This window comes from Thermocrinis sp. (assembly GCF_036781485.1).
GTDB lineage: Bacteria > Aquificota > Aquificia > Aquificales > Aquificaceae > Thermocrinis.
Map to the genome: position 1 here is coordinate 80624 of NZ_DAIQAX010000003.1, position 51933 is coordinate 132556.

The following is a 51933-nucleotide window of genomic DNA, read 5'->3' on the forward strand; positions in this document are numbered from 1 at the left end:
GCTGGAAGAAGAGAAAGCTCTCTTTTTGCATCCGCGTGATAGAACACGCTTATGGGTATTCCTTTTTTCTTAAAAAATGGTATGGGAAGGTAGGTCCCAGAAAACTCCAAAAGGTCTGGCTTTTCCAGTCTTATCACCTCTTCTATATTTTCCAAACTCCTAAAAAACCTGTATCCACCAATTAGAGGAAAAGAAGGAAGCTCGTAGAAAGTTGTTCTTTTCACTTGATACTTTTTATAGGCCTTGCCTGGTATAACTACCACGTGTTCCCATTCCTTTTCAAAGATCCACTCTACCTTTTTGTCTATGTATGTCCTTATGCCCCCACTGTAGCTGTGATAATAGGGAGTAATATCCATTATCTTCATGCCTTTACTCCGGAAAGGGACATTATGCTATCAATGTAGTTCAAATAAGACTCTTTTAGGTCCATTGACCTGGCATAAGAAAGGGCTTCTTTACTCATAAACTCTCTCAGGTATGGATTGCCCAAGATCCTGTTTAGCTTTTCTGCAAAATCCTCTGGTGAGTTTGCTATAAAGCCGTTTATACCCTCCTGCACGTGCTCGTGGGATGCTCCCTTTGAGCTAACTATCACCGGCAAGCCCGAAGCCATAGCTTCTAGCACAACTTGCCCGTAAGTTTCCGTCTCTGAGGGGAAAAGAAACACATCCGCGCTCGCATATGCCTTTGCCAAAGACAGTCCTGTAAGATAGCCTACAAAGTAAGTATTCTTGGGTTTGCGCTCTTCCAAATCCTTCCTGTAGGGACCATCCCCTACTACTATAAAGGTATCCTCCGGAAAGACTTTTGCACAGTAAAGGAAGGTGTCCAAGTTTTTCTCCTTTGAAACCCTGCCCACATACAACACCACATTACCCTTCGTTGGGATGCCAAAGTTCTTTTGGAAAAAGTCTTTCTCTCTGTAGGAAGGGCTAAAAAGCTCTGTATCCACGCCCCTTTTGAATACTTTTATCTTGTTTGCTGAAACGCCTTTCTCTACTAATGTTTTTAGATAAGTTTCCGAAGGAACAAAAACCCTGTCAGCCAGATGGCAGATGAAGACAAGTGCTTTGTAAAGCCAATCCTTTAGATCTGAACTGTTGGTGTATTTGTAAGCGTAAGAGGGCACATCCGTGTGGAAGGCAAAGGACAGAGGTAGGTTAAGAAGCTTGGCTACAAGAATGGACATAATACCTAAAGGTCCAGGAGTAGCCACGTGGATGTGGCTGTATCCTTTTAGCACATCCAAAAGCTCCACAAGGGAAGGCACTCTTAGCTTAAACTCCTCATAAAAGGGTGTGGAAAACTCCGTCATAGGTGTTAGTAGCACCAGGTTATCTTCTCTATCTTGTTTGTTGCCCACCGCTATAACATCCACGGGGAGGTTGTATGTGCTTGCCAAGTATCTTACGATCTTTGAGCTTCTGGCTACCCCGTTGATGTCAAAGTATGTGTCAGTTATGTATGCTAACCTCATAGGTTTTCCGTTGTTCAATCCAAGGTTCATAGCTATCCTTTTTGCGTTGTCCTCTTCCTTCTTTTGTTGGCTGAGTATAACCAAAGGAAGGGAGTGCAGTATAAAGGATAGTATCGTCTCGCCGAGATGCGTAAGGGAAAACTCCCTTATGAGCCTTTCTAAGCTCATGAAGGGTAGCTTGTTTATTATCTCTTTGAATATGTAATGTCTGGGGGCATTGGTTCCAAAGAGGTTCCTAACAAAAAGCTCGCTGAAAAAGTTGTCTGAATGCATGAAGACAAAATCAAGGAACGGTTTCACGTGCTTGGGTATTGTGTTGCGCCTGCTTAAGTAGTCGTAAGCAATTCTACCAACCATATTTAGCACCCTTTCGTATCCCAGCTCCTCCGTTCCTACGGAAGTATGACCCTCCTTTATAGCTTTTAGAAACTCTTCCTTTGAGCTTGCCTTTGCTTCAGTCCAAGTTCTACCTAAATCCAAACCACCGTGGTCATCGGAGCCAGCAGTAAAGGTTATATGTTCTCTGCTTCTCAGAGACTGAATGTTATACCTCTCTTCCAGCTGTCTTATTTTTTCCCACCCGTCATATAGTCTGGCAATTTTTTCTTCAACAATCCTTAAACCTTCTCCTCTTGTGCCGTTGATTATCTCCCAGTTGTCAAACAAGAGGACAAACTTCTCCACCAGGCTTTTTGTTATCCTTGTGTCCTGAACAGAGTATAAAGGATGGGCCAAAGAGTGGGCTATGTCTTTTTCTTTTAGATATTTCACAAACTCATAAACATTTTCCCTTAGCTTTATCAGGTCCTGGTGTATTTTCTCGTCTATTCCATAAACGAGCACATGGACCTTTGCCTTTTCCTCTGGGAAAAAAACTGTGTATTCACAGCTTATGAAAACCTCCGGCAGGTGTGCTATTTCCAAAACACCGTCTATGGTGTTGTGGTCCGTTATGGTGATGTATGTCATTCCCCTTTCTTTTAGCCTTTTGTATATCTCCTGCGGTTCTGTAAAGCTCTCAGGACAATTAATTAGCTGACTGAACCAACCCCCCGGTAGGTTGGACGCCTTGGAATGAAGGTGAAGGTCTGCCTTTGCTAAGTAATTCCCCATAGCTTATTAACCTCCTTTCTTTTTTTATTTGATTGATAATTAACCTCCATAAGGCTACTTTTCTTTTGTCTTTGAAATCGGCAGTGTGCAACGCAAGTCTTAGGAAAGGATACCTATCAAGGAGCTTAAAGAGAATGGGCACAGTTTTAATGCTAATGTAAGAGAGTCCATACCTGTTGCTGAAGGTCAATACGGGAGATTTAATCTCTTCTCCGCTCTGTAAATCCTTTATCTTTCCTCTGTAGCCTACCCCTAAAAAGCCAAAGGAATACAGCAAGTCATCAAGCCAAGGGTTTCCTATCCAAGCGGGTGGCACAAATACCTTCGTATCCAACCGCATCGCTTGGAATATCTCCAAAGCTTTTTCCAATTTTAGATAGGTTTCTTCAAGGTCCCCTTCCCCAAACTCTCCCTCTCCGTAAGTGTAAAGAAGATGTTGCAGCCTTTTCTTGCCCGTATGCGTATAACCGTGCATTATGATTTCTTGTTTAGTTTTCTCTATAAAACTCACAAAAGGGGCATACCTGTTTATGGCATACTCTCCTCTAAAGTTGGGGATAAGAAGCAGTGAGAATTTTTCAACGTGTAGCTTTTCCAAGAACTCTATTGCGTTATAAACTTCCTCTTTGTGGAATGGAGATACATCGTGTAGCTCTACTATTGCATATCTCATCTTGTAGCTTAATAATATGTTTGCAAGGTTAAGAAACTGTTAAGATGGATTGAAAAAGTTATAGTTGCGTATTAAATTATTAGAATATATTAATAAGCTGGAGGAGGTAAGATATGACGCTTACAATGGACAGAGCTTTAAGGCTTACTTCTGGAGTTGTTCTTCTGTTTGTCTGGCTTGTGGCTATAGTCGGTTCGGACATACACTGGTTTTGGAAAGCTTTTATAGCCTTTATGGCTGTCAATCAGATTCAATCGGCTTTTACCAATTGGTGCCCTGTGGTTAGCGTATACAGAAAACTGGGAATAAAGGAGTGTAATTGCTAAAATAGTCCTTTGTGAGAAAAGTTGGAATAATAACTGGAGTAAGGCGGATAGGTTTTTATGTAGCCAAAGAGCTCTTACAGGACGGTTGGTCCTTGGCGGTAGTTTATCTTTCTTCAGAGAAGGAAGTAGAAAGATTAAAAGAGTACGGAGAAGTTTCAGGAATAAAAGCCGACCTTTCCGAAAGGGATTCTTATAAAGCTATAGTTCAAAAAACTTTTGATGTTTTTGGAAGGATAGATGCCTTTATTCATCTTGCAAGTCCTTACTTTCCCACACCACTTGAGAGCATAACTGAAGAAGACGTGAAAAAACACTTTCTACCCATAGCGGAGGCTTTTTTATTCGTATCCAAAGAATGTGCTCCTTATATGCTTAGAAACGAGCAATCCATAAAGGGAAGAATAATAGCCTTTGGAGATTGGGCAACAAACACCACACCCTACAAAAACTACAGTGCTTACTTTATCTCAAAAGGTGCCTTACACACTTGCGTAAAAGTCCTTGCAAAGGAGCTTGCCCCTTACATATTGGTAAATGCCATAGCCTTAGGTCCAACCCTAAAGCCTCCAGATTTTTCCCAAGAAAGATGGAACAGCTACATAGACAAAACGCCACTAAAAAGAGAAGTTTCCATAGAGGACGTGGTGGCGCTAACCAAGTTTTTGCTCAAAGTGGAAAGTATGACTGGAGAGATAATCAACTTAGACAGCGGGAGGCACATATCGGGCGAATGCAGTTAAACTTTTTGACTGTTTAAAAACTGCTGAATTTTTAACTCAATTATGTCCTTGTGCAACAGCCTTTCCTTTTTTAGCTTTTCTATTTCCATCTCCAAGTCGTGGGTCATAGGATGGTGTTTTTCCAACTTATCTATCTGCTTGTCAAGCTCCTCGTGTTTTTCGTAATGATACCTAAACTCTCTATCTTCTTGAAGAAGTTTTTGCACTATCTCTTCTCTGGTCATAGAATGTCCTCCTTTCTTGGTCTTAATAATATTAAACCAAAAATGGATAGAAAATAGCCAAGAATCAGCACAGACAGGGGGGCAAAGATAATGTATACGATAAAACTAAAGAAGAAGGGAAGAGTAACCAAGACGTAGAGCCAAAAGTATCTGCGTATGGCTTTTTGACTCCAATACTTTTCCTTTTGGGTATGGATGGGAAAAAGTCTTTTTCTTAGAATCAGCGCCAAGATAACTAAAAAAACACTCAAAGTCAAAGTTATAAGCATACTACCCAAGACCATGTTTATATGAAGTGGTAGTCTAAAGTATGGGTATAAAGGTAAACATGCAACAAATATTAGAGTTACTAAACCTAAGAAGGCTTTAAAAAATTGTCTCACTCTTATGTAAAAAAGTTCCTTCATAGAAAAACTCTCTCCAAAGTTAGTCCCTTTGCCTTGGCAGTGTAAGGACATTTCTTGCCACTTAAAAATTCCTTTATTTCATCCACAGTTAGCTTACCCATGCCTAAGTATATCAAACACCCCGCCATGCGCCTTACCATATATCTTAAGAACCTTTTTGCTCTCACGCTTATTTCTATTATTCTATCTTTTTCTTCTATTTTGCACTCCTCAATCTCTACAAAGGGATCATGCTCTTCTTCGTCAAGCTTGGCAAAGCCTGAAAAGTTGTAATTTCCGAGAAAAAGCTCTGCGCCTCTTTTCATACTCTCTATATCCAGACTATAAGGAATGCGCCACACGAAAGGTTCCAAAAAAGGATCCCTTGCAAGAGAAGGAAAAACTCTGTAGGTGTAAAGCTTACCAGCTACCGAATACCTGGCGTTAAAGCTTAGATCTTCAAGCCAAACCTTTTTGATACCTATATCCTCTGGCAAGATTGAGTTGAGGGCTTTCAAAAGATTGTCTATGGGAAAAAATTTAGAGCTTCTGAAGTTAGCTATATATTCCTTTGCATGTACTCCCGCATCCGTTCTGCAGCAACCTATCAACTTTACCTTTTCTCCAAAAAGCATACCCAAAGCATCGCTCAAAGTTCCCTGCACAGTCCTCAGGTTAGGTTGCACTTGCCAACCGTGAAAGTTAGTCCCTACAAAGCAAAGCAACAAACAATAGTTGTGCATTTTTTAAAGAATCAATATATAATAAAAGCATATTAGAGCCGGTAGCTCAGCCTGGTAGAGCAACGGACTTTTAATCCGTGGGTCGAGGGTTCAAATCCCTCCCGGCTCACTTTAAGTGAGCTTCTCTTTACCTTTACCCTTCATTATTCTTACTCTAGGTCTTGCTATGGCTAAATCCCCTTCCTCTACGTTTTTGTTTATTACTGAACCACCTGCTATGTAGGAATAGCTACCAAGCTGTATGGGGGCTATTATTAGAGAATTGCTACCTATAAAGACGTTTTCTCCCACGTAGCTTTGGTGTTTTCTTTTTCCATCGTAATTAGCAAATACCACACCCGCACCCACGTTGGTGCGATTTCCAATGGTTGCATCGCCTATGTAAGCAAGATGCTTAGCATTCACATGATTCCCTATGTTTGATGCTTTGACTTCTACAAAATTCCCTATGTGGGACTCTTCACCTATAACTGATTGGTTTCTTATGTGTGCAAAGGGACCCACCACCGCCCTACTTTTTACGTGCGAATCTCTTACTATACTGTATGGCTCCACTATTACACCCTCTTCAAGAGTAGAATTTTGTATAATACTTCCCCTTCCTACTCGGACTCCTTTTCCTATCCTGCTGTTTCCTATTATGGCAACCCCCGGTTCTATCTCCACGTCGCTTTCTAGCTTTGCGTCTGGCTCTATCCAAACTGTTTCCGGCTGATGGATAGTATTGCCCTCCTTTGCTAACTTTTCCAGTATTCTCAGCCTTATTACATTTTCTGCTATGGCAAGCTCCCAACGGTTATTAACACCCATAACCTCCACTTGCTCTTCCGCCATAAAGCTTCTGACTATGTACCCCCTTTTACTCATTAGATTTATAGCTTCAGTTAAATAAAGCTCCCCGCTCGCTGGACTTGGTTTTAATGAAAAAATAACGCTCAGCAAGTGTGGGCTATAAAAAAGATAGACTCCCCCGTTTATTTCCTTTATCTGCTTTTCTTCAAAAGATGCATCCTTTTCTTCCACGATTTTTATCACATTACCCTGGTCATCCTTTACTATCCTTCCGTATCCAGTCGGATCTGGAAGGAAACTGGAAAGAATAAGAGCGCTTAGTTTTACATTTTCATATTCTTCTACCAGATGTATGTATCTTTGCATGTTTTTTATAGTTTGAGTTTTTACCAGTGGCGTGTCTCCGTTGATTACAAGAAGGTAATCCTGATAGTCTCTCCAAAAATCTATAGCCGAGATAACCGCATCCGCCGTCCCCCCCTTAGGATTTTTCTGATAAAAAAACAACACATTTTCTTTTTCTTCAAAGACTTTCTTAACTTCCTCGGCCTGATGTCCTACCACTACCGCTATATCTCTTATGTTAAGTTCTCTAACTATCTGATAAACATACCAGACCATAGGCTTATTCATTATGGTGTGCAATACCTTCGCCTTTTCACTCCTAAACCTGGTTCCTAAACCTGCTGCAAGTATTAAAGCTCTCATGAGGAATTATTATAACCTTCTATCTCTCCTTTGTTAGCGGCTTAGTTTAAACCTGACAATCTTGAAATAAAACCGAATATAGAAAAGGCAGAAAGCTAAGAAAGATAAAATTAAAATAGCTGTATTTTTCCAAAAAAGAAGGGCGGGGATGGATGCCATTATCTGAAAGCCCCAGAGGTAGGGAGAAGTAAGGGAATTCCTTATAACATGAGGGGTCGTTTTGTATTTTTTTCTGATGATTCTTCTGTAAATTAGCGTATGCAAATGAATAGCATCTGGATCAAATGGGCTGAGTTCTCTTAAAAACTTTCTTCTATAGATGGAAAATATTGTCTCAAATACCGGATAAGCCAGAAGCATAAGCACAAACCATGGAGAAACTTCGGGATGCCGCTTTACCAGAAGCACACCCACCAAACCCGCCAAAAAGCCTATAAAATAACTTCCACCGTCTCCTAAGAAGATCTTGCCAAAGGGAAAGTTAAGAAGGAAAAAACCAAAAATAGCGGATGCCATGACAAGGCTAAAGTAAAGTAAAAATTCATCCTGCAAAACAAAGCTCACATAAGCGTATGAGAAAAATATAATTATTGCCACACCCCCGGCCAGACCATTAAATCCGTCTATTATGTTCATAGCGTTTGCCATACCTGCCAAGGCAAAAGCTGTAAAGAACAAAGAAAAGGCACTGTAAGTCAAAATGTGGTCAAAACAAGGTATATCTATTCTTTCTATCCTGGCGGACAGAAACACCACTGCTAAAATACCGGAGAGAAAGGCAAAAAGTAATCTTATCTTCGGACTTACCCTTTTAGTTATATCTTCCAAAAGTCCGGCGGTAAAAACAGGTAAAGAAATCATACAGATAACTAAAAACTCCTTTCCAAAGGGCTTTCCAAAGAGTTTCATCAATGAACCGGTTAGAAAAAGGGATACAAACAAAGCTACCCCGCCTATCCTAGGAGTTGGATCCCGATGAAACTTTTGGACACCCTCTTGTTTGTCAACAAAAAGCCCATGCTTGAAAACTACAAAAAAATAGCTAACTATAAAGCTAGTCAAAAAAGCTGCTATTAGATACTTCACTCTTAGTAAATTTTAAAGTTTTATTTTCGCATAAAATAGTAGCTTGTCCTATGAACCCGCAGATTATTGTAGAAAGTGTAAGCTCAATCCTGAAGGGCAAGGAGGATGTGGTCCTTAAGTCTTTGGTGTGTTTTCTTTCTGGTGGTCATCTGCTTTTGGAAGACGTGCCTGGTGTTGGTAAAACTACCTTAGCTCTCTCCTTATCAAAAGTTTTGGGTCTGTCCTTTGCCCGTGTGCAATTTACCAGCGACCTTCTGCCTTCGGACATACTGGGCGTTAGTATATACGACCAAGCCAAAAAGTCCTTTGTCTTTAAACAGGGGCCCATATTCCACAACATAATTTTGGCAGATGAGATAAACAGAGCCACTCCAAAAACCCAAAGCGCACTCTTGGAAGCTATGGCAGAAGGGAAGGTTACAGTGGACGGCATAACCTACGAGCTTCCCAAGCCCTTCTTTGTTATAGCAACTCAGAACCCGTTGGAGCAATACGGAACCTTCCCACTGCCAGAATCCCAGTTAGACAGGTTTAGCATGAGGATTTCCATCGGTTATCCAGACAAAGAAACGGAAGTAAGCATTCTCAGAGGAGAAAATCCTTTGGAAAAGATTGATAAGCTAACTACTTTGGTAAAGCCTCATGAAATACTGTCTACCATACAACAGATAAGTAGGTTTTACGTGTCTCCTGATATAGCAAAATTTGTGGTTGAAATAGTGTCAAGGACTAGGAATCATCCAGATATCATTCTGGGAGTATCTACGAGGGGTGCTATGCACCTTATAAACTGCGCAAAAGCCCTTGCTTACTGCAGGGGTAGGGATTTTGTAGTTCCAGAAGACGTAAAAGACCTAGCTCCTTACTGTTTGGTCCATAGAATGGTCCTGAGGGATGGGGTGGACGGGCAGGCTTTAATAAAATCCATACTGGAGGAGGTGCCATCTCCCTGATAAAGCTTGCAGTTCTACAGTGGCGTATAGCCTTTGGTAAAGTAGAAGAGAACAAGAAGAAGCTTTTGAGCTTTATAGAGCCTTTGGAAGATGCCCTGGTTGTTCTTCCAGAGATGTTTCTCTGCGGTTTTGACTACGAAAGACTAAGAGAACATGCAAAGCCCTGCAGGGAAGTTTTAGAAGAGCTAAAGGAAATATCCCAAAGTAAAAAGCTCACATTGGTAGGGACCTATCCAGAAGAGAGAAGCGGAAAATTTTACAATACCGCCTTTGTTATATCCGACGGCAAGCTTGTAGGAAAGAGGGATAAGATAAAGCTCTTTCCCATATACAAGGAAGGTGAACACTTTAGCGCGGGTGAAGGAAATCCTGTTTTTGAGACAAGACACGGAAGGTTAGGAATCCTTATATGCTTTGAGCTCAGGTTTGCAAGCCTGGGATGGGAACTAAGAAAAAAGAACGTAGAGATTATCGCAGTCCCATCCATGTGGGGTATAAAAAGAAAGGATCATTTGAAGGTTCTCTCAAGAGCGAGAGCTGTGGAGCTTCAGAGCTTTTTAATGCTTTCCAACGCTTGGGGGGAGACTGGAGGGGAAGATTACGCAGGTTGTTCAGCCATATATGACCCTTGGGGCGAGATTCTCTCTTTTTCAGAAAGTGGAGAGTGCCTCCTTTTAATTCAAGCGGATACAAAAAAGGTTGAGGTGGTGAGAAGGACAATTCCTGTTATAGATGATTAAAATCATATTGTACTTGAGAATAATTTGCATATAATAATAAATAACAAAAACCTAAAAGGAGGTGTGAAGATGTTGCAGGTAGGTAAGAAAGTGCCAAATTTTGAGCTGGAGGTGTATTATCCAGCGACCAAAAGCTTTGGTAAGGTCTCGTTGGAGGATTACATGAAAGAGAGGCGTTGGGTTATCCTCTTTTTCTACCCAGCAGATTTTACCTTTGTCTGTCCTACTGAACTAGCAGATCTGGCTGAATATTACGACGAGCTGGTTAAATTAGGAGCGGAAGTTATATCTGTATCCACGGACACTAAGTATACTCACTTAGCATGGCAGACAACGGAAAAGTTGTTGGAAAGGGTGCGCTATCCGATGGGTGCGGATCCCACTGGTAAAGTATCGAGGCTTTTTGGTGTTTACGATGAAGATACAGGTTTAGCCCTAAGAGGAACCTTTATCATAAACCCAGAGGGTTTACTTGTTGGTTCGGAGATAAACTACTACAATGTAGGAAGGAATGCCCAGGAGCTTGTGAGGAAGATGAAAGCTAACGTTTATCTGATGAGCCATCCAGATGAAGCTTGCCCTGCCAAGTGGGAGGAGGGCGAAAGGACCTTAAAGCCCTCTGCAGAATTGGTAGGAAGGGTATACGAAGCACTCAAAGTCTGATTATATTTAATAACTCTGGAGGAAGAAGATGGAGCTCACGCTTAACTTCAACACGGATGAAATATACGATGTTATTATCATAGGTGCCGGTCCTGCCGGCTCCTCCGCTGCTATTTACACCGCAAGGGCAGGGCTTTCTACCATTGTGCTATACAGAGCTGAAGCAGACGGTGCCCTTGGAGTAACACAGCAGATAGAAAACTACCCAGGCATAAGAGGTCCCATATCGGGCTATGAGCTCTTAAAGCTGATGAGGAATCATGCAAAGGACTTTGGAGCTAAATTTGTGAGAGGCAAGGTTATAGCTACAGACCTCTTAGGAGATATCAAAAGAGTTTATACCATAGATGGACGGGAATTTAAGGGTAGAGCAGTTATCATAGCCTCAGGTGCCATGGAGAGAACTAGCAAATACAAGGGGGAAGAAGAGTTTTTAGGTAAAGGTGTGTCTTACTGCGGGGTGTGTGATGCAGCTTTTTTTAAAGGAAAGCCAGTAGCTGTTGTTGGAGAGGATGATTATGCCTTAGAAGAGACGGAGTTCATAAGTAGGTTTGCGAGTAAGATATATTTGGTTGTTCCCTCGTCCAGAATAAAGGCTCCACCGGAGATGGTAGAGGAAATAAAAGCCCATCCTAAGGTGGAAATTCTTACTCACCACAGGGTAGTCCAAATAGTGGGTACATCCTTTGTGGAAGGGTTGGACGTGCAGAGCATAGAAACAAAAGAAAAGAAGCGCTTAGAGGTAGACGGTGTGTTCATTTTCTTGGGTGGAAACAAACCTTCCGTAGATTTTCTGATGAACCAGGTGGAAATGACCGATGGGCACTGTATAGTGGTAAATGAGGAGATGATGACCTCAGTTCCAGGCGTGTTTGCCGCGGGGGACGTGCTATGCACAAACATAAAGCAGGCTGTTATAGCTGCAGCGGATGGTGTAAAGGCTGCTCTGGCGGTGGACAAATATCTCAACAAAAAGTCTAAGATTACTGCCCAATGGTGAATGTTCGTTAAACAGCTTCCAGAAGATGTAAGAGCTAAGATCTCGGCAGGTGAGGTAATAGAAAGTCCATTAGATTGTGTGAAAGAGCTTTTAGAAAATTCGCTTGACGCTAAAGCGAGCAGAGTAGATATAGAAATAATCAAAGGTGGAAAAAGGTATATATCGGTGAGGGATGACGGCTTAGGGATCCATCCAGAAGATCTCCCTAAGGTTATCCTGCCTTTTACTACCAGTAAGCTTGAGAGATTTGAAGATCTGATGCACATAAGCACTTACGGCTTTAGGGGAGAGGCTCTTTATTCTATAGCTCAGGTTAGCAAACTAATCATAAACTCTAAGTTCTACAGAGAGGAGAAAGGCTATGAGATGAGGGTAGAAGGGGGCAAGGTTATTTCCATTAAGGAAAAGGGTATGCCCGTGGGGACAAAAGTGGAAGTTTATGAACTTTTTTACAATCTACCCGCGCGTCAGAGGTTTTTAAAAAAGGAGGATACAGAAAAGGCAAGGATATTACGTTATGTTAGAGATTATGCCGCCGCTAAACCAGAGGTAGCTTTCAGGATGGTAAGCGATGGGAAGGAAATCCTAAACCTTCCACCAGCAAAGGATAATAAAGAGCGCCTGGAAGATTTGTACGATACAAAGTTTGAAGAGCGAGAGCTTGAAAGAGATGGTATAAGGGTACGCGTGCTTGTTTCTCTCTCCCAGAGGAGGGGAGAGACAAAGCTTTTTATCAACTCAAGACCTGTCCAAAACAGAAGTCTTTTGGAATACCTGAAAAGAGCCGTAGGAAACAAAAGGATTGCCTTTTGCTTTTTGGAACTGCCTCCGTTCATGCTGGATATAAACGTCCATCCAAAGAAAGCAGATGTGCGCCTAATTCAAGAAGGAAAGGTAAAAGAGCTTTTGGGTGAGCTTTTAAAAAAGCAAAGTGTCTATATACCTTCCCTTGCACAAGAGAAATATGAATACCGTACCGAGCCTGAGCTGGTGGGTATAATAGAAGACACCATACTGGTGGTAAAGTGGATGGAAAGCCTATACTTCATAGATCAACATCTTTTGGCTGAGAGGATAAACTACGAGATGGGTTTTTCTTCGGACAAAGCTTGCAAAACTGCAATAAAAGCGGGAGAAAAGCTCTCTCACGCTCAAATCAACAGTTTGCTAAAAAAGTGGGTAGAGCTTAACAATCCACACACCTGTCCCCACGGTAGACCTCTATACTACAGAATACCGCTTAAAGAGATCTACCAGCAGATAGGAAGGACCTGGTGATGCTTGCAAAGAGGATCATTCCGTGCTTAGACGTGGATAGGGGAAGGGTGGTAAAGGGTGTGAAGTTTCAGAATCTCAGAGATGCGGGAGATCCGGTGGAAGTAGCAAAGAGCTATGAAGATCAGGGAGCTGACGAGTTGGTCTTTTTGGATATAAGTGCCTCCGCAGAGGGAAGGAAGATCTTAATAGACGTAGTAAAAAGCGTTGCGGAAACTGTCTTTATGCCCTTTACTGTTGGAGGAGGAATAGCCTCTTTGGAGGACATAAGAAAGCTTTTGGAGGCTGGTGCGGACAAAATATCCATCAACACCTCTGCGGTTAAGAATCCACAGCTTATTTACGAAGCTGCAAAAAGGTTTGGCTCTCAGTGTATAGTAGTGGCTATAGATGCTAAAAGGTCTGGCAAAGGATGGGAGGTCTATATTCATGGAGGAAGAACACCCACGGGTTTGGATGCGGTAGAGTGGGCAAAGAGGGTAGAAAGCTTGGGTGCGGGTGAAATTCTGCTAACTTCTATGGATGCGGACGGGACCAAAAAAGGTTATGATATAGAGCTTAACAGAGCTGTGGCTGAGGCTGTAAGAATACCCGTGATAGCTTCTGGGGGTGCGGGTAGTATGGAGCATTTTTACGAGGTGTTTTCCCAATCTAAGGTAGATGCTGCCCTCGCAGCATCGCTGTTTCACTTCAAGGAGGTGAGCATTCCAGAGCTAAAAATTTACCTCAAAAACAGAGGAATAAACATAAGGATTTGCCATGTTTGAGCCCAAAACTCCTTTTCTTGCGGTGGACGGAATTGTTAGGCTTTGGGATGGCAAAAGGTTTAAAGGTATAGTTCTTATAGAGAGACACTACGAGCCCTACGGCTTTGCCCTTCCCGGTGGTTTTGTAGAAGTAGGAGAGAGGGTAGAGGATGCAGTGCTAAGGGAAGTAAAGGAAGAGACAGGTTTGGATGCAAAGATAGTAAAACTTCTTGGAGTTTACTCTGAACCAGACAGAGACCCCCGCTTTCACGTGGTTTCTGTGGTCTTTGTTTTGGATGCAGAGGGAACGCCAAAAGCTGGAGATGATGCAAAGAGTGTTTTTATATCCTCTTTAGAGCAAATACCTTTTGATAAAATGGTCTTTGACCACGCAAAAATACTTGGGGATTATCTGAGATGTTTGTAGAGGAACCAGTTCCAGAGGAAATAAAGCAAAAGGTTTTGGAAAAAATATCCAATAAAAGGCTTGGAGAAGAAGCTTTTAAATACATAAAGTTAGTAAGAAGAGAAGATGGAAGTCTTTGGGTAAAGGAAGAGCTACCCGACACAAACAATCACGCCTTGATGTTTATGGTTCTGGCATGTGTAAACTACACGCAAAGGATCTTAAGGGGAGAGGATATAGAGTAGGCATGGTATAATACCTAAATCCAGACCTCGGGAAGGATGTGGAGCATGTGGAGGGTTGTTATCTTAGTTCTATGTATTATTATGTTTCAGGGATTATCTATAGCAAGTTCAAAAGCTCATACGAAGAAACAGAGAGTAGAGACCGTCAAAAAGAAAGGAGCTAAAAAGAGTGTTATATCAAAATCGGTAAGCATAGAGAGTATTTCTGCCAAATACGGGGAAGGAAAAACGTTCCAAGCTGATCCAGATGGTATAAGACTAACTGCAATGAGTTTTTATAGCACACCTTATAGGTTCGGAGGTACTAGCCCCAATGGTCTTGACTGTTCCGCTTTTGTGCAAAAAGTATTTAGAGCAAACGGTATTTATCTGCCAAGGGACTCAAGAAGCCAAGCAAGGTATGGATACAAAGTGAGCCTATCAGAGCTCAAGCCCGGGGATCTCCTGTTTTTTAAGACGTATAGAAACGATATCTCACACGTTGGGATATACATAGGGGATGGTAAAATGATCCATGCCACTACAAGAGGTGGGGAAGTTCTAATAAGTAGAATAAATGATCCCTATTACAGAAAGAGATTTGTCTTTGCAAAGAGAATCATAGAATATGGGGAAAAGCCAGAGGAAGATATAATCTATAAGATTATTGTGGAAAGTTTGGAAAGGGGGACGGATTAAAAAGCTTCTTTGACGTGATCTTTTCTTTAAGGTCCGCAAGTATAAGAAGGGCTTTAAGGGGGGTGATGTTGGCTATGTCTAATTTTTCTATGTTTTCCACAAGCTCTTTGTAGATTGTTTCCTCTTCCAATCTTTTTGAGTTTTCATAAACCTTCTCCAAAATGGGTAAGCTTTCGTCAAAGCTTGACAGGATTTCATAACCTCTCGTGATGATTTCTTCTGGAAGCCCTGCCATCTTTGCCACGTATATTCCAAAACTGCCCTTTGCGCTTCCCTCCTTTAAGGTGTATAAAAAGTTTATCTCCTGCTCTCCTTCGGAAACAGCCATGTGGTAGTTTTTTATCTGCGGAAAATCTTCTTCCAAACTGGTTAGCTCCAAGTAATGTGTTGCTACCAAGGTCCGAGCTTTTATTTTCTTGGCTATATATTCAATGATCGCCCTTGATATGGCTATACCATCGTAAGTAGATGTGCCTCTTCCCACTTCATCCAAGATGATAAGGCTTCTCTCGTCTGCAGAGTTCAAAATGGCAGAAACTTCCATCATCTCGTTCATGAAGGTGGACACTCCCAAAGCCAATACGTCTCCTGAGCCAATCCTTGCGTGGATAGAAGACACCAAACCTATGCGTGCGCTTTTGCACGGAAGGAAAGAACCCATGTGAGTAAGAAGAACAAGAACGGCCACCTGCCTTATGTAGCTTGACTTTCCTGCCATGTTTGGTCCGGTGATTATGTGTATAAGGTTTTGCTCATCCATGTAAGTGCTATTTGGCACGTATTCTTTACTAAACTGTTCTATAACTGGATGCCTTCCTTCCTTTATGTAAATTATCTTTTCCTTAGAGAGCTCTGGTTTTTTCCAACCTTTCTCCAAAGCTATCTGTGCCAAACTTTGAACATAATCAACCTCTGCAATATGCTGGGCGTTTTTGTGGATTCTGTGTATGCTGCTTAAGACTCTTTCCCTTAACTCCAAAAAGAGCTCATACTCTATCTCGTTTGCCCTTGTCGCAGCGGATAAGATTTTCTCCTCTAACCTCTGAAGCTCGTCTGTAGTAAATCTTTCTGAGTTGGAAAGAGTTTGTCTGCGCTTAAAGTAGTTTGGCACATATCTCAGGTTTGGCTTTGTCACCTCTATGTAATAACCCATAACTCTGTTGTATCCGACCTTTAGGCTTTGTATGCCTGTTTCTTTTCTCAATCTTTCTTCGTATTCTCTCAAAATCGTTTCTGTTTTATCCCTTAATTTTCTCAGCTCGTCTAACTGTGGATGAACACCTTCCTTTATAAGCCCACCTTCCTTTAGGTGTATGGGCGGATCATCCACTAAGGTCCTTTCTATGTCTTGGTAGATGTCGTCCAGGTCCTCCAAGCTGTAAAAGAGATCTTTTAGAAGTTCTGACTGGGAGTGTTCTAAAAGGTCCTTTATTTCCTGCAAAAGGAAGAGTGCCTTTTTAAGCAGTGCAAATTCCCTTGGAGTAGCCACATTTCCGCTGATGCGGGAAGCAAGCCTTTCTAAATCTGGCATGTTTTCAAGCTTGGATCTTATACTCTTTAAAAGCTCTCTGTTTTGCAACAGCTCTTCAACTGCCTGTTGAACTTTTCTTATGTCTTCTTCCCTGAGAAAGGGATGAGTTATCCTAAACCTCAGGCGCCTTCTTCCCATACCGGTAAGGGTCCTGTTTATAACGCCAAAAAGGGATAGGTCTTCCCTCCCTTCGTAGCTTTCCAAAAGTTCAAGTCCTCTTCTGGTGCGATAGTCTATGGCAACATAGCCCTCTCCTGCATACGGTTTAGGCTTTTGCACATAGGGGGTAAACCCCTTCTGCGTTCTTTTCAGATAAAGATAAGCCACACCGCAAGGTATTAAAAATTCTTCCTCTTCAAAACCCAAACCTGACCAGTGGAAGATGTTAAAGTCTTTCTTTAGAAGTTCAAGACCTTCTTGGACGTCTTCTTCGGTATAAGGAGTAAAAAAACTTTTTAGAACCTTCTGTGCGCTATCGTCAAACTTTTCGTGGGTCAAAATCTCCTTTGGCTGAAACTTCAAAAGGAATTCCAAGTAGTTGTCCCTGTTGAACCTTCCTGCCAAAAATTCACCGGTGGATGGACTAAGGTAAGAGCAATAAACCTTATACCCTTTTCGGTATACGCAAGCCAAACCTGTAAGCTCCTTTTCAAAGTATGTGCCGGGCGTTAGCACCCTTACGACGTCCCTCTTTACCACTCCCTTAGCTTGCGATGGGTCCTCTAACTGTTCGCATATGGCCACCTTGTACCCACGGCTTACCAACTTTGATATGTAAGACTGGGATGAGTGGTAAGGCACTCCGCACATGGGGATCCTCTCTTTCCCTTTCCCAGCAGGTCTAGAAGTTAGCACAAGTCCAAGCTCCTTAGAGCCTACCACCGCATCCTCGTAAAACAGCTCGTAAAAATCCCCAAGGCGAAAAAAAAGCAAACAGTCCGCATACTGTCTTTTTAGCGCATGATACTGAGAGAGCATTGGAGTTAGGTCTTCACTTTGCGTATTCCACATGTCTGGTCTCCCTAATCACCACCACCTTTATCTGACCTGGAAATTCAAGCTCTTCCTCTATTTTCCTGGCTATATCCTTTGATAGTTGATAGGCTTCTTCGTCGTTTATTTCTTCAGGACTCACAAAGACTCTAACCTCTCTTCCTGCCTGAACCGCATAAGCGTTTGCCACACCTTTGAAGGACTTTACAATCTGCTCCAGCTTTTCCAGTCTCTTGAGATAAGCCTCTAAGGTTTCTCTCCTTGCGCCAGGTCTTGCGGCGGACAGGGCATCTGCAGCGCAAACAAGAGCTACCTCTGGATATCTGACCGGTTCCTCGTTGTGGTGTGCTTTTATAGCATTCAAAACCGGGTCTGGTTCTCCGTATCTTTTGCACAGCTCTATGCCTATGTCTGTGTGAGAGCCTCCAAGCTCGTGGGATATGGCTTTGCCAATGTCGTGAAGAAGCCCAGCCCTCCTTGCCATCTTAGCATCCAAACCAAGCTCTTCTGCCAGCAGTCCTGCAATGTACGCCACTTCCTTTGAGTGTAAAAGCACGTTCTGAGAGTAGCTTGTCCTATAGTAAAGTTTTCCTATATAGTAATAAAGCCCTGGGTTTATGTCGTATAGACCAAGCTCCATACATGCTTCCTCTCCTGTCTTCTTTATCTTCTCGTCTATTTCCTTTTTAACTTCGTTCACTATCTCCTCTATCCTGGCAGGATGGATTCTACCATCTTCTATAAGTTTCTCCAAAGCCTCCTTTGCTATTTCTCTTCTAAGTGGATCAAAGGAGGATATGGTAACTATATCGGGCGTGTCGTCAATGATTAGGTCCACACCTGTTAGAAGTTCAAAGGTCCTTATATTCCTACCTTCCCTTCCTATTATTCTTCCCTTAAAGTCGTTGGAAGGAAGCTCCACTGCGGTGGTTGTGTAGTTTATAGCTATCTCCGATGCCAACCTTTGGATGGCGGTAGTTATTATCCTCTTTGCGCGCAGTTCTGCCATTTCTCTTGCTTCATCTTCTATCTTTTTGGCTATCCTTATAGCTTCTATCCTTGCCGACTCCTCTGCCCTCCTTAGCACTTCCGCTCTAGCTTCCTCCAAAGTCATACTTGCTATTCTTTGAAGTTCAAGCAATTGTTTATCTTTTAGCCTTTGGACCTCCTCTTCCAATTCTTGAATTTCTTCGATCCTGCTTTCCAAATCCCTTTGTACCCTTTCTAAATGCCTTTCTAAATCTCTTAATTCTTTCTCCCTTTTGTATAACTCCTCCTCTCTTCTTTCAAGAGCTTCAAACCTCCTTTCTATAAACTGCTCTTTTTGAACCAAAGACTGCTCCCTATGATTTAAAGCTTGCTCTACACTTCTCAATCTCTGTTCAATCTCCTGTTCTCTTTTATCAAGTTCTAAGCGTTTTTGAGCCAACATTTGCTCAATTTCCTTCTTCTTCTCCTCCGCTTCCTGCCTGGTTCTTTGAGCTTCCTCCCTCGCAATACTTATAATCCTTTCATATTCCCTTTGGGCATTTTCTAATAGCTTTTGCACCTCCTCCGATTGTATTGGCACTTGTGTAGGTGTTTTTCTGAAAAGGAGAAAACCTACACCTATTCCTACAGCCAATACCACCAAACCCAAAACTGCAATCAGAACAATTTCGCTCATCTTCCTACCTCCTGTAAAAGATTCCTTTTTCAGTTAAAATTGCGTCCACTTTCTGATCCCAAGGGTCGCATGGGATCTCCTCAAAGACCTGAAAGCTAAAGGCTACTCCCACCTTTAAACCTCTCACCTTCCCCAGTATCCTATCGTAATAACCCTTTCCCATACCCAACCTACAGCCTCTCCTGTCAAAGGCAACTCCTGGCACTAGGGCTAACTCCACTTTTTCGGGATCCACCTCTTCACACTCTGCAGGCTCCAAAATACAAAAACTGCCCATGCTGAGCGTGTCAGTAAAACGAACTTTGCATAGCTTTAAACCGTCACCCACAACCTTGGGTAAAACAAGATCCTTTCCAGACCTAAGTATTTCGTCAAGTATCGGAGATATGTCTGGCTCTCCGTCAAAAGGACAAAAAGCTAGAATCAACTCTGCGTTGTTTAGTATGCCAGAAGTTTTTATATGTTCCAGAATCTTCTGGGAAAGGGCTTGATGCTGGTCTGCAGACAAACTCCTCCTTATGCTTCTAATTCTATTCCTTAATTCTTTTTTGCTCAAAACCTTCATCTTCCGCCTCCATACAGGAGGGGAAGGCAAGAAAAACCCGCCCGGCCGTAGTGGAAGAGGCTTTGGTGGGCCCCGATGTCAATAGGTGGGTGCCCTCCCGGAACGTCCTCGGTGGGACAATCCCGGAGCTCGGACTCCCTATAGCCTCACCTTGTGGACCCCAATTGTATCCTCTCCACTACTAACAGGGCAGGCTCGTTTTACCTAAGACTTACATTAAACTCTTTCTTTAAGCCTTCCACCAAATTAAACACTACGCTGTTAGCTTCCTCATCAGACATACTTTTGGCGCTTCTCAGAAAGAGTCTAATACTCACGCTTTTCTTGCCTTCCCCGAGCACCTCTTCGTTAGTCCATACACTAAAAACACTCAAATCTTCCACCTCTTCCAGCTTCTTAATGTATAAAATTAATTTATCCACCGACTGGTCTTTGTCCATAACCAGGGAAAGGTCCCTGACTACAGGAGGATAATTGGAAAAGCTTTTGTAATTACGCCTTTTAGGTTGCAACTTTTCAACATAAAGCTCCGAGATCAGAATACTGTTTTTTATCTCCAGTTGTTCTTGTATGAGTGGATGCAACACTCCCAAAAAACCTATCTTTTCTCCCTCAACCATAAAGTCTATCTGAAGGTTTGGGTGCAAGAAGGAATAATTGGACTTTTGGGAAAAGTGATCTACGTTTATGTAAGTTAAAAAGTCCGAGACCAAGGCTCTGAATTCTTCTAAAGAGTGGTTATTGCAGGACAAAATTCCCAACCTTCTTTCCTCGTTGTCTTCAAAGAAGACTTTACCCAACTCAAAGATGGAAACTTGCTGGATAAAGTTTTTCTGATTGTGAATGTATGATCTAATCAAGGATGGAACTATGGATGTGCGCAGGAACCTCTCATCCTTCAGTAGGGGGTTTATTATCTCAAGCTTTGGCTGTTCCAAGCCTAAGGCTGAATAAAGATTCAAACTTTCGTAAGAAAAGTTAAGTACCTCAAAAAACCCTCTGGAAGACAGGAATGTTCTTATAGTGTTTTCAAGCCTGCTTACTCTCTTTGGTGCAGAAGGAATGGGTGGGGGTTCAGATTTTAGGCTGTTGTAGTTCTTAGCCCTTAAGATCTCTTCCACCAAATCAGCTTCTCCCTTTACATCAAAGCTTCTAAAGGCAGGCACAAACACCTCTAACCCACAGGAAGACGGGTAGCACTCAAAGCCGAGTTTTTGCAAGACCTTTCGAGCATACTCTCCGTCCAACTCTTCCCCAACGTATCTTTTATACTTTCCAAAGGACAAAAAGATCTTCACAGGCTTATAAGGTTCAGGATATACATCTTTTACCGCACTTACCTTGCCACCAGCCACCCTTAGAATTAATTCTACAGCCCTGTTTTGATGGCTCCTAAGAGAGTCAATATCTACATTCCTTTCAAACCTGTATGAACTTTCTGTCTGTATTCCCAAGCTCTTTGCGGACCTTCTGATCCTGTAGGGGTCAAAGTATGCCCCTTCGAGCAGGATTTTTGTGGTGTTCTTATTTACTGCACTTTCTGCTCCACCAATCACACCGGCTACAGCAAGGGGTTTTCTACTATCCGCTATGATCAGATTGTTTTCTGTTAGTTGTTTATATGCTCCCATCAGGGTGTTTATCCCTTCCCCTGCTCTTGCACTTCTTACCACTATACCTCCTTCTATTTTGTCTAAATCAAAGGCATGCAAAGGCTGCCCCCTCTCAAGCATGATGTAGTTTGTCACGTCTACCACGTTGTTTATGCTCTTAATTCCGCACTGCCAGAGCCTTTTTCTTAACCAAAAAGGAGCATCCTTTATGTGCGTCCCCTCTATGACTACCCCTCTGTATCTTTTACAGTCTGTATCCTCTACTCTTATATCCAAACTTCCAAAGTCTTCTAATTGATATTCTTCTATCTGTTTCATGGAACGGTCAAAGAGCATTGCTATTTCTCTGGCAATACCCAGGATGCTAAGAAGATCTCCTCTGTTTGGTGTGATCTCCACCTCCAAAACAGGCTCTCCAAAACCGAGAACTCTCTTAGCAGGAGTGCCAAGAGGATAGTCCTCATCAATTTTTAAAATTCCTTCCGAGCTATCTTCTAAACCAAGCTCAGAGCCAGAAAGAAGCATGCCCTGTGAAACCACACCCCAAAATTCCCTTTCTCCTATCACTTTCCCGCTTACCCTCGCCCCAGGAAGGGCCACCAAAACACCACTTTTTTCCTCTAAACTCCTATCTCTTGTTATTACCTGAACCGTTTTGTCCTCTCCTACTTTAACTTGGCAGACCCTTAAACCTTCGTCCTTTGGGTGTGTGGTAAGACTGATCACAGTTCCAAAAACCACACCCTCCACATCCCCATCCCAAATACTAACACTCGTTTCTACACTCTTTAGAGTTAAAACTCTTGCTATCTCCTCTGGCTCTATTCCTTCCAGATCAACAAATTCGTTTAGCCAACTTAAAGGAACTCTCATGAGAGTTAATATCATAAACTATATTACCCCTGAAGCTGTTCGAAAAATCCCTCATTGGGCCGTCCCCAACCTCTTGACAAATGAGAAAAATTTTCATATAATATTCATTAACTTAAAACCTTACAAGGAGGTAAGAGCCATGAGCAAGAGCTTAGCTGGTACCAAAACTTTGGAGTGCCTCAAGCACGCCTTTGCAGGTGAGTCCCAAGCCAACAGGAGGTACCTCTATTTTGCCAGAAAGGCAGACATAGAGGGGTACCCAGACTTAGCCAACGTGTTCAGAGAAACTGCAGAGGGTGAAACTGGACACGCCTTTGGGCACCTTGAGTTTCTGGAAAAGTATGGTGGTGGAGATCCAGCCACAGACAAGCCCATAGGAACCATGGAACAAAACTTGGAAGCAGCCATAGCAGGAGAAACCTACGAGTACACCGAGATGTATCCGGGATTTGCAAAGATAGCAAGGGAAGAAGGCTTTGACGACATAGCTGAGTGGTTTGAGACCCTTGCAAGGGCTGAAAAGTCCCACGCGGGAAGGTTCCAAAAGGCTCTGGAAAGCTTGAAAGCCTGAAAACCTTCTGCGCCCCGCCCATCGCGGGGTGCAAAATAAAAAAGAAGGAGCTTAACATGAAAAAGATAGAGATGAGCGATATTCTAAACATTTACGAATACGAAAAGGTAAGGGAGCAAAAGCGAAAAGAAATAATAGAACTCAAGAAAAACAGAAGGGTTTTTGTTGGAGATATGGTTCACTTAGTCTTTGAAAACAGAGAAACGGTATGGTTTCAAATTCAAGAAATGATAAGGGCTGAAAGAATGGTAAAGGACGAAGAGATAAAACAAGAGATTGATGTTTACAACGAACTAATACCGGACAAAAACGAGCTTTCCATAACTATGTTTGTGGAAATTCCAGATGAACAAGAGAGGAAGAAACTGCTACCACAATTGGTAGGTATCCACGACCACCTGTGGTTTCACATAGGCAACAAGTATAGTGTAAGAGCTATCGCTGACGAAAAAAGCAAAAAAGATTATCAGTATGGCAAGGCAGCGGTGGTGCATTTTCTAAAATTACCGCTTACTCCAGAGCAGGTGGAGGCCTTTATTAATTCACCTGTAAAGATAGAAATAAACCATCCCAACTATAAAGCTATTGTGGATATGCCAGAGGAAGTAAAGAGAGAGCTTATAAAAGACCTTGAAAGTGATTAATTTTCTAAGGCTTAGCTTTTTTTTAGCCTTTGTGCTGATTTATTCTTGCGGAATAAAGGCAAATCCCAAACCTCTGGAAAATCCGGTCATAGAAGTAAAGCGTATAGGCAGTAAGGTGTTTCTTAGAAGCCTAGAAGGGGAAGTCGTTCCAGAGGGATTTGTAAAAGTAGAAAACTACTGGCTTAGAGAGCAAGCTCAACCTTTCTGTTTTGTAGTCAAAAGGATAGAAGGCAAAAAAAGGTTGGAGTGCGTTGGAGGTCTTACAGAGGAAAAGGTAAGCTTAGATTTGAATTATTACGAAACCAAAGTAAGGCTAAACCTTAAAGGTTTTGACGTTTACGAAGTTTACGAGGTAGAGGGGGGAAGGCTAAACCCATGGACTGGAAAAAAAGCGGTGGATAAGCTTGAGCTAAGCAGAGATTACGTTAGGAGATGTTATCTTGTAGTAGGTAAAAGGCAAAATAACTATTCAGAACCTACCGAGTTTTGTATAGAACCCCTTCCCCATCCACCTATAAAAGATGTGGACAGGTTAGATTATAGAGTATCGGGAGAAAATCTATACTTGATATGGTCTTACGAGCCAGATAGCTTTTTTAAAGAGTTTGTAATATTTGAAGATGACAGAGAAATAGGGACCACAAAGTCTCACATGTTTGAACTAAAGAGAAAAGATAAAAAGACCACATACAAAGTAAAGGTCAGAAGTATTTATGGAAAAGAAAGTGATGGTGTTATCCTATACTACAGTCCATAGTAAGCAGCTATAGCTGCTGATATTGTCAAAGCAATATTTTCCGGAGCTATTTGTTCTTCTATTTCAAAATCGTAGGTGGGGAGTTTCTCCTCCAGAAACTTGATACCAAAGTATCCACTTCTAAAGTCTGGATCCCTGATGATTTCTCTGTGAAGGGGGATGTTTGTTGGAATTCCCCTTATGATAAACTCATCTATGGCCCTTTTTCCCCTTGCTAACACTCTTTCCCAGGTTAGAGCCCACACACTCAACTTTGCTATCATAGAATCGTAGTAAGGGGGAATTACGTAATCTTTATAAACGCCCGCATCCATTCTAACCCCCGGACCACCAGGAGAGTAATAAGCAGTAATCTTTCCTGGAGCTGGAGCAAAATTTTTCCTTGGATCTTCTGCGTTTATCCTAAACTCAATGGCATAGCCTCTGAAAGTTATCTCGTTCTGAGTGAAGGGAAGGGGCTCACCCATAGCTATTCTTATCATAGTTTCCACTATGTCTATTCCAGAAACCATTTCAGTTATGGTATGCTCCACCTGAAGTCTGGTGTTCATCTCAATAAAGTAAAATTCACCCGTTTTTAGATCAACGAGAAACTCAAGGGTGCCTGCACTTTCGTATCCTACCTGCATCATTGCCCTTACAGAAAGGCCTAAAATCTTGTTTCTTATGTGGTTTGGCAGGACGGGGCAAGGTGTAACCTCTATAATCTTTTGGTGTTTTCTCTGCACAGAGCAATCCCTTTCTCCCAAATGCACCACGTTGCCGTACTTGTCTCCCAGTATTTGCACCTCTATATGTTTTGGATTATCCAAATATTTTTCTACAAATAAATCACCTTTTCCAAAAAAGGTTTCCGCCTCTCTGTATCCAGATTCAAAGAGTCTGGGAAGTTCTTCCATAGACCTAACTACCCTCATCCCCCTACCACCCCCTCCATAAGCTGACTTTAAAATTACAGGAAATCCTATCTCTCTTGCATAGTGCAGGGCGTCCTCGTAGTTTCTTAGGGGTTCTGGAGAACCTGGTATGGTGGGTATGCCCAGCTCAGCCATTTTCTGTTTTGCTTTTACCTTGTCCCCAAAGAGCTCTATGTGTTCTGGCGATGGACCTATAAAGGTTATTCCCTTTTTTCTGCAGTATCTTGCAAAGTCTGCGTTTTCAGCCAAAAATCCATATCCCGGATGTATAGCATCCGCTCCAACCGATTTAGCAAGATCCACTATTCTTACGTAGTCTAAGTATGCCCTTACAGGATCACCAGGTATAAGATACGCCTCGTCTGCTTTCTTTACATACAAAGACTTGGCATCAGCCTCTGAGTATATAGCTACACTTTTTATCCCGAGCTCCTCACACGCCCTTATTATTCTAAGGGCTACCTCTCCTCTGTTTGCCACCAGAATTTTTTTGAACATGGAGAATATTTTAAGGCTTCAAATCGTTGGACCAGGCTACAAAAAATCACGCTAAAAACTAATTTTTATCATACAGTAGGCTTAGCTTTGTTTTAAATTCTATAGAACCATAAATTTACCAGTAAGGAGGTGGCTTATGCTTAGAGCAGAGTGGGTAGAAGCAAGGAAGAAATTTAAGAACAAAAGTCAAATGCACCTTGCCAGACAGGGCATTATAACCGAAGAGATGGTTTATGTTGCCAAAAGGGAAGGCTTGCACCCTGAGTTTGTTCGTCAAGAGGTGGCAAGGGGTAGGATGATCATTCCTGCCAATATCAATCATCTGCACTTGGAACCCATGTGCATTGGTATAAACTCAAGAGTTAAGGTAAATGCCAACATAGGAAATTCTGGCCTTGCGTCGGACATACCCACTGAGCTGGAAAAGCTAAGGGTTGCTATAAAGTACGGCGCAGATACTGTGATGGATCTTTCTACTGGAGAGGCAATAAAGGAAACGAGGGAAGCCATCATAAGGGAAAGCACGGTGCCAGTGGGAACGGTTCCCATATACGAAGCTTTGAAAAGGGCAAAAGGTCAGGTCAAAAACATGACGGTGGATCTTATACTGGACGTAATAGAGGAACAGGCTCAGCAGGGTGTTTCTTACATGACCATCCACGCAGGTATCTTGAGGGAGTTTTTGCCCTTAGTTCAACACAGAGTAATGGGTATAGTTTCCCGTGGTGGTGCTATCATGGCTCAGTGGATGGTAGAACACGGAAAGCAAAATCCGCTTTATGAACACTTTGATAAGATCTGCGAGATATTCAAAAAGTATGACGTTTCCTTCTCTTTGGGAGATGCCCTAAGACCAGGAGCTATAGCGGATGCGTCGGACGAAGCTCAGTTGTCAGAACTCAGAGTTTTGGGTGAGCTAACAGAAAGGGCATGGAGGCACGACGTGCAGGTGATGGTAGAAGGTCCAGGCCATGTGCCTTTGGATCAGATAGAGTTCAACATGAAAATACAACAAAAGCTATGCCATGAAGCGCCCTTCTACGTGCTTGGCCCGTTGGTAATTGATGTGGCAGCAGGATACGACCACATAGCATCTGCCATAGGTGCTGCATTAGCGGGATACTACGGTGCAGCCATGCTATGCTACGTCACACCCAAAGAGCACCTTGGATTGCCAAACGTAGAAGACGTAAAGCAGGGTGTTATAGCTTACAAAATTGCGGCGCACGCAGCGGACGTGGCAAAACACTTTCCCGGTGCAAGGAAGTGGGACCTGGAGATGTCCAAAGCTCGCTTTGCCTTTGATTGGAACAGGCAATTTGAGCTTTCCATTGATCCAGAAACCGCAAGGGCATATCACGACGAAACACTGCCACAGGAGGGATACAAAACCGCCAAGTTCTGCTCTATGTGTGGTCCCGAGTTTTGCGCTTACAAGATTTCCCAAAACGTATCTGACAAAATGGAAGAGGTTCTCCAGCAGGAAAACTGGATAGCACCTTAACTTATGTACTTTTCTATCTCCTGCTTTATGGAGGGGTTTATGCCAAGCCTTCTCAGGTGCCCCTCCTCTGCCTTTAATAGCTCATACAAGTTTTCAAAGTTGTTGTAGATAATCTTTTTCTTCACTTCTCCTATGCCCTTTATCCTATCCAGCACATCCTTTAAGCCTTCCTTTAGTCTAAGCTTTTTGTTGTAAGAGAGGGCAAAGCGATGTGCCTCGTCCCTGATCTGTCCAAAAACTCTGTAAAGTATTGGATGCTCCTTAAGGGGTATATTAACCCCAAACTCCGTGTATAGGATCTCGTTTTCTTTTGCCAAAGAGAAAACTTTGATGGGAAGCTTGTAATTGTCTCTTACTTTTATGCCTACCGTAAGCTGTCCTAAACCCCCGTCTATTAACCATACATCAGGCATAGGTTCTTCCCCTTCCTTTAACCTTCTTGCCCTTCTGGTCAAAAGTTCCTCTAAAGCGGCGTAATCATCTATCTTGTTTACAGTTCTTATACGATACCTTCTGTATCTTTTTTTGTTCATAGCTCCTTCTTCCCACACCACGCAGGAAGCTACAATGTACTCTCCATAAAAGTGAGATACATCAAAACCTTCTATTCTGATAGGAGCGTTAATCTTTAGAAGCTTAATAAACTCTTCTCTTAGGACTTCGTAGGGAACAACATGTCCCAGATTTTCTTTGATAAGCTTTTCAAGGTTCTCATCTATGTGAAAAGAGAGATTAAACTTCCCCTTTTGTGAAAGCCACTTTATAACCTCTTCCGAAAGTTCAAAGTTCAGAAGGATCGTTTCTGGAATAGGATTGGAGTAATAAAAACCCACTATTACTTCTTCCACCTCATCCTCTGACTCCAATATTACAGTTTCTTTATCTACAAGCTTAGAAGACCTTATTAAATATATTCCCAGCATCCTACCCATTCTGTAAAACACGTCCGCATGGGCAAAGGATAATCCGCTAACACTCTGGCCCAAAGAGAGTTTTTCAAGAGCCTTTATCTGATCTCTCAAAACTGCACACTTTTCAAATTGAAGCTCCTTCATATACTCTTCCAACTTTTGGTAAAGCTCCGGAAGGATCTCCGAAACCTGTCCTGAGAGCAATGACTGGGCAGATTTAACAGAAAGCATGTAGTCTTTCTCCTTTATCAAACCAGCACAGGGTCCGCTGCAGAGCCCCAAATGGTAATCCATGCATGGTTCTTTCCTTACAGGCATAGGATCACAGGTGCGAAGCTTAAAGAGTTTATGGATTAGCTTTTTTACCTTGTAAGCTTTTTTAGCAGTAAAAAAGGGACCAAAGCCCTTTCCTTGACGTTGAAAACCCCTAACTACCTTTACCGTTGGAAATTGGTCTTCTGTGATAACTATCAGGGGATAACCCCCACCGTGTTTGTGAAGCACATTGTACTTAGGCTTATGAAGCTGAATTAGATCCACTTCCAAAACCAAAGCTTCGTATTCATTCTTCGTTATTATCCAGTCTATTTGGTTAGAGTTGCTGACTATAGACCTTTCCTTTAGGTTCTCCTGAGCTTGCCTGTAATGTTGTAAGAGCCTTTCTTTTATATTTTTAGCCTTTCCCACGTAGAGAACTTTGTTACCCTTCTTGAATAGATAAACACCGCAAGTTTGCGGTGCATTCTTTATAAGCTCAATCATGGCTCTGTATTTATAATATAGTGAATGAGGTGGCTTAAAAGGCTATTCATTGTCCTTATAATACTCCTAGTGTTTGGCTTTTTAGCAAACTTATTTTCTCGCATACCCGTAGGAGATAGAATAGCTGTTCTAAGGATAGATGGAATAATCGTGAATGGGGAACCTGTAGTTCGCAAACTGGAAGCTTTGAAGAAGGATAAAAGCGTAAAAGCTTTGGTAATTAGAGCTGAAAGCCCAGGCGGTTCAGTGGGAGCTTCCCAGGAAATCTACAGAGCACTGGAGCGCTTCAAAGAGAGTGGTAAGCCTGTGGTAATCTCTATGGGTAACGTGTGTGCCTCTGGATGCTTTTACATATCTATGGTGGGAGACTACATCTATGCTAATCCAGGAACTATAACAGGAAGTATAGGTGTGATAGTTCAGCACACCAGTTTAAAGGATTTGCTCGGTAAGTTAGGTATAAAGACTACTTCCATAAAAACGGGGAAGTTCAAAGACACCCTATCACCAACCAAAGAGCTGACGGAGGAAGAAAAAGCGTACATTCAGGAACTTATAGACAAAGCCTATGACCAGTTTATACAGGCTATACTCAAGTATAGGAAGGGTGTAGATATCTCCAAACTAAAGGAAGTTGCTGACGGGAGGGTGTTCAACGGAGAAGACGCAGTAAGTTTAAAGCTGGTGGATGGGTTAGGTGGGTTACAAGACGCCATAGAAAAGGCTCAGGCTTTGGCAAAGATTGAGAAACCAAGAGTATTTTATGTGGAAGAGCCAAAGAGTCTATTAAGAAGGCTTCTTGAAAACCGCCTGAATATAGGACTTGAATCTCAATCGCCTCTTATGATCTACTACATCCTACAATGAAAAGCGTATTGATCACAGCTACAGATACGGGAGTAGGAAAGACTTTTATATCGTACAACATCGTACTAACCCTAAAGGAGATGGGTATAAAAGTCGGCTATCTTAAACCTGTGGAGACGGATGTGAAAGATGTGCCCACCGATGGATCTCTTCTTTGCAAGATTACTCAACAAGACTTGGAAGAAGCCGTTCCAGTAAGGTACACTTTACCCCTTTCCCCCTACGCTGGCATTTTGGAAGAGCACAAAGACTTTGCTTTAGAAGCACTAAAAGAACATTACTTGACGCTGTTAGAAAAGTACGACTTTCTGGTGGTGGAGGGTGCGGGTGGTATTGCGGTGCCTATAAAAAGAGATTACAACTACGCAGATTTAGCCAAAGACTGGGGCCTTGATATTATCATCGTATCACGTGCGGGGCTTGGCACGATAAATCATACTTATCTTACCTACTTTTATGCAATCAACAGAAGCTTAAACGTCTTGGGTATTGTAATGAACGGTTTTGAAGGAAAGGATGTGTCTGAAAGAACTAACCCGCTTATAGTGGAAGAGCTAACTGGGATAAAACCTATCAAAGTTCCTAAGGTAGAGGGTTTAGTTCTTGATAGCTTCATAAGAAGAGAGCTTGTTAGTCTTATCGGGTTCTAACCTTTTGTAGAAGGCTACCCTTTCAACCAGTTCTTTAAAGTAAGGTGCTGCTGCAGCTCCACCAAAAGCTCGTCCCTTTGGTTCGTCCACCATTATGCCGGCCACAAACTTTGGGTCTGTAGCCGGAAAATATCCCACAAAGTAAGCAACAACCTTTTCCATAGAGTATTTACCTGTTTTTGTGTCAAACTTCTGAGCTGTGCCCGTTTTACCCGCTATGGTAAAGTAATCTGATTTAGCACTTACTGCGGTTCCCTCTTCCACAACCTTGATAAGGTTTTTGCGTAGCCAGTTTATTACCTTCTCGGAAAACAACCCATCTACTAGAACAGTCTTTGGTCTATTAGGTTCGTATATTATGCGCGGTTTTACTATCTGATTGGTAGCCAGACCGCCAAAGGCCACACACAGATTAAGAAGATTGACAGATAAGCCTTGTCCAATGCTGGCGTATATTATGTTGGCAGGATAGTTAAGATTTGGAAGCTTTGGCTTAATTTCCCCTGGCAATACACCAAAGGAAGAATAAAAGTGTATACTTCTAAAAAGTTCTTCCACATCTTTCTTTGATAAAAACCTTGCTATCTTTGCAGTTCCTATATTGGAAGACTTTATTATCACTTGATCTACCGAAAGAAGACTGTAAGGATGGACATCCCTTATAACTCTACCAAAAAATTCTGCCCTTCCTCTTTCTGTATCTACAACATAGTTAAAGTTTATGTATCCCTTATCTAAAGCTTTTCCAACGAAAAAGGGCTTTACAACAGAACCAGGTTCGAAAAGATCCGTAACGGCGTAGTTTCGTCTGTTTTGATGGGGATAATTTCCAAATTTATTTGGATCATAATCAGGAAAGTTTGCCATACCTAGTATATCTCCAGTATTTAGATCTATAACAATCAAAGCAACTCTTCTTGGATTCCAATCCTTCACTATTTTCTCTTTAATGTCCTCAAGAATAACCTGAATGCCAAAGTCTATAGTCAGATAGATGTCCTTTGTTTTAAAGTCTATTTTTTCCTCTTCAAGGCTCAAAGCCATCCTGCCACCCCTTGGTGAATAAAGAAAAACCTTCTTTACTTCCTTTGAGTATAGTCTATCATCCAACATATACTCTATGCCTTCCAAACCCTTTCCTTCTGCTCCAACGAAACCTATAAGGTTACTGGCTAAATGACCATGAGGATAAACCCTTTTGTAATCTTCTTGCAAACCGACGGCGCTTTGATTTTTAGTATCCTTTATAACACCCTTTATGTAGTTTATGTGGTCTTTCTCAACCTGTTTTGCCAGCCATACAAATTTCTTATCAGAGTTGAGTTTTTTTAGTATTTCTTCCTCTTTTTGATTGAGCACCGCAGAAAGCCTTCTTGCTAGCTCCTCCTTGTTTTTAACAAATTGGGGAAAGGCAAAAATTGAAATAGTGGGCAGACTTATGGCTAACTCTATACCATTTCTATCTTTTATAGCCCCTCTGTATACCGGCACCCTTTCTACGGTTACCTTTGGGAATTTTTCCGCAATCTTCTCTATGTAGCTGGTTCTTCCGTATAGTTGGATGTAAGCAAGCCTAAAGATTATTACCAAGAACGCTACAGATACGAAAAAGATTACAACGTATATCTTTGTATTCTTTAAACTTACTTTTGGTGAGAGCATGAAAGCTGGATGAACTCTTTAAAAATACCAAAACCGTCGTGAGGTCCAGGCGAGGCTTCAGGATGAAACTGAACGCAGTATATGGGTAAGCTTTCGTGTTTGAAACCTTCCAAAGTCTGATCCAAAAGGTTTATATGAGTTATCTGGACTTCTTTTAATGTATCTGGATCTACAGCAAAGTTGTGGTTTTGAGCCGTTATGTGTATCCTGCCTGTCCGTAAGTCTTTTACTGGATGGTTTCCGCCGTGATGACCAAACTTTAGTTTGTAAGTTTTTCCCCCAAGCGCCAGCCCTATTATCTGGTGTCCAAGACATATACCCATTATAGGCAACTCTTCCATGTAAGCCCTTACGAGTCTTATCCCCTCCACTACCCTCTGTGGATCTCCTGGCCCATTGGATAAAAATATGGCATCGGGCTGAAGTTCTTCTATGGTTTTCTGCGCATTCTCCGGCGGTATTACTACAACGCGTGCACCTTCTTGCACGAGCCTTCTAAGGATATTCCTTTTGACACCAAAATCTACAACGGCTATTGTTGGTTTTTCTCTATCAAAGCTAAGATATCCCTTAAATAGGTCCCAATCCCCTTCTTTCCAATAATATACTTCTTTAGTCGCCACCTCTTTCACAAGGTCCAGCTCGGATATGTCTGCATAATTTCTTGCTTTTTGAACTAAACTTTTTGGCTCCAAGTCTACTGTTGATATAACCCCCTTCATTGCACCCCTTTCCCTTATCTTCTTCACCAAAGCCCTGGTGTCTATACCCCATATACCGATAGCTCCGTTTTCTTTAAGATACTCGTCAAGCCCCTTTACAGCCCTCCAGTTGCTGTACATCCCAGAAAGCTCTTTTATCACAAGCCCATTCACCTGAACCCTCTCAGATTCCACATCCTGAGGGTTTATACCGTAGTTTCCTATCTGGGTGTATGTTAGAATTACAATCTGGCCTTTATAGGAGGGATCTGTAATTATTTCCTGATAACCAGTCATGGATGTATTAAACACGACCTCCCCTATGGTTTCCCCCTCAGCTCCAAAGGAGTATCCTACAAAGTAGGTTCCATCCTCAAGTGCTAAGATTGCCCTTTTCATAATGCTTTGGCGGAGAGGGCGGGATTCGAACCCGCGGTACGGGGATTACCCGTACACAGCATTTCCAGTGCTGCACCTTCGGCCACTCGGTCACCTCTCCTTAAAGTATTAATTATAAGCAATTTCGGAAGCACAAGTTTGTAATTTGAGTACGAATTTAGACGTTAAAGGTCCGCTTATAAACTGCTGAAAAACAGAAACTCCCATACAAAGGAAGCAGATTGACAATGTAAAGGACCTTATCTCTACTTTCAAGCGTCAAAGGTCTAATTTATAATTTTTCATAATGGAGAAAAAGTACGGAGAGATAGCGATAGAACAGGCCCAGTTAGAACCATGGGAAAATCCTTCAAAAGAAAGAGACTATCTTATAGAAATCACCTTTCCGGAGTTTTCTTGCCTGTGTCCAAGGTCTGGCTACCCAGATTACGCCACTATAAAAATAAGGTACATACCAGACCAGTACATAATCGAGCTAAAATCTTTAAAGCTCTGGCTTAACAAATTCAGAAACAGATACATATCCCACGAACAAGCTACCAACGAAATATACCAGGCTTTAGAAGAAAAGCTAAAACCCAAATTTTTGGAAGTGATAGGAGACTTTAACCCAAGAGGAAACGTGCATACTGTAATCAGGATAAGGAGCGATCAGAATTATTGAGAAGCCTTTTTATTTCCTCTAAGGCTCTGTAGCCCCTTTTTATCTCGTCAGCGTATACTTTATAATTGGAATACCTGTGCCTTTGGTAAAGCCTAACTATGTATTCCAAGTGATGGTAGAAACTCTTACTCTTGAACTTCTCCAGTAGTCGTTCTGGTTCTTCCTTTGATCCTAAGACTTGCGTAAGCCTTTTATAAAGATTCTCTGGCGTTTTTCTAAACTGCGTGTAATACAAGAAAATCAGGTAAAAGGGCGTAGCCAACAGAAAAGCCAGAAGAATGTACTTAAATATCAGCGTTAGATTCTCCCTCTTTACGCTCCATTTGGCTCCCTTACCAAAGGCTTTAAACACGCTTATTTGCTTCTCCACAGAAAAACCGATTACGTTGGTGTACCAAAAAGAAACAATAGCGTCCTTTAGCAACGAAAAGCTAGATATACGCTTAACCGCTGGAGATTGGTAGCTTGGAGTGGTGTCTATTCTAACCCATCTGTCTTTCAGATATGCCTCTACCCACACGTGAGCCATGGAGTTTGTTACAATATAGTATTTTCCATAGTCATTCCACAAAGCTCCTTTAAAACCTCCTACTACCCTTGCTGGTATGCCCATTAGTCTAAGCAAAAGAGCGGTGGCACTTGCGTAATATTCACAGTTGCCCTTTTTGGACACGAAGAGAAAGTACTCCAACGGGTCTCCTTCGTATTTCTCTAACTTTAGTGTATAGCTGTATCCTCCTTCGGCGAAGTGTTTTAAAACCCTTCTAACTTTCTCCTCTTCATCCACCACCCCTGAGGTTAAACTGCTTGCCAGCTTTCTTATGCTTTCTGGTATTTGCTTGGGTACATAAGTATATGCGCTAGCAAGCGTTTCATAGCTTGAAACAGGTTCAGAGACAGAACTTGCAACATACCTTATGACCTTGTTTACGTTAGTAGATACTTTAAAAGTTCCACCAGGACCGACAAAAACCTGTCCTTTTATACCTTCCAAAGAGCTTATACTATAAGGAAAATCCAGCAAGGGTAGGTAATCTTCATAGTGGGGTTCAAGAATAATCGTATAACTAACTTCTCCCATACCCTTCAAAGGAGAAAAACTCTCCTTAAGCGTGCTAATCCATCTGTTGTTTTCGTACGTGTCAAACACCTGGACCCTCCAGTATGGTTCCCTTATACTCTTCGGCAGACCAAACACCCTAAAAGCCACCGTGTTGTCCTGCTGTATCTCACCTACCTTTCCCAGTGACACCTCGCTTGCTATACCAGTCTTTAGCCCATCTTTTCTACCGAATACATCAAAAATAGGAAATTGGGTTCTTGGAAGAAAAACGAAAAACGGCACGGAGAGAAGTGGAACTGCCAAAAAGAGAAAAACAGAAGCTGCTAAATAATACCCAAAAATCTCCAAAGGTTGGTAATTTTTCTGGTTCTGTTTGTATGCATTTGTAAACACGAGGGAGGTTATACCTAAAAAGCTATAGAGCATAAGCAGTATCAAAAAGCTGATTGAAAGGTTGTAAAGAGTTGCTAAGGAAAGAGAAAGTAAGCTGAGTATCAAAATCTGATATATGTCCCTTGGCTTTTTTTCTTCAAGAAATTTGATCCCGATGAGCATGATAAGTAGATTGGAAAGTGGCTCAGCGAGATTTTCAAGGCTTAGCTGAGATGCAAAGTAAATGGTGATTGTTATTCCCAGTAAGTTTAAAAACATGCGCTTTATAGGATAAAAGTTTTTGTAGTCCATAATAGAGCCAAGGAGGATAAAGAGGATACAAAGGGAAATATAGAAGATGTGCGCTACTCCATTTAGAGAAAACACACCCACGCCAGCGGACAGGTATATCCAAAGCAGCGTGGCTCCCTTTGGGCTTTCAAGAAGCCTTTTTAAGATACTGTATAGCATGATTCTTCAAGCTTGCTTCTACATATATCCTGTATATCCTTATGTTTTTCAGGCTTCTTATAAGTTGGGATACTTCTCTTAGCTCTTTCAAAGCCCCATCGTAGCTAATGTAAAATCCTTCGTCCATTACGTTCTTTTCTGCCTTATCAAACCTTAACATACTCTCATCCAGCTTTTCTTTCAAAAACTCCACAACCTGCACATACTCGTTCAGATCGTCCGTGCTAAAGACTTCTCTGAAGTGTTCTCTTAAAAAGAGTCTTCTAACCAAAGGGTTATTCTTTTCTTTTAAAGCCCATCCTATTAGGTGTGCATCCGTTAGATGGTGGAATTCTTCCTTAGAAAAAAATTCTCTTTCCATGTAATCCTTTATTAGCTCCAGCAAGTGTATGTTTAGAATGCGAACAACCTTATGAAAGTACACCTGCGTGTACATAAAAAACCTTCCCAAGAAAAAGCTCTCCAAAGCTCTTATGGCGCTCTTATCTGCACACTTTTTACCGTTTATTACCCTTAAATGGCTAAGTATTCTACCGTAATCAAAAAAACCGTAAGATGTGCCGCAAAAATAGGCATCCCTTCTGAGATAATCCATCCTATCCGCTCCTAACTCCCCAGTTATGATGTGGGATAGGACTTTTTCCTCTTCATTCTTTGGTTCCTTAAAGGCAAGTCTAACAAGAAGCTCTATATCTTCTTGAGAAAAACCAATCTTTTTCAACTTTTCGTTTAGCTCTCCCGATAGAATAAGCTCCTTTCCCACTACCTCGTGGCTTTTGTCCCCCAAAAGCACTTCTGTAGTGTGGGAAAAGGGTGGATGTCCCACATCATGCAATAGAGCAGCCAACCTTACAACCTTCAAAAGTTTTCTATCCTTATAGCCAAGCGATCCGTATATACTCTCTGCTAAATTCATCACACCTAAGGAATGCTCAAACCTTGTATGTTGGGCAGAGGGAAATACCATGTGCGTAATACCCAGCTGTTTTATGTGCCTCAACCTTTGAAAAGTAAAGGTATCCAGGATTTCCAATTCATCGGGATAAACCCTTATGAATTCGTAGATTGGATCCGATACTTCTTTAAACATTCACGCACTCTTTTGTGGGTTCGGGTCTTGTATTCTTTACGTGAATGTTCCAAGGTCTTTCATACACAAAGCGATTGTATATTCTTTGAAAAGTATCTTTCAAACGTCGCCAAAAGTTATCCTTCTTTGATTGTTTTATAAACTCTACCTTTATCCTTTCTGTCCTTTTTCCCTTCTGCGCCCTTTTCCAGTTGTTTTCAATGTCCTTTTTAAGCTTTTCTACATTAATGCCGTAGTATACCTCAGGTAGTTTTTTTACACGCTCCATAGCTTCTAACCAATGGAGTAAGCTTTCTTCCCTCTTCGCAGTTAAACCCATGATGATTTCTTCGAGCACTTCAAAGAACGCACTCTCCCTCTTGAATCTTTCCTTTTGAATTTCAGCATAATCCATGTACTCTTCGTACAGTTCTTCGTTAAAGATATAAACACCTAAGCTAACTGCGTCCTGAGCATTCCAAAGCTTACCATATTCCAGCTTGTGGACTATACCCCAATATTTAACAAGTCTGGTGGAGATGAGATGAAAGTCTTCCAAATAGGCAGTGTCTAAGCTTATAAACAGAAGAGAGTTCTCTTCAATTTTGTATATATCCTTCCCGGAATAAACGGATCCGTATATGTCAGTTATTTTTAGCAAGTTTAGCTCCACAAGCACGTCCTTCCATTGATTCCTGCTGGACCTAAAACTCCTATAAGCACATCTTAGAAATTCATCCAGACTGATAGAAAAACTCCCTTCTTTTTTGACTAATTGTATATAACACAATGAATACAGAAGAAGCTCCCTTTTGTTTTGATCTTCCAATACTTCCAAAAATAAACTTTGTAATCTATCCCTTTCTCTAAGTTTCAGCACGATTAAAATTTTAATTCCTCTCCTTTCTTTTAGCAACGACAGCATGTCGCCTAAAATTTAGCCCTCAAGAGAATTAACACCAAATGGTAGATAGTCATCAAAAGCCCCAAAGTGTAATACAACTTTGTATGTTTCCCAATGTACTTTAGGACAGTGTAAAAAACTACAAAAGTAAAAATTAGACCCAGTGTGATGTTGAACACAGGCAAAAGGAAGCGGTCTTTCCTCCTCTCTTCTAAAAGAAGTATGTTTAAAAAACTAAGTTTATAGCTTTGGAATTTGGTCAAGTAATATCTATCGTCTTTTTTCAACACAAGAGAGCCATTCCTTAAGATAAGCTCCCCATCACGAAAAATTGCCTCTTTTGCACTTATAAGATTGTCCTCCACCTTTAAGAAAACATCATTAAAAACGTTGGCATTCTTTTTTTCTACCCGTATGTTAATTTTGCCTATGGTATAAAATCCCTTTTCTGGAATGCCTTTGATGATTTCTGTGTGGTATTTGTATATAAACAACTTTCTTAGATAGAATATGTCCTCCTGTTTTATAAAAAATCCTACGATAGCAACCGAGAAAAACAAAGGGGCACAGAGTAGAAGAACTTTATAAAAAATACTTGTAGAACTCTTTCCAAAAGATGTTATTACATTCAGTTTTTTGCTCTCTTTGAGGTCAAAAAACACCCAGCCGAAGGCAACTACCATGGAAGATGGGAGAAAGTAAGAAAAAAAGTACAACAACCAAACAGACAGGAACAAAACTGATTCTTTTGCTGGGGATTTTAAAAGTACTTGATCTAATTGAATGAATTGAACTAACAAAAATAACGCCGATAGGATTAAACTTACTGTAAATGCTACTTTTGTAATTCTCCAAGCTAAGAACCTGTAAAGCATTACTGTCTAAGTTTTTTTTCCAATCGCTCTCTCTGTCCTGGTTCTCCCCTTTTACCTTTTTCCAACATCTCCCAAGACTTTCTGTAAGATTCTAACGCCTCACTTTTCCTGCCCAACTTCTGAAGCACATCACCAAGGTGTTCCCAAATTACTGGGTCTTCTTTTTCCTTTTCAAGGGCTTTAAGTAAAAGCTCGTAGGCTTTAAGATATTCCCCTTTATAGTAAAGAACCCATGCGTAGCTGTCTATGTAAGCTGGATTTTCACTGTCTTTTTCTAAGGCTTTTAGTATGAGCTTTTCAGCTTCCTCCACTCTTGCACCCTCATACCAAAGCAGTAAAGAATATCCAAGGTGATTGTAAAGGTCTGGATCCTCCGGTCTTAACTCTATGGCTTTTTTTAAGTTATTCTCTGCATCTACTATCCTCCCGAGTTTATCCAAAACTATTGCCTTTAAAAAGTAGCCTCTGTAGTCCTTAGGGTCTAAATTTATTGATCTGTCCACAAAGTTTAAACTCTCCTCTGCCTTTTCCTCTTCACTTAGAAGGCTTGCCATTAAAAGGTTGATTTCGTAGCTATCAGGCGTTATGTCTAAAGCTCTTTTGAGTAAATCCCTTGCTTTATCGTATTCCCTCTCGTCTATATAAAGGGCGGCCAATCTTTCCATAATTTTCACGTTATCTGGGTTTTCTTCAAGGAGTTTTTTATATACTTCTATCGCCTCTCGCTTCTTTTTGTTTGATTCTAAGGTTATACCGTAAACGAAGGCTACATTAAGGTCCTTTGGGTTTTCCAAGTGGAGCTCTGCAGCCAACTTTTCCGCCTCTTGAAACTCCGACGCTCGCAGAAGTAAGAAAATATATTGGGTTTTGTAGCCAACATCTTGGTAATATTCTATCAGCCTCCTATAGACTTCCTTTGCGTCCTCAACTCTTCCGGTGATGAGATAAAGATTTGCAAGCCTTTCAAGGGCTACCTTGTTCCTTGGGTCTTCCTTCAGGACATCTTTATACAGGCTTTCTGCCTTTGAAAATTCTTTTTCCGTTTCGTATATACTTCCCAAAGTAACAAAACCCGCTTCAAAGGTTTTATTTATTTGCAAGGTTTTATCCAAATACTCTATGGCTTTGTCCTTTAGACCTTCTGTAAGGTATATACGAGCCAGCATGTAATAAGGGTAAGGATTGTCTATTGCCACCTTTGCTAAATTTTCCAATACATTTTTGGCATCTTGTAGTCTGTTCATCTTTATGTAGTCTTCCGCTAAGAATGCCATTATCTGCTTGGAATCGGGTCTTACTTTGTATCCCTCTTCTAAAGCTTCTAAGGCTTTTTGTGTTTCTCCCTTGAGGGTATACACGCTGTGAAGCACCAAATAGGGTTCCTGATCCTGAGGAAACTCCTTTTTGAACTTCAATGCAAGGGAAAGGGCTTCTTGGAATTTTTTCTGAATCACAGAAAGTCTGATAGTATCTACGTATAAACTTGGGGTAGGCTCTCTCTGCAAAGCTCTGACGCAGAACCTTAGGGCTTCTGAAGGATTTGTGTCTTGAAAATACCTGCAGAAAAGGTAGTCTCTATACTGGTTGTATGCAAACACAAAACCAACAGACAGAAGAAAAAAAACCAGGATTTTCATAGATAGAAGCCCTTATGTATGAGAACGGGGATTTCTACTTTTTTAACCACCTCGGAAGAAGTGCTTCCAAGGATTACTCGCTTAAAACCAGAAAGACCTCTGCTTCCCATGACCAAAAGGTCATATTTTTTCTGTTTTAGAAACTGGGCAATCCCATCTGATACGCTACTGTATTTTTCTATGACCAGCTCTGCGGTCCAGCCACTATTCTGTGCTTTTTCTAAAAGAGAGTTAAAGTATTTTACCTTTTCTTCCTCTATCCTTTGGGTTATCTTTTCAGTTAATACATCTACCATCGGTATTTCCACAGTTTCTTCCACATGCAATATGGTTAGCCGTGAGCCATCTTCTGCTGGTATAAGATCCAAGAAAAACTCAAAGGCTTCTTGGGCATACCTTGAAAGATCATGCGCTACGCAGACATTTTTAAAGCTTTCTACTTCTTGCCCCTTTAGAACCAATACAGGCTTGTGGGAGTAACTGACCACTTTCTCTGAAGTGGAACCTATGAGTATTTTTTCAATCAACCCTCTACTGTGACTTCCTAAGATTATAAGGTCTGCAAGTTTTTCTTTGCTGAGGATGACCTCTGCAGGATCTCCTACATCCACTAGGGTATCAACTTCCACAGGATTTAAAAAATCACGAAGGGCGTCAAGTCTTTGCTTAGCTATCTGGATATTCCTACTTTCTAACTCAGACAACTTGGATAGGTCAATAGGGCTAATACCAAAACTCTCAGGGTAAAGAAGATAAATTACCGGTGAGACTGCATGCAAAAGTAAAATTTGAGCAGAACGCATAAGGGCGAGCTTTTTGGCTACCCTTAAAAGGGGATTGGTGATATCTGTAAAGTCCACGGGCACTAAAAATTTCATTATCTAAACCCCTAACTTCAATTTTACCACTTCCTCAAGGTAAGGGAAGATGTAAGAAGAACCTGCTATTACGTCAGTCCCATTGGTTAATCCCTTGGTTAGTTTTACCATTCCTCCTGCTTCTTTAGCTATAACCATTCCAGCTACCACATCCCAAGGGTTGAGTTCAAACTCAATCAACCCATCGAATATACCCTCCGCCAAAAAGCAAAGATCCACAGCTGCTGCCCCAGGTCTTCTCATTGAACCCACTTTATCAAATACCTCTCTAATAATCTCCCAGTACAAGTTTAGCTCTCGCTTTGCTCTGGAAGGAAAGCCATAGGAAACGGACATTCTTTTTAATACATCCCTTGTGCTGACGGAAATTCTTTTACCATCCTTGTACGCCCCCAAACCTTCTGCCGCATAGTATAAGTTGTTAAAGTAGGGCAAGTAAACTGCACCCACGATGGGTCTGTCTTCCACCACCAATCCCACAGAAACGCCAAATATTGGAAAACCAGACACAAAGTTCTTTGTCCCATCCAACGGATCTACGAACCATACTTCATTTCCCTTTGCATCTCCCCCATTTTCTTCCCCAACAACCGAGTGGTCTGGAAAGTGTTTAAGGATGTAGTCCCTTATTCTGTCCTCCGATTCTCTGTCCGCCTGACTTACTAAATCCTTCTCTCCTTTGAAGTAAATATGATCAGACAAAAGTTTGCCAAAGTATTCTTTTATTACAAAACCACCTATGATACAAGCCTCCTTTGCTACCCGGAGGAAGTGTTCAACGTGCGACTCTTTCATGGATATTTAAATTCAGTTTATCACTTCAAAATAGGATCTGTCAAGGAAAAAAGGAGCTGTCTAAAATACCACTTAGCTTTAAAATTAAATAGCTGAGCAGAATAGACAAGCGAAAAGCATGGAATTTTTTATGAAGATCCCAAAGGAGCTTTGGAGAGATTATAACTGGCAGATCCAAAACAGAATAAAAACTAAAGAGGCAATTGAAAGGTATATAAAGCTAACGCCCCAAGAGCTGGAAGGGATAGAAAAAACTAATGGCATATACCCCTTTGCCATAACCCCCTACTATCTGTCCTTGATAGACCCAGAGGACTCGGAAGATCCTATAAGGCTACAAGCCATACCAAGGGCATTGGAAGTAGATGAGCACATTCAGAGTTTTGGAGAACCGGACGCTTTAAAGGAGCAAGGAGACATTCCAGGTCTTACCCACAGATACCCGGACAGGGTCCTTTTGCAAGTTACAACCTTCTGTGCGGTCTATTGCAGACACTGCATGAGAAAGAGGATATTTGCTCAAGGTGAAAGGGCTATAACCAACGAAGAGCTAAAGTTAATGCTGGATTACATAAAAGCCCATCCTGAGGTGAGAGAAGTATTGCTTTCGGGCGGAGACCCCCTTAGCCTTAGCATTAAAAAGTTAGAACTTATACTTTCTGAGATCAGAAAAATACCCCACGTGGAGATCATACGCATAGGAACCAGGTTGCCAGTCCTTGCACCCCAGAGATTCTTTGATCCTAAGGTTTTAGATGTGTTGGAAAAATACTCTCCTATATGGATAAGCACCCACTTTAACCATCCAAAGGAAATAACTCCAGAGGCTCAAGAAGCGGTGGAAAACCTTTTAAGAAGGGGCATACCAGTTCTCAATCAGACAGTCCTACTAAAGGGAGTTAATGACAATCCAGAGACTATGCTTGAGCTTATGAGAAAGTTAATAAAAATAAAGGTCAAACCCCAGTATCTTTTTCACTGTGATCCAATTAAGGGTGCTATCCACTTTAGAACAACCTTGGAAAAGGGCTTGGAAATTATGCAATATTTAAGAGGCAGAATATCTGGCTACGCCATACCCACTTATGCGGTGGATCTACCAGGTGGGAAGGGGAAAGTGCCTTTACTGCCCAAATACCTGATAGACAGCGATGGAACAAAGCATACCTTTTTAAGCTGGGATGGACAGAAGGTGGAATACGACATTTGCGAATTTTAGAAAAAGAGCTTTTGCACTGATCTTCTCTCTTAAGGAGATAATTACAGGAAACTTGGGGCATTACTCTTCTGCTATGACGTACAGGTTTTTGATGGTGTTTAGTTCTCTTATTGTGCTTTTAGGTTTTCTGTCTTCCTTTTTACCTTTTCTTAATCCTGATAGAGTTTTTGAACTCATTAACCAGATTCTGCCAAAGTATGCAAGTTCAATCTTTGAAAAGCTTCAGAGCATTTATAAGCATAGAAACTTGGGAACCATATTATCGGTGTTAATTTCTTACTTTTTTGTAGTTAGCTATGCTAAGATGTTTGCCAAGCTTTTGTCTGACATAGTAGAGACGCAGATCAAACTCAGAGAAGTGTTTCTGTGGGTGTTTATACCCATCTATCTGCTGTTTTTTTCCATTAGCATACTTGTTGGTTCAGCCTTTTTGTCCTTTATACAAGCCTTTCTGCCTGAGTGGTTAAGTGTTTTGCTGTTTATCGTGAAAATAGTTATCTTTTTGCCGATTGTATATTTTCTATACTGGTTCTTTTTAAAAGATCTAATAAAACCACTTTACATATTGGAAGCTTCTGTCTATTTTCTTTTAGCTCTAAACATCATAAACTTCTTTTTTTCTAAGTTTTTTGTGAAGCTTGTTAGTTTAAACCCACTCTATGGTTTGTTAGGTTCTCTTTTGCTTTTTTTGATATGGTTGGAGTTGGTATTTTCTTTTCTTTTGGGTGCTGTTTTGTATGCCAAGCGATTAAATTAAAATAACTAAGAATGAGTGGGCATGAGATAAGAGAACTTTTTCTAACATTTTTTGAAGGTAAGGGGCATACGAGGGTAAAAAGTGCTTCGTTAATACCAGAGTCGGACCCAACCTTGCTTTTTACTAATGCGGGCATGGTTCCCTTTAAAAATGTATTCCTTGGGTTGGAAAAAAGGCCCTATTCAAGGGCTGTGTCCTGTCAGAAGTGCCTTAGGGTTTCTGGAAAGCACAACGACTTGGAAAGTGTAGGATACACCTCAAGGCATCACACCTTTTTTGAAATGCTTGGTAACTTCTCCTTTGGTGATTACTTCAAAAGGGAAGCCATACTCTTTGCTTGGGAGTTTGTTACTGAGTGGCTAAAAATTCCAAAAGAGAGAATATATGTAAGCGTGTATAGAGAAGACGAAGAGGCTTACAGAATATGGAACGAAGAGGTAGGACTATCTACGGATAGGATTTGGAGGCTCGGAGAAGAGGACAACTTCTGGCAGATGGGAGATACAGGACCTTGTGGTCCTTCTTCAGAAATATACGTGGATAGAGGAGAAGAAGCAGGAGAAGAAAGGTTTTTGGAGGTTTGGAACCTTGTTTTTATGCAATACAACAGGGACCAAAAGGGCAATCTAACTCCACTTCCCAATCCAAGCATAGACACAGGTATGGGTCTTGAGAGGATCGCAAGCGTCCTGCAAAACACAAAAACAAACTTTGAAATAGACCTTATAAGACCAATAGTAAGCTTTGGGGAGGAAATAAGCGGGAAAGCTTACGGAGAGAATTATGAGCATACGGTAGCCTTAAGGGTAATAGCGGACCACCTTAGAGCCTTAACCTTTGCCATATCTGATGGAGTTTTTCCGTCCAACACCGGCAGAGGATACGTCTTAAGGAGGATCCTAAGGCGAGCTCTAAGGTTCGGCTACAAGCTGGGCATACTGGAGCCTTTCCTACACAAGGGAGTGGATGTGGTGGTAGATGTTATGAAGTCAGCCTATCCCGAGCTTGTTCAAACTAAAAACTTTGTCAAAGGAGTAATAAAGGCAGAAGAGGAGAGATTCATAAACACCTTCAAAAACGCCATGCCGTTGGTAGAAGAGTTTGTAAGCAGAGCTTTGGAAGAGGGCAGAAGCTTTTTGAAAGGTGAAGAGGTATTTAAACTTTACGATACCTACGGCTTTCCCTTGGACCTGTTGGAGGAAATAGCAAAAGAAAACAACCTTAGCCTTGATATGGAAGGTTTTGAGCAGGAAATGACAGTTCAAAGAGAAAGGGCAAGGCAAAGCTTTAAGATAGAAACCAAGGAAGTAAAACCTATATACCAGCATCTAAAGAACATAGGAAGGGTTTCCACCTTTGTGGGCTACGAAACCACAACGAGCCAGTCAAGGATAATAGCCATAGTGAAGGACGGGGAGCTTGTATCCGAACTAAAGGAAGGGGAAAGTGGGGAGGTGTTTATAGACATCACACCTTTTTATGCAGAAAGGGGAGGACAGGTAGGAGATACGGGGACCATAGAGAGCACCGAGGGTGTTTTTGTGGTGGAAGACACCCAATCTCCCGTAGAAGGTGTGATAACTCACATTGGTAAGTTGGTAAAGGGGAGGTTGGCGGTAGGAGACCAGGTGGTTGCAATAGTGGAGAACGAAAGGAGGGAAGACATAAAGAGAAATCACACTGCCACCCATCTGCTACACGCAGCCCTTAGGTTAGTTTTGGGAGACCATGTAAGACAGGCAGGTTCTTTGGTAGCAGACAAGTATCTACGCTTTGACTTTACTCACTTTCAACCGCTCACTCTGGAAGAGATAAAGAAGGTAGAGGAGCTGGTAAATGAGCAGATAAGAAAAGACGAGCCTGTGATGACGGAAGAGAAGGACTACAGAGAAGCTATAAAGGAAGGTGCTATAGCTATTTTTGAGGAGAAGTATGGCGATAGGGTTAGAGTGCTGAGCGTGGGAGACTTTTCCAAAGAGCTGTGCGGTGGAACCCATGTCTCGAGAACTGGAGAGATAGGATACTTCAAGATAGTTTCGGAGTCTTCCATAGGTGCTGGTTTGAGGCGTATTTTAGCAAAAACTGGCAGATGGGCTGTGGAGGAGTCTTTCAGAGACTCCCAGATGCTTGGACAGATCGCTATAAGTTTGGGTGTGGCAAAGGAAGACGTGGGAGATGCGGTAGAGAGGATAAAGGAAAAGATAAAGGACTTGGAAAGAGAAATTCAGAGGTTAAAGTCCGAATTAGCAAGGACGCAGGCAAGGGACAGAATAAAAGAAGAGAGCATTGGTTCATACACTCTCTTTTACGGTCTATTGGATGAGGTGGATGGGGAATTTTTGAGAGAGCTTTCGGACCAGCTAAGACAAAACAGGCAAAGAGTTATTGTCTTTTTGGCAAGTAGGAAGGAAGGAAAGCTATCTACCGTTTTAGCTTTATCCAAAGATATGGTCGGTAAGCTTTCCGCAAAGGAGCTTGTAAAGGAAGTGGGAAGTCTGCTTGGTGGTGGCGGAGGAGGAAGGGAAGACATAGCTCAGGGCGGTGGCACAAAGCCGGAAAACTTTGAAAAGGCGGTAAAACTCCTGAAGGAGAAGTTGGAATGAAGATCCTTATTATGGAAAAGAATTTGCTTTTAGCCAGCAAGATAAAGAACTCCTTAGCAGGATTGGATGTTAGAGTAGGAGAGGAGAAAGGAGGGAGCAAAGTTATAGCTTACTGTGGTCACAAAAGAACGGACCTAATCCAAAAGGCAAAGGAAAACGGCGCAGACCTTGTTGTCCCAAACAGTAAGATCGTAGATGCAAGAAGTCTGATTGAAGGTTAATTTACTATGCCCAAGCATAGAAAAGGTAAAGTAAAGTTAGAACATCATCTTTTAGAAGGTTTAGAGGAATATGTGCAGAGATTATCTGATTTAGCATCAGTTCAGTCCATAATCCCTGGCAGGATATCAAGACAGAACAAAGGAAGAGGCTCAAAGGGTCTCTTTTTGAAATACGAAACCCCGGTTGGTTATAAACTTCTATACAAAAACGGCACTTCCGTGCAAGAGGTTTTCTTAGTTTGCTCGGACAAACAAAAATGTTTAGAAGAACTTAGAGAAGTTTTCAATCTTTAAACTTTCCTTCAAAGGTTCTTACGTAGTCCAAAAGCTCCTTTTTCCCGTCAAAAAATATAGCTACATACTGGGCAAGCCGTTCTCCAAGTCTTCTGCAGGCTTCTTGCTCTTCTTCTGTTCTTGGCTCACCAGCCACCACCGCTCCGTAGTGAAGGGTAAATTTTTTACCAACATAATCAGTTACTCCAAAGACTAAAAAGCCAAAGTTCATAAGCACTGTAAGTATGGACATACAGGCTATTTCATTTCCACCGCCCCAGCCACCGGCAGAGGAAAAGGCGCAGGCAATTTTGCCGTCTATCTCTCCCCAGAGCTCTCCCAAAACATCGTCAAAGAACCTTTTTAGTTTCCAAGAGATAACTCCCATGTTTGTAGGAGAACCAACCGCAAGTCCATCAGCCCAAAGCACGTCTTCTTTTGTGGCATCATCTACCTTTTTAACTCTTACCTCCGTTCCCTCCACCCTTTTTGCACCTTCTGCTACAAGAAAGGCCATCTTTTCTGTGTTTCCAGTTCTTGAATCGTATATTACTAACACTCTCCCCATAGCTCTCCTCCTATACTACTTTTCCAAATTCTTCAAACTTAAACCTGTACGCACGGGGTAGCAGTGTCTTGTTTGGATCTTTGTAGCCAATGGCTATTATCATGATGGGCTCTTGGTGTTCTTTGAGTTCCAGAAATTCTCTTAGTTTAACCTCGTTGTATCCTTCCATAGGATGGGTTTCCAACCCATACGCCCTCGCAGTTATCATAAGATTCATAGCAAAAAGAGCAGCATCCCTTACCGCTTTTTTCTTTGCCCTCTGGGGATCGCTCCACCCTATATGTATGGTCTCTTTTAACTGCTCCTTTGCAGAAGCCTGAATGTATCCGAGCTCTATCCAACTGTCCAAAACCCTATCCACGTTATCAAAACCCGCTCTTGTGTTGGCTATTATGACCACATTGGCACTTGCGTCTTCTACTTTTTGCTGGTTGTAGCATATCTCTTTAAGCTTTTTCTTTTTTTCTTTATCTATAACCACAACTACCTGCCAGGGTTGAAGATTGTATCCAGAGGGTGCGGTGGTGGAAACTTCTAAGATCTCTATTAACTTCAAACAATCTTTCATAGCCTCTCCTCCAAGCTTTAATTATAACCAACCGATGATTAAACTCATTTTGGTATTTTTAAATAAAGCTTAAAATAATCACCATGGCTAAAGTAAAGATTAACAAGAAAGTGTTTGAGATTCCACCCGGAGTTAGGTTTGGAGAACTGCATCACGAGATAGAAAAAGCGGGTGTAGAGTTTGGATGCACTGACGGTCAGTGTGGCGTGTGTGTGTGTACGGTAAAAAAAGGTTTAGACTGCCTGGCAGAGCCATCGGAGGCAGAAGAGGAAACCCTTTGGCGTATTGGGGAATACGAAGAAACCAGAAGGCTAACCTGTCAGCTGATCATAGAAAAGGACGACTGCGAGATAGAATTGGAAACTGATTAAACGGAGAGGGCGGGATTCGAACCCGCGGTAGGGCTATTAACCCTACAACTCCTTAGCAAGGAGCCGCCTTCGGCCACTCGGCCACCTCTCCTAACAAAAATAATTATAACCTCAATCTCCCAAGTGTAAAGCAAAGGAACCAATTCCTCCTTTCTCATTGCGTTTCCCTCTTGGCAAGCTTGATGAAGCTCGTTTATAAGCTCCAGCTCATCTTCGTGCAATGCGTTCATTATCACATTGGAAACCATAGAAAAAAGATGACAAAGCTCACGTTTTGATAAAATCTTTGGTGTTATGGGAAAAATCTTCATAGTAGGTCTTGGTAGGATGGGACATGGGATAGGGAGGAGGCTTGTTAGGTTCGGACACAAGGTCGGTGGCTTTGATGTAAATCAGAAGAGTAGGGAAGAGGCAAGTGGGTATTTCTCAGTTTTTGATAGTTTGTCCTACGTGAAAGAGTTCTTTGAGGGAAGAAAGGTGGTTTGGCTTATGGTTCCTCATAGTGTGGTAGATGAAGTAATAAAGGAAATCGTGCCATACCTTGGCAGAGAAGACATTCTAATAGACGGTGGAAACTCTTACTACAGAGATTCACAAAAAAGGTATGAAGAGCTAAAAAGTAGAGGGATTTACTTTTTGGACGTGGGAGTAAGCGGGGGAGTGTATGGAGAGGAGCTGGGATACTGTCTTATGGTGGGAGGGGACAAAGAGGCTTTTGATTTTGTAGAGCCTATAATAAAAGACCTTTCTTACGAAGGAAAAGGTTATGCCTACCTTGGTCCTTCTGGAGCGGGACACTTTGCCAAGATGGTTCATAACGGCATAGAATATGCCATAATGGAGGCTATAGGGGAAGGGTTTGAGTTGCTAAAAGAGAGTGGTTTTAACTACGATTTAAAGGAAGTGGCAAGAATTTACAACACAGGAAGCGTGATAAGATCTTGGCTTATGGAACTTGTCCAAAAGTCCTTTGAAGAATTTGGGGAGCTTGAAAACATAAAGCCCTATGTGGAAGATACGGGGGAAGGTAGATGGACCACCTTAGAGGCGGTGGATTTTGGAGTGCCCGTGCCAGCTATAGCCCTTTCACTTTTCATGCGCTTCAGGTCCAGACAAGAAAACTCCTTTAGGGACAGACTTTTGGCTGTTTTAAGATATCAGTTTGGAAGACACAGCATAAAGAAGGATGAATAGACCTAAGGCAATATTCATCTTAGGTGGCACTGGGGACCTGGCAAAGAAAAAACTTCTGCCCGCACTTGCAAAAATCAGAAAAAACAGAGAGGACTTAAAGGTAGTTTATTCGTTGGCGCGTTCCAAAAATGAGGAGTGGGAAACTATAGCCTGTAGCTTAGACCCAGACTTTAGAACTCTTTGCAACTTCATTCCCTTTGATGTCTTAAAGTGGGAAGATTACTTAAGATTGGGTCAGGTTTTGGAGGGGCTTAGGGGATACGAGTTAATATTTTATTTGTCCCTTTCACCCTTTCTCTACGAACAAACCATAATAAACCTTGGAAGACTGCTAAGAAACTTTTCCAATCCTAGAAAGCTGGTGGTAGAAAAGCCCTTTGGTTTTGATCTAAGCTCTGCCCAAAAGTTAAACAACCTTCTTTACAGATACTTCATAGAAGAGGAAATATACAGAATAGACCACTTTTTGGGAAAGGACACTGTTCAGAACATCTTCTCCCTTAGGTTTTCTAACACCATATTTGAGGGGGTATGGAACAAAAACTTTATTGACCATGTGCAGATAGTGGCAATAGAGGATGTGGGTGTGGAAAACAGAATAGACTTCTACGACAAAGTGGGAGCGGTAAGGGATATGTTGCAAAACCACATTTTGCAAATGCTTGCCTTTACTGCGATGGAACCTCCCTGTCTTATGGCTCCCCAGTTTATAAGGGACGAAAAGGTTAAAGTTTTGAGAAGTTTAAACATCTCTGAGTTTGTCAAAGGACAGTACGAAGGATATCCCAAGGAAAGCTCCCGCACGGAGACTTTCGTGGCAGTAAAGGCTTACGTTGAAAACCTAAGGTGGCAGGGCGTGCCTTTTTATTTTATGACCGGAAAAAAGCTTGGTAAAAAGCTAACTCAAATTACAGTGGTGTTTAAAGAAATTCCAAAAAGTTTTATTTCCCTGCTGGACTGCATGCCAAAGCAAAATCGCATAACCTTTCAGGTAGCACCAAAGAACAGCCTGAGCATAGCCTTTGAACTGAGACCACCTACGGGTAGGTTTATAGCGTGTCCAATAGAAACCATTATGGAATACAACCTGGAAGAATCCTTAGGACAACCCTTACCAGAGGCTTACGAGACCTTACTTGAAGACATATTAGATTCGGACCAAAGCCTTTTCATAAGGGCGGACGAGATAGAGGTAATGTGGGAGAAAGTGGAACCTTTGCTTTTAGAAGAGGAGGTGGAGGTCTATAAAGAAGATACTATCCCCGAAGGTGCTATAAAACTTATGGAAAAGGACAACAGAAGCTGGATTTTGTAGATGGAGAAAAGATTACTTCGGCTATTCCTTAGGCTTTCTAATGTTTTTCTCAGAAGAAAGGACCGCATAAGCGTTGCACTGGCAGGGGGTAAAACACCTATGGAATTTTACAAGCTTCTTTCAAACCAAAACTTGCCTTGGGAAAAGTTATCTTTTTTTCTGACGGACGAAAGGTTTGTTCCACTGGACTCTGACAAAAGCAACTACAAAAACATAAAAGAAAACTTGGGAGAAAAGGCTAAGCTCTATCCGGTGGATACAAGCCTTCCAATAGATAGGGCTTGCTTAGAGTATTCAGAGCTTTTGCCAGAAAGTTTGGACGTAGCCCTTTTGGGAGTTGGAGAAGACGGACATACTGCCTCTTTGTTTCCAAAAGTAGATTGTAAGAAAATTACAGAAAAGGTATGCATTTCTTCAGCGCCCGATGGAACAAAAAGAGTTTCTCTGAGCTACGAATACTTAAACCTTTCCTGCGTGGTGATCTTTGCTTTAAAAGGTCCAACAAAGATACAAGCTTACCAAAAGCTTTTGAGAGGGGATGACATACCAGCAAGCAAAGTAAAAGGTAGGAAAAAAACCTTTGTAATCTTTGAGCCATAAAAGTTTTTCAGACAGGACGCGCTGTACCTTGCTTGCGTTATAATACTATTAGTTGTCTGTGGGTCCAAAAGGGGCCCATGTCAAATTGACAACTGAATAGGGTGCGTCTTCCTTAGGGGAGGTATTCCTCTACTTCACAACACCGCTTTCTTTTTATTGAGTCTCAAAGTTTTTAAGTTTATGCTTTTATGCAAAAACATAAAGTCATAATTATGTAATTGCATAAAGTCATAATTATGCACAGTTGCTCAAAGCGTTGGGAGACAAGGATTTAAATTTGACAATAACACACTCAACTTTGCACGACCGCCAATTTCCGGAAAAATACCTTCATTTGCGAGGGGTACCCCCTTGACAAAATTGTTGATATGTCTTATTTTGATTGATGTAAGGATTTGAGGTTCCTAATGAACCGTGTGGAGTTGAAAGTTAGAAGTTGAGCTTTGCTAAGCCTG

52 protein-coding genes and 3 tRNA genes (1 of these 55 running past the window's edge) are annotated in these 51933 nt (G+C 41.7%); 28 read left to right on the forward strand and 27 right to left on the reverse strand.

The window, feature by feature from the left end; translation table 11 throughout:
* The 3 genes in view from V7P40_RS02890 to V7P40_RS02900 are tightly spaced (each overlapping or abutting the next) and all read right to left on the reverse strand, a layout consistent with a single transcriptional unit that may run on beyond the window.
* Nucleotides 1–368, reverse strand: partial view of a glycosyltransferase gene (locus V7P40_RS02890; RefSeq protein WP_333784472.1) — the 5' end (the start) only. 754 nt of this gene lie to the left of the window's left edge; only the first 368 of its 1122 coding nucleotides appear in the window; its start codon is at nucleotides 366–368; its stop codon lies beyond the left edge, outside the window.
* Nucleotides 365–2593: a glycosyltransferase gene (locus tag V7P40_RS02895; RefSeq protein ID WP_333784473.1), complete on the reverse strand. Its 2229-nt coding sequence runs from the start codon at nucleotides 2591–2593 to the stop codon at nucleotides 365–367. Before V7P40_RS02895 ends, V7P40_RS02890 begins: the two co-directional genes overlap by 4 nt.
* Nucleotides 2508–3266 (reverse strand): polysaccharide deacetylase family protein, encoded by a 759-nt coding sequence (locus tag V7P40_RS02900; protein WP_333784474.1) that lies wholly within the window; start codon nucleotides 3264–3266, stop codon nucleotides 2508–2510. The genes V7P40_RS02895 and V7P40_RS02900 overlap by 86 nt, the downstream gene beginning before the upstream one ends.
* A gap of 113 nt (nucleotides 3267–3379) precedes the next feature.
* Between V7P40_RS02900 and V7P40_RS02905 the strand changes: the two genes are divergently transcribed.
* Both V7P40_RS02905 and V7P40_RS02910 read left to right on the forward strand, forming a co-directional pair.
* Nucleotides 3380–3592, forward strand: a complete 213-nt coding sequence (locus V7P40_RS02905; RefSeq protein WP_333784475.1) for a DUF2892 domain-containing protein — start codon at nucleotides 3380–3382, stop codon at nucleotides 3590–3592.
* 11 nt (nucleotides 3593–3603) lie between these two features.
* Nucleotides 3604–4332 carry an SDR family oxidoreductase gene (locus V7P40_RS02910; protein WP_333784476.1) on the forward strand — a complete coding sequence of 243 codons (729 nt, stop codon included), beginning with the start codon at nucleotides 3604–3606 and terminating at the stop codon, nucleotides 4330–4332.
* On the opposite strand, the gene V7P40_RS02915 is transcribed toward V7P40_RS02910, so the two are convergent.
* Genes V7P40_RS02915 through truA form a run of 3 tightly spaced genes read right to left on the reverse strand, consistent with a single transcriptional unit; the run spans nucleotide 4329 to nucleotide 5670 of the window.
* Nucleotides 4329–4556 (reverse strand): YdcH family protein, encoded by a 228-nt coding sequence (locus V7P40_RS02915; RefSeq protein ID WP_333784477.1) that lies wholly within the window; start codon nucleotides 4554–4556, stop codon nucleotides 4329–4331. The two genes, V7P40_RS02910 and V7P40_RS02915, sit on opposite strands and share 4 nt — an antisense overlap.
* Nucleotides 4553–4963, reverse strand: a complete 411-nt coding sequence (locus V7P40_RS02920; RefSeq protein WP_333784478.1) for a hypothetical protein — start codon at nucleotides 4961–4963, stop codon at nucleotides 4553–4555. The genes V7P40_RS02915 and V7P40_RS02920 overlap by 4 nt, the downstream gene beginning before the upstream one ends.
* Entirely contained in the window at nucleotides 4960–5670 is a 711-nt protein-coding gene (gene truA, locus V7P40_RS02925) for a tRNA pseudouridine(38-40) synthase TruA (RefSeq protein ID WP_333784479.1), read from the reverse strand. Before truA ends, V7P40_RS02920 begins: the two co-directional genes overlap by 4 nt.
* Before the next feature lie 50 nt (nucleotides 5671–5720).
* Between truA and V7P40_RS02930 the strand changes: the two genes are divergently transcribed.
* A tRNA-Lys gene (locus tag V7P40_RS02930) sits at nucleotides 5721–5794 on the forward strand.
* A 2-nt stretch (nucleotides 5795–5796) separates the two neighbouring features.
* Here the strand turns inward: V7P40_RS02930 and glmU are convergent.
* Complete coding sequence (glmU, locus tag V7P40_RS02935) at nucleotides 5797–7185, reverse strand: bifunctional UDP-N-acetylglucosamine diphosphorylase/glucosamine-1-phosphate N-acetyltransferase GlmU (protein ID WP_333784480.1); 1389 nt, start codon at nucleotides 7183–7185, stop codon at nucleotides 5797–5799.
* A 33-nt stretch (nucleotides 7186–7218) separates the two neighbouring features.
* The gene (locus tag V7P40_RS02940) at nucleotides 7219–8271 is read right to left on the reverse strand and encodes a glycosyltransferase (RefSeq protein ID WP_333784481.1); all 1053 of its coding nucleotides are present in this window, start codon (nucleotides 8269–8271) and stop codon (nucleotides 7219–7221) included.
* A gap of 50 nt (nucleotides 8272–8321) precedes the next feature.
* On the opposite strand from V7P40_RS02940, the gene V7P40_RS02945 reads away from it, so the two are divergent.
* The 9 genes from V7P40_RS02945 to V7P40_RS02985 all read left to right on the forward strand — a co-directional run bounded on the left by V7P40_RS02945 (nucleotide 8322) and on the right by V7P40_RS02985 (nucleotide 14977).
* Complete coding sequence (locus tag V7P40_RS02945; RefSeq protein ID WP_333784482.1) at nucleotides 8322–9224, forward strand: MoxR family ATPase; 903 nt, start codon at nucleotides 8322–8324, stop codon at nucleotides 9222–9224.
* Nucleotides 9224–9964, forward strand: a complete 741-nt coding sequence (locus V7P40_RS02950) for a nitrilase-related carbon-nitrogen hydrolase (RefSeq protein ID WP_333784525.1) — start codon at nucleotides 9224–9226, stop codon at nucleotides 9962–9964. The genes V7P40_RS02945 and V7P40_RS02950 overlap by 1 nt, the downstream gene beginning before the upstream one ends.
* Nucleotides 9965–10033: 69 nt before the next feature.
* Nucleotides 10034–10627, forward strand: a complete 594-nt coding sequence (locus tag V7P40_RS02955) for a peroxiredoxin (RefSeq protein ID WP_333784483.1) — start codon at nucleotides 10034–10036, stop codon at nucleotides 10625–10627.
* A 28-nt stretch (nucleotides 10628–10655) separates the two neighbouring features.
* Entirely contained in the window at nucleotides 10656–11627 is a 972-nt protein-coding gene (trxB, locus tag V7P40_RS02960; protein WP_333784484.1) for a thioredoxin-disulfide reductase, read from the forward strand.
* Nucleotides 11628–12905 carry a DNA mismatch repair endonuclease MutL gene (gene mutL, locus V7P40_RS02965; protein ID WP_333784485.1) on the forward strand — a complete coding sequence of 426 codons (1278 nt, stop codon included), beginning with the start codon at nucleotides 11628–11630 and terminating at the stop codon, nucleotides 12903–12905. It abuts the gene before it with no gap.
* A complete protein-coding gene (gene hisF / locus V7P40_RS02970) occupies nucleotides 12905–13669 on the forward strand; it encodes an imidazole glycerol phosphate synthase subunit HisF (protein ID WP_333784526.1) in 765 nt (254 codons plus the stop codon). Before mutL ends, hisF begins: the two co-directional genes overlap by 1 nt.
* Nucleotides 13662–14075 carry an NUDIX hydrolase gene (locus V7P40_RS02975; RefSeq protein ID WP_333784486.1) on the forward strand — a complete coding sequence of 138 codons (414 nt, stop codon included), beginning with the start codon at nucleotides 13662–13664 and terminating at the stop codon, nucleotides 14073–14075. Before hisF ends, V7P40_RS02975 begins: the two co-directional genes overlap by 8 nt.
* Nucleotides 14066–14299 carry a hypothetical protein gene (locus V7P40_RS02980; protein WP_333784487.1) on the forward strand — a complete coding sequence of 78 codons (234 nt, stop codon included), beginning with the start codon at nucleotides 14066–14068 and terminating at the stop codon, nucleotides 14297–14299. The genes V7P40_RS02975 and V7P40_RS02980 overlap by 10 nt, the downstream gene beginning before the upstream one ends.
* Before the next feature lie 45 nt (nucleotides 14300–14344).
* Nucleotides 14345–14977 carry a C40 family peptidase gene (locus tag V7P40_RS02985; protein ID WP_333784488.1) on the forward strand — a complete coding sequence of 211 codons (633 nt, stop codon included), beginning with the start codon at nucleotides 14345–14347 and terminating at the stop codon, nucleotides 14975–14977.
* Here V7P40_RS02985 and mutS read toward each other — a convergent pair.
* The 4 genes from mutS to pheT form a co-directional block, all read right to left on the reverse strand.
* Nucleotides 14943–17519, reverse strand: coding sequence for a DNA mismatch repair protein MutS (gene mutS / locus V7P40_RS02990; protein ID WP_333784489.1), 2577 nt, complete (start codon nucleotides 17517–17519; stop codon nucleotides 14943–14945). The genes V7P40_RS02985 and mutS overlap by 35 nt on opposite strands.
* On the reverse strand, nucleotides 17500–19167 hold the full coding sequence (gene rny / locus V7P40_RS02995) for a ribonuclease Y (protein WP_333784490.1): 1668 nt from the start codon (nucleotides 19165–19167) through the stop codon (nucleotides 17500–17502). The genes mutS and rny overlap by 20 nt, the downstream gene beginning before the upstream one ends.
* 4 nt (nucleotides 19168–19171) lie before the next feature.
* Entirely contained in the window at nucleotides 19172–19732 is a 561-nt protein-coding gene (locus V7P40_RS03000; RefSeq protein WP_333784491.1) for a 5-formyltetrahydrofolate cyclo-ligase, read from the reverse strand.
* 200 nt (nucleotides 19733–19932) lie between these two features.
* The gene (gene pheT / locus V7P40_RS03005; RefSeq protein ID WP_333784492.1) at nucleotides 19933–22218 is read right to left on the reverse strand and encodes a phenylalanine--tRNA ligase subunit beta; all 2286 of its coding nucleotides are present in this window, start codon (nucleotides 22216–22218) and stop codon (nucleotides 19933–19935) included.
* A gap of 139 nt (nucleotides 22219–22357) precedes the next feature.
* Between pheT and V7P40_RS03010 the strand changes: the two genes are divergently transcribed.
* From V7P40_RS03010 to V7P40_RS03020, 3 genes are read left to right on the forward strand one after another with little or no spacing between them, the layout of a single operon-like run.
* Nucleotides 22358–22789, forward strand: coding sequence for a rubrerythrin family protein (locus V7P40_RS03010; RefSeq protein WP_333784493.1), 432 nt, complete (start codon nucleotides 22358–22360; stop codon nucleotides 22787–22789).
* Between the two features lie 56 nt (nucleotides 22790–22845).
* Complete coding sequence (locus tag V7P40_RS03015) at nucleotides 22846–23433, forward strand: DUF3501 family protein (protein ID WP_333784494.1); 588 nt, start codon at nucleotides 22846–22848, stop codon at nucleotides 23431–23433.
* Nucleotides 23426–24190 (forward strand): hypothetical protein, encoded by a 765-nt coding sequence (locus V7P40_RS03020; protein ID WP_333784495.1) that lies wholly within the window; start codon nucleotides 23426–23428, stop codon nucleotides 24188–24190. The genes V7P40_RS03015 and V7P40_RS03020 overlap by 8 nt, the downstream gene beginning before the upstream one ends.
* Here V7P40_RS03020 and V7P40_RS03025 read toward each other — a convergent pair.
* On the reverse strand, nucleotides 24178–25605 hold the full coding sequence (locus V7P40_RS03025) for an acetyl-CoA carboxylase biotin carboxylase subunit (RefSeq protein ID WP_333784496.1): 1428 nt from the start codon (nucleotides 25603–25605) through the stop codon (nucleotides 24178–24180). The genes V7P40_RS03020 and V7P40_RS03025 overlap by 13 nt on opposite strands.
* A 136-nt stretch (nucleotides 25606–25741) precedes the next feature.
* On the opposite strand from V7P40_RS03025, the gene thiC reads away from it, so the two are divergent.
* Nucleotides 25742–27109, forward strand: a complete 1368-nt coding sequence (thiC, locus tag V7P40_RS03030) for a phosphomethylpyrimidine synthase ThiC (RefSeq protein WP_333784497.1) — start codon at nucleotides 25742–25744, stop codon at nucleotides 27107–27109.
* Here thiC and uvrC read toward each other — a convergent pair.
* Nucleotides 27106–28782 (reverse strand): excinuclease ABC subunit UvrC, encoded by a 1677-nt coding sequence (uvrC, locus tag V7P40_RS03035; RefSeq protein ID WP_333784498.1) that lies wholly within the window; start codon nucleotides 28780–28782, stop codon nucleotides 27106–27108. The genes thiC and uvrC overlap by 4 nt on opposite strands.
* A 24-nt stretch (nucleotides 28783–28806) precedes the next feature.
* Between uvrC and sppA the strand changes: the two genes are divergently transcribed.
* Nucleotides 28807–29649, forward strand: a complete 843-nt coding sequence (gene sppA, locus V7P40_RS03040; RefSeq protein WP_333784499.1) for a signal peptide peptidase SppA — start codon at nucleotides 28807–28809, stop codon at nucleotides 29647–29649.
* Nucleotides 29646–30299, forward strand: a complete 654-nt coding sequence (gene bioD / locus V7P40_RS03045) for a dethiobiotin synthase (protein WP_333784500.1) — start codon at nucleotides 29646–29648, stop codon at nucleotides 30297–30299. Before sppA ends, bioD begins: the two co-directional genes overlap by 4 nt.
* Here bioD and V7P40_RS03050 read toward each other — a convergent pair.
* From V7P40_RS03050 to V7P40_RS03060, 3 genes are all read right to left on the reverse strand, one after another.
* Nucleotides 30246–31961, reverse strand: coding sequence for a penicillin-binding protein 2 (locus V7P40_RS03050; RefSeq protein WP_333784501.1), 1716 nt, complete (start codon nucleotides 31959–31961; stop codon nucleotides 30246–30248). The two genes, bioD and V7P40_RS03050, sit on opposite strands and share 54 nt — an antisense overlap.
* Nucleotides 31943–33061, reverse strand: coding sequence for a glutamine-hydrolyzing carbamoyl-phosphate synthase small subunit (gene carA / locus V7P40_RS03055; RefSeq protein ID WP_333784502.1), 1119 nt, complete (start codon nucleotides 33059–33061; stop codon nucleotides 31943–31945). The genes V7P40_RS03050 and carA overlap by 19 nt, the downstream gene beginning before the upstream one ends.
* Nucleotides 33062–33068: 7 nt before the next feature.
* Nucleotides 33069–33161: transfer RNA gene (locus V7P40_RS03060), tRNA-Ser, on the reverse strand.
* 186 nt (nucleotides 33162–33347) lie between these two features.
* On the opposite strand from V7P40_RS03060, the gene queF reads away from it, so the two are divergent.
* Complete coding sequence (gene queF / locus V7P40_RS03065) at nucleotides 33348–33725, forward strand: preQ(1) synthase (RefSeq protein WP_333784503.1); 378 nt, start codon at nucleotides 33348–33350, stop codon at nucleotides 33723–33725.
* Here queF and V7P40_RS03070 read toward each other — a convergent pair.
* From V7P40_RS03070 to V7P40_RS03100, 7 genes are read right to left on the reverse strand one after another with little or no spacing between them, the layout of a single operon-like run.
* On the reverse strand, nucleotides 33697–35631 hold the full coding sequence (locus V7P40_RS03070; protein ID WP_333784504.1) for a DUF3488 and transglutaminase-like domain-containing protein: 1935 nt from the start codon (nucleotides 35629–35631) through the stop codon (nucleotides 33697–33699). The two genes, queF and V7P40_RS03070, sit on opposite strands and share 29 nt — an antisense overlap.
* Nucleotides 35600–36721, reverse strand: a complete 1122-nt coding sequence (locus V7P40_RS03075; RefSeq protein ID WP_333784505.1) for an HD domain-containing protein — start codon at nucleotides 36719–36721, stop codon at nucleotides 35600–35602. Before V7P40_RS03075 ends, V7P40_RS03070 begins: the two co-directional genes overlap by 32 nt.
* Nucleotides 36714–37580: a hypothetical protein gene (locus tag V7P40_RS03080; RefSeq protein ID WP_333784506.1), complete on the reverse strand. Its 867-nt coding sequence runs from the start codon at nucleotides 37578–37580 to the stop codon at nucleotides 36714–36716. Before V7P40_RS03080 ends, V7P40_RS03075 begins: the two co-directional genes overlap by 8 nt.
* A 50-nt stretch (nucleotides 37581–37630) precedes the next feature.
* Complete coding sequence (locus V7P40_RS03085) at nucleotides 37631–38479, reverse strand: LptF/LptG family permease (RefSeq protein WP_333784507.1); 849 nt, start codon at nucleotides 38477–38479, stop codon at nucleotides 37631–37633.
* Nucleotides 38479–40116 carry a tetratricopeptide repeat protein gene (locus V7P40_RS03090; protein ID WP_333784508.1) on the reverse strand — a complete coding sequence of 546 codons (1638 nt, stop codon included), beginning with the start codon at nucleotides 40114–40116 and terminating at the stop codon, nucleotides 38479–38481. The genes V7P40_RS03085 and V7P40_RS03090 overlap by 1 nt, the downstream gene beginning before the upstream one ends.
* On the reverse strand, nucleotides 40113–40994 hold the full coding sequence (locus V7P40_RS03095; protein ID WP_333784509.1) for a universal stress protein: 882 nt from the start codon (nucleotides 40992–40994) through the stop codon (nucleotides 40113–40115). Before V7P40_RS03095 ends, V7P40_RS03090 begins: the two co-directional genes overlap by 4 nt.
* 3 nt (nucleotides 40995–40997) lie before the next feature.
* Nucleotides 40998–41789 (reverse strand): inositol monophosphatase family protein, encoded by a 792-nt coding sequence (locus tag V7P40_RS03100; RefSeq protein ID WP_333784510.1) that lies wholly within the window; start codon nucleotides 41787–41789, stop codon nucleotides 40998–41000.
* Between the two features lie 130 nt (nucleotides 41790–41919).
* Between V7P40_RS03100 and V7P40_RS03105 the strand changes: the two genes are divergently transcribed.
* Genes V7P40_RS03105 through V7P40_RS03125 form a run of 5 tightly spaced genes read left to right on the forward strand, consistent with a single transcriptional unit; the run spans nucleotide 41920 to nucleotide 46883 of the window.
* Nucleotides 41920–43008 (forward strand): KamA family radical SAM protein, encoded by a 1089-nt coding sequence (locus V7P40_RS03105; RefSeq protein ID WP_333784511.1) that lies wholly within the window; start codon nucleotides 41920–41922, stop codon nucleotides 43006–43008.
* Nucleotides 42971–43765, forward strand: a complete 795-nt coding sequence (locus V7P40_RS03110) for a YhjD/YihY/BrkB family envelope integrity protein (protein ID WP_333784512.1) — start codon at nucleotides 42971–42973, stop codon at nucleotides 43763–43765. The genes V7P40_RS03105 and V7P40_RS03110 overlap by 38 nt, the downstream gene beginning before the upstream one ends.
* An 11-nt stretch (nucleotides 43766–43776) precedes the next feature.
* Nucleotides 43777–46368, forward strand: a complete 2592-nt coding sequence (gene alaS, locus V7P40_RS03115) for an alanine--tRNA ligase (protein ID WP_333784513.1) — start codon at nucleotides 43777–43779, stop codon at nucleotides 46366–46368.
* Nucleotides 46365–46589 carry a hypothetical protein gene (locus V7P40_RS03120; RefSeq protein WP_333784514.1) on the forward strand — a complete coding sequence of 75 codons (225 nt, stop codon included), beginning with the start codon at nucleotides 46365–46367 and terminating at the stop codon, nucleotides 46587–46589. The genes alaS and V7P40_RS03120 overlap by 4 nt, the downstream gene beginning before the upstream one ends.
* Nucleotides 46590–46595: 6 nt before the next feature.
* Nucleotides 46596–46883: a DUF2103 domain-containing protein gene (locus tag V7P40_RS03125; RefSeq protein WP_333784515.1), complete on the forward strand. Its 288-nt coding sequence runs from the start codon at nucleotides 46596–46598 to the stop codon at nucleotides 46881–46883.
* Here the strand turns inward: V7P40_RS03125 and V7P40_RS03130 are convergent.
* Together V7P40_RS03130 and V7P40_RS03135 are read right to left on the reverse strand one after the other, a co-directional pair.
* A complete protein-coding gene (locus V7P40_RS03130; protein WP_333784516.1) occupies nucleotides 46873–47430 on the reverse strand; it encodes a flavodoxin family protein in 558 nt (185 codons plus the stop codon). The two genes, V7P40_RS03125 and V7P40_RS03130, sit on opposite strands and share 11 nt — an antisense overlap.
* Nucleotides 47431–47440: 10 nt before the next feature.
* Nucleotides 47441–47998, reverse strand: coding sequence for a nitroreductase family protein (locus V7P40_RS03135; RefSeq protein ID WP_333784517.1), 558 nt, complete (start codon nucleotides 47996–47998; stop codon nucleotides 47441–47443).
* 83 nt (nucleotides 47999–48081) lie between these two features.
* Between V7P40_RS03135 and V7P40_RS03140 the strand changes: the two genes are divergently transcribed.
* Entirely contained in the window at nucleotides 48082–48369 is a 288-nt protein-coding gene (locus V7P40_RS03140) for a 2Fe-2S iron-sulfur cluster-binding protein (protein WP_333784518.1), read from the forward strand.
* A gap of 1 nt (nucleotide 48370) precedes the next feature.
* Here V7P40_RS03140 and V7P40_RS03145 read toward each other — a convergent pair.
* Nucleotides 48371–48460 (reverse strand) — tRNA-Ser (locus V7P40_RS03145).
* A 203-nt stretch (nucleotides 48461–48663) separates the two neighbouring features.
* Here V7P40_RS03145 and gnd point away from each other — a divergent pair.
* The 3 genes from gnd to pgl are packed head-to-tail and all read left to right on the forward strand — an operon-like array spanning nucleotide 48664 to nucleotide 51478.
* The gene (gnd, locus tag V7P40_RS03150) at nucleotides 48664–49563 is read left to right on the forward strand and encodes a phosphogluconate dehydrogenase (NAD(+)-dependent, decarboxylating) (RefSeq protein WP_333784519.1); all 900 of its coding nucleotides are present in this window, start codon (nucleotides 48664–48666) and stop codon (nucleotides 49561–49563) included.
* Complete coding sequence (locus V7P40_RS03155; RefSeq protein WP_333784520.1) at nucleotides 49556–50878, forward strand: glucose-6-phosphate dehydrogenase; 1323 nt, start codon at nucleotides 49556–49558, stop codon at nucleotides 50876–50878. The genes gnd and V7P40_RS03155 overlap by 8 nt, the downstream gene beginning before the upstream one ends.
* On the forward strand, nucleotides 50879–51478 hold the full coding sequence (gene pgl / locus V7P40_RS03160; protein ID WP_333784521.1) for a 6-phosphogluconolactonase: 600 nt from the start codon (nucleotides 50879–50881) through the stop codon (nucleotides 51476–51478).
* Nucleotides 51479–51933: the final 455 nt, after the last annotated feature.

Coding starts and splice junctions, on each gene's coding strand:
- V7P40_RS02895 (WP_333784473.1), bottom strand. CDS start 2,593: ATGGGGAATTACTTAGCAAAGGCAGACCTTCACCTTCATTCCAAGGCG.
- V7P40_RS02900 (WP_333784474.1), bottom strand. CDS start 3,266: ATGAGATATGCAATAGTAGAGCTACACGATGTATCTCCATTCCACAAA.
- V7P40_RS02905 (WP_333784475.1), top strand. CDS start 3,380: ATGACGCTTACAATGGACAGAGCTTTAAGGCTTACTTCTGGAGTTGTT.
- V7P40_RS02915 (WP_333784477.1), bottom strand. CDS start 4,556: ATGACCAGAGAAGAGATAGTGCAAAAACTTCTTCAAGAAGATAGAGAG.
- V7P40_RS02920 (WP_333784478.1), bottom strand. CDS start 4,963: ATGAAGGAACTTTTTTACATAAGAGTGAGACAATTTTTTAAAGCCTTC.
- glmU (WP_333784480.1), bottom strand. CDS start 7,185: ATGAGAGCTTTAATACTTGCAGCAGGTTTAGGAACCAGGTTTAGGAGT.
- V7P40_RS02945 (WP_333784482.1), top strand. CDS start 8,322: ATGAACCCGCAGATTATTGTAGAAAGTGTAAGCTCAATCCTGAAGGGC.
- V7P40_RS02955 (WP_333784483.1), top strand. CDS start 10,034: ATGTTGCAGGTAGGTAAGAAAGTGCCAAATTTTGAGCTGGAGGTGTAT.
- trxB (WP_333784484.1), top strand. CDS start 10,656: ATGGAGCTCACGCTTAACTTCAACACGGATGAAATATACGATGTTATT.
- mutL (WP_333784485.1), top strand. CDS start 11,628: ATGTTCGTTAAACAGCTTCCAGAAGATGTAAGAGCTAAGATCTCGGCA.
- hisF (WP_333784526.1), top strand. CDS start 12,905: ATGCTTGCAAAGAGGATCATTCCGTGCTTAGACGTGGATAGGGGAAGG.
- V7P40_RS02975 (WP_333784486.1), top strand. CDS start 13,662: ATGTTTGAGCCCAAAACTCCTTTTCTTGCGGTGGACGGAATTGTTAGG.
- V7P40_RS02980 (WP_333784487.1), top strand. CDS start 14,066: ATGTTTGTAGAGGAACCAGTTCCAGAGGAAATAAAGCAAAAGGTTTTG.
- V7P40_RS02985 (WP_333784488.1), top strand. CDS start 14,345: ATGTGGAGGGTTGTTATCTTAGTTCTATGTATTATTATGTTTCAGGGA.
- mutS (WP_333784489.1), bottom strand. CDS start 17,519: ATGTGGAATACGCAAAGTGAAGACCTAACTCCAATGCTCTCTCAGTAT.
- rny (WP_333784490.1), bottom strand. CDS start 19,167: ATGAGCGAAATTGTTCTGATTGCAGTTTTGGGTTTGGTGGTATTGGCT.
- V7P40_RS03000 (WP_333784491.1), bottom strand. CDS start 19,732: ATGAAGGTTTTGAGCAAAAAAGAATTAAGGAATAGAATTAGAAGCATA.
- pheT (WP_333784492.1), bottom strand. CDS start 22,218: ATGAGAGTTCCTTTAAGTTGGCTAAACGAATTTGTTGATCTGGAAGGA.
- V7P40_RS03010 (WP_333784493.1), top strand. CDS start 22,358: ATGAGCAAGAGCTTAGCTGGTACCAAAACTTTGGAGTGCCTCAAGCAC.
- V7P40_RS03015 (WP_333784494.1), top strand. CDS start 22,846: ATGAAAAAGATAGAGATGAGCGATATTCTAAACATTTACGAATACGAA.
- V7P40_RS03025 (WP_333784496.1), bottom strand. CDS start 25,605: ATGTTCAAAAAAATTCTGGTGGCAAACAGAGGAGAGGTAGCCCTTAGA.
- thiC (WP_333784497.1), top strand. CDS start 25,742: ATGCTTAGAGCAGAGTGGGTAGAAGCAAGGAAGAAATTTAAGAACAAA.
- uvrC (WP_333784498.1), bottom strand. CDS start 28,782: ATGATTGAGCTTATAAAGAATGCACCGCAAACTTGCGGTGTTTATCTA.
- sppA (WP_333784499.1), top strand. CDS start 28,807: ATGAGGTGGCTTAAAAGGCTATTCATTGTCCTTATAATACTCCTAGTG.
- bioD (WP_333784500.1), top strand. CDS start 29,646: ATGAAAAGCGTATTGATCACAGCTACAGATACGGGAGTAGGAAAGACT.
- V7P40_RS03050 (WP_333784501.1), bottom strand. CDS start 31,961: ATGCTCTCACCAAAAGTAAGTTTAAAGAATACAAAGATATACGTTGTA.
- carA (WP_333784502.1), bottom strand. CDS start 33,061: ATGAAAAGGGCAATCTTAGCACTTGAGGATGGAACCTACTTTGTAGGA.
- queF (WP_333784503.1), top strand. CDS start 33,348: ATGGAGAAAAAGTACGGAGAGATAGCGATAGAACAGGCCCAGTTAGAA.
- V7P40_RS03070 (WP_333784504.1), bottom strand. CDS start 35,631: ATGCTATACAGTATCTTAAAAAGGCTTCTTGAAAGCCCAAAGGGAGCC.
- V7P40_RS03075 (WP_333784505.1), bottom strand. CDS start 36,721: ATGTTTAAAGAAGTATCGGATCCAATCTACGAATTCATAAGGGTTTAT.
- V7P40_RS03085 (WP_333784507.1), bottom strand. CDS start 38,479: ATGCTTTACAGGTTCTTAGCTTGGAGAATTACAAAAGTAGCATTTACA.
- V7P40_RS03090 (WP_333784508.1), bottom strand. CDS start 40,116: ATGAAAATCCTGGTTTTTTTTCTTCTGTCTGTTGGTTTTGTGTTTGCA.
- V7P40_RS03095 (WP_333784509.1), bottom strand. CDS start 40,994: ATGAAATTTTTAGTGCCCGTGGACTTTACAGATATCACCAATCCCCTT.
- V7P40_RS03100 (WP_333784510.1), bottom strand. CDS start 41,789: ATGAAAGAGTCGCACGTTGAACACTTCCTCCGGGTAGCAAAGGAGGCT.
- V7P40_RS03105 (WP_333784511.1), top strand. CDS start 41,920: ATGAAGATCCCAAAGGAGCTTTGGAGAGATTATAACTGGCAGATCCAA.
- V7P40_RS03110 (WP_333784512.1), top strand. CDS start 42,971: ATGGACAGAAGGTGGAATACGACATTTGCGAATTTTAGAAAAAGAGCT.
- alaS (WP_333784513.1), top strand. CDS start 43,777: ATGAGTGGGCATGAGATAAGAGAACTTTTTCTAACATTTTTTGAAGGT.
- V7P40_RS03120 (WP_333784514.1), top strand. CDS start 46,365: ATGAAGATCCTTATTATGGAAAAGAATTTGCTTTTAGCCAGCAAGATA.
- V7P40_RS03125 (WP_333784515.1), top strand. CDS start 46,596: ATGCCCAAGCATAGAAAAGGTAAAGTAAAGTTAGAACATCATCTTTTA.
- V7P40_RS03130 (WP_333784516.1), bottom strand. CDS start 47,430: ATGGGGAGAGTGTTAGTAATATACGATTCAAGAACTGGAAACACAGAA.
- V7P40_RS03135 (WP_333784517.1), bottom strand. CDS start 47,998: ATGAAAGATTGTTTGAAGTTAATAGAGATCTTAGAAGTTTCCACCACC.
- V7P40_RS03140 (WP_333784518.1), top strand. CDS start 48,082: ATGGCTAAAGTAAAGATTAACAAGAAAGTGTTTGAGATTCCACCCGGA.
- gnd (WP_333784519.1), top strand. CDS start 48,664: ATGGGAAAAATCTTCATAGTAGGTCTTGGTAGGATGGGACATGGGATA.
- V7P40_RS03155 (WP_333784520.1), top strand. CDS start 49,556: ATGAATAGACCTAAGGCAATATTCATCTTAGGTGGCACTGGGGACCTG.
- pgl (WP_333784521.1), top strand. CDS start 50,879: ATGGAGAAAAGATTACTTCGGCTATTCCTTAGGCTTTCTAATGTTTTT.